Annotated in this window: 33 protein-coding genes, 2 tRNA genes and 1 pseudogene; 12 read left to right on the top strand and 24 right to left on the bottom strand. The window is 70.1% G+C overall.

From position 1 onward, the window contains the following. Positions 1–376: 376 nt before the first annotated feature. The 12 genes from VN520_RS29125 to VN520_RS29070 all read right to left on the bottom strand — a co-directional run bounded on the left by VN520_RS29125 (position 377) and on the right by VN520_RS29070 (position 17,291). Positions 377–1,156 (bottom strand): TIGR03936 family radical SAM-associated protein, encoded by a 780-nt coding sequence (locus VN520_RS29125; RefSeq protein WP_325749939.1) that lies wholly within the window; start codon positions 1,154–1,156, stop codon positions 377–379. 837 nt (positions 1,157–1,993) lie between these two features. Then, positions 1,994–3,919, bottom strand: coding sequence for a TIGR03960 family B12-binding radical SAM protein (locus VN520_RS29120; RefSeq protein ID WP_325749938.1), 1,926 nt, complete (start codon positions 3,917–3,919; stop codon positions 1,994–1,996). A gap of 50 nt (positions 3,920–3,969) precedes the next feature. Beyond that, complete coding sequence (locus VN520_RS29115) at positions 3,970–5,508, bottom strand: CYTH and CHAD domain-containing protein (RefSeq protein ID WP_325749937.1); 1,539 nt, start codon at positions 5,506–5,508, stop codon at positions 3,970–3,972. 51 nt (positions 5,509–5,559) lie between these two features. Next, complete coding sequence (rodA, locus tag VN520_RS29110; protein ID WP_325749936.1) at positions 5,560–6,753, bottom strand: rod shape-determining protein RodA; 1,194 nt, start codon at positions 6,751–6,753, stop codon at positions 5,560–5,562. After that, on the bottom strand, positions 6,753–8,930 hold the full coding sequence (gene mrdA / locus VN520_RS29105) for a penicillin-binding protein 2 (RefSeq protein WP_325749935.1): 2,178 nt from the start codon (positions 8,928–8,930) through the stop codon (positions 6,753–6,755). The genes rodA and mrdA overlap by 1 nt, the downstream gene beginning before the upstream one ends. Positions 8,931–9,009: 79 nt before the next feature. Further along, positions 9,010–9,672: a rod shape-determining protein MreD gene (gene mreD / locus VN520_RS29100; RefSeq protein ID WP_325749934.1), complete on the bottom strand. Its 663-nt coding sequence runs from the start codon at positions 9,670–9,672 to the stop codon at positions 9,010–9,012. 11 nt (positions 9,673–9,683) lie between these two features. Further along, positions 9,684–10,742 (bottom strand): rod shape-determining protein MreC, encoded by a 1,059-nt coding sequence (gene mreC / locus VN520_RS29095; RefSeq protein ID WP_325749933.1) that lies wholly within the window; start codon positions 10,740–10,742, stop codon positions 9,684–9,686. A 97-nt stretch (positions 10,743–10,839) separates the two neighbouring features. Further along, on the bottom strand, positions 10,840–11,859 hold the full coding sequence (locus tag VN520_RS29090; protein WP_325749932.1) for a rod shape-determining protein: 1,020 nt from the start codon (positions 11,857–11,859) through the stop codon (positions 10,840–10,842). A gap of 293 nt (positions 11,860–12,152) precedes the next feature. After that, a complete protein-coding gene (ndk, locus tag VN520_RS29085) occupies positions 12,153–12,566 on the bottom strand; it encodes a nucleoside-diphosphate kinase (RefSeq protein ID WP_014156293.1) in 414 nt (137 codons plus the stop codon). 85 nt (positions 12,567–12,651) lie between these two features. Further along, positions 12,652–13,020 carry a DUF4233 domain-containing protein gene (locus VN520_RS29080; protein ID WP_325749931.1) on the bottom strand — a complete coding sequence of 123 codons (369 nt, stop codon included), beginning with the start codon at positions 13,018–13,020 and terminating at the stop codon, positions 12,652–12,654. 3 nt (positions 13,021–13,023) lie between these two features. Beyond that, a complete protein-coding gene (gene folC / locus VN520_RS29075) occupies positions 13,024–14,547 on the bottom strand; it encodes a bifunctional tetrahydrofolate synthase/dihydrofolate synthase (RefSeq protein ID WP_325749930.1) in 1,524 nt (507 codons plus the stop codon). A 122-nt stretch (positions 14,548–14,669) separates the two neighbouring features. After that, positions 14,670–17,291: a valine--tRNA ligase gene (locus VN520_RS29070; RefSeq protein ID WP_325749929.1), complete on the bottom strand. Its 2,622-nt coding sequence runs from the start codon at positions 17,289–17,291 to the stop codon at positions 14,670–14,672. A 137-nt stretch (positions 17,292–17,428) separates the two neighbouring features. On the opposite strand from VN520_RS29070, the gene VN520_RS29065 reads away from it, so the two are divergent. Next, the gene (locus VN520_RS29065) at positions 17,429–18,445 is read left to right on the top strand and encodes a hypothetical protein (RefSeq protein WP_325749928.1); all 1,017 of its coding nucleotides are present in this window, start codon (positions 17,429–17,431) and stop codon (positions 18,443–18,445) included. Between the two features lie 72 nt (positions 18,446–18,517). On the opposite strand, the gene clpX is transcribed toward VN520_RS29065, so the two are convergent. The 5 genes from clpX to VN520_RS29040 form a co-directional block, all read right to left on the bottom strand. Next, complete coding sequence (gene clpX / locus VN520_RS29060; RefSeq protein WP_325749927.1) at positions 18,518–19,816, bottom strand: ATP-dependent Clp protease ATP-binding subunit ClpX; 1,299 nt, start codon at positions 19,814–19,816, stop codon at positions 18,518–18,520. Between the two features lie 156 nt (positions 19,817–19,972). Then, entirely contained in the window at positions 19,973–20,656 is a 684-nt protein-coding gene (locus tag VN520_RS29055) for an ATP-dependent Clp protease proteolytic subunit (protein ID WP_031091966.1), read from the bottom strand. Between the two features lie 65 nt (positions 20,657–20,721). Beyond that, positions 20,722–21,327 carry an ATP-dependent Clp protease proteolytic subunit gene (locus VN520_RS29050; RefSeq protein WP_198959691.1) on the bottom strand — a complete coding sequence of 202 codons (606 nt, stop codon included), beginning with the start codon at positions 21,325–21,327 and terminating at the stop codon, positions 20,722–20,724. A 287-nt stretch (positions 21,328–21,614) separates the two neighbouring features. After that, positions 21,615–23,012 carry a trigger factor gene (tig, locus tag VN520_RS29045; RefSeq protein WP_325749926.1) on the bottom strand — a complete coding sequence of 466 codons (1,398 nt, stop codon included), beginning with the start codon at positions 23,010–23,012 and terminating at the stop codon, positions 21,615–21,617. A 150-nt stretch (positions 23,013–23,162) separates the two neighbouring features. After that, a tRNA-Pro gene (locus VN520_RS29040) sits at positions 23,163–23,239 on the bottom strand. Between the two features lie 168 nt (positions 23,240–23,407). On the opposite strand from VN520_RS29040, the gene VN520_RS29035 reads away from it, so the two are divergent. Beyond that, positions 23,408–23,481, top strand: a tRNA-Gly gene (locus VN520_RS29035). A gap of 262 nt (positions 23,482–23,743) precedes the next feature. Here the strand turns inward: VN520_RS29035 and VN520_RS29030 are convergent. Then, entirely contained in the window at positions 23,744–23,938 is a 195-nt protein-coding gene (locus VN520_RS29030) for a hypothetical protein (RefSeq protein WP_325749925.1), read from the bottom strand. A 480-nt stretch (positions 23,939–24,418) separates the two neighbouring features. Here VN520_RS29030 and VN520_RS29025 point away from each other — a divergent pair, with 480 nt between their 5' ends. Then, positions 24,419–25,582, top strand: coding sequence for an acyltransferase family protein (locus VN520_RS29025; RefSeq protein WP_325749924.1), 1,164 nt, complete (start codon positions 24,419–24,421; stop codon positions 25,580–25,582). 48 nt (positions 25,583–25,630) lie between these two features. On the opposite strand, the gene VN520_RS29020 is transcribed toward VN520_RS29025, so the two are convergent. Continuing rightward, positions 25,631–26,131 (bottom strand): HD domain-containing protein, encoded by a 501-nt coding sequence (locus VN520_RS29020; RefSeq protein ID WP_325749923.1) that lies wholly within the window; start codon positions 26,129–26,131, stop codon positions 25,631–25,633. A gap of 148 nt (positions 26,132–26,279) precedes the next feature. Here VN520_RS29020 and VN520_RS29015 point away from each other — a divergent pair, with 148 nt between their 5' ends. Beyond that, the gene (locus VN520_RS29015) at positions 26,280–27,446 is read left to right on the top strand and encodes a cation:proton antiporter (RefSeq protein ID WP_325749922.1); all 1,167 of its coding nucleotides are present in this window, start codon (positions 26,280–26,282) and stop codon (positions 27,444–27,446) included. 143 nt (positions 27,447–27,589) lie between these two features. On the opposite strand, the gene VN520_RS29010 is transcribed toward VN520_RS29015, so the two are convergent. From VN520_RS29010 to VN520_RS29000, 3 genes are all read right to left on the bottom strand, one after another. After that, positions 27,590–28,735: a PP2C family protein-serine/threonine phosphatase gene (locus VN520_RS29010; protein ID WP_325749921.1), complete on the bottom strand. Its 1,146-nt coding sequence runs from the start codon at positions 28,733–28,735 to the stop codon at positions 27,590–27,592. Between the two features lie 106 nt (positions 28,736–28,841). Beyond that, positions 28,842–29,663, bottom strand: coding sequence for an Fpg/Nei family DNA glycosylase (locus tag VN520_RS29005; RefSeq protein WP_325749920.1), 822 nt, complete (start codon positions 29,661–29,663; stop codon positions 28,842–28,844). 75 nt (positions 29,664–29,738) lie between these two features. Continuing rightward, entirely contained in the window at positions 29,739–30,227 is a 489-nt protein-coding gene (locus VN520_RS29000) for a ribose-5-phosphate isomerase (protein WP_325749919.1), read from the bottom strand. Between the two features lie 239 nt (positions 30,228–30,466). On the opposite strand from VN520_RS29000, the gene VN520_RS28995 reads away from it, so the two are divergent. Next, on the top strand, positions 30,467–31,912 hold the full coding sequence (locus VN520_RS28995; RefSeq protein WP_325749918.1) for an amino acid permease: 1,446 nt from the start codon (positions 30,467–30,469) through the stop codon (positions 31,910–31,912). A gap of 111 nt (positions 31,913–32,023) precedes the next feature. Here the strand turns inward: VN520_RS28995 and VN520_RS28990 are convergent, their stop codons facing one another. After that, positions 32,024–32,617, bottom strand: coding sequence for a biotin transporter BioY (locus VN520_RS28990; RefSeq protein ID WP_325749917.1), 594 nt, complete (start codon positions 32,615–32,617; stop codon positions 32,024–32,026). 261 nt (positions 32,618–32,878) lie between these two features. On the opposite strand from VN520_RS28990, the gene VN520_RS28985 reads away from it, so the two are divergent. The 5 genes and pseudogenes from VN520_RS28985 to VN520_RS28965 all read left to right on the top strand — a co-directional run bounded on the left by VN520_RS28985 (position 32,879) and on the right by VN520_RS28965 (position 38,536). Next, complete coding sequence (locus tag VN520_RS28985; protein ID WP_325749916.1) at positions 32,879–34,276, top strand: amino acid permease; 1,398 nt, start codon at positions 32,879–32,881, stop codon at positions 34,274–34,276. A 119-nt stretch (positions 34,277–34,395) separates the two neighbouring features. Continuing rightward, on the top strand, positions 34,396–35,808 hold the full coding sequence (locus tag VN520_RS28980) for an amino acid permease (protein WP_325749915.1): 1,413 nt from the start codon (positions 34,396–34,398) through the stop codon (positions 35,806–35,808). Between the two features lie 37 nt (positions 35,809–35,845). Further along, complete coding sequence (locus VN520_RS28975; RefSeq protein WP_325749914.1) at positions 35,846–36,493, top strand: CatB-related O-acetyltransferase; 648 nt, start codon at positions 35,846–35,848, stop codon at positions 36,491–36,493. Between the two features lie 243 nt (positions 36,494–36,736). Then, a pseudogene (locus VN520_RS28970) lies at positions 36,737–37,836 on the top strand (glycerophosphodiester phosphodiesterase family protein). 58 nt (positions 37,837–37,894) lie between these two features. Further along, the gene (locus tag VN520_RS28965) at positions 37,895–38,536 is read left to right on the top strand and encodes a superoxide dismutase (RefSeq protein ID WP_325749913.1); all 642 of its coding nucleotides are present in this window, start codon (positions 37,895–37,897) and stop codon (positions 38,534–38,536) included. A gap of 174 nt (positions 38,537–38,710) precedes the next feature. Here VN520_RS28965 and VN520_RS28960 read toward each other — a convergent pair whose 3' ends face one another. Further along, positions 38,711–39,361, bottom strand: a complete 651-nt coding sequence (locus VN520_RS28960; RefSeq protein ID WP_325749912.1) for a DsbA family protein — start codon at positions 39,359–39,361, stop codon at positions 38,711–38,713. A gap of 133 nt (positions 39,362–39,494) precedes the next feature. On the opposite strand from VN520_RS28960, the gene pepN reads away from it, so the two are divergent. Beyond that, positions 39,495–42,083, top strand: coding sequence for an aminopeptidase N (pepN, locus tag VN520_RS28955; protein ID WP_325749911.1), 2,589 nt, complete (start codon positions 39,495–39,497; stop codon positions 42,081–42,083). A gap of 172 nt (positions 42,084–42,255) precedes the next feature. Continuing rightward, complete coding sequence (locus tag VN520_RS28950) at positions 42,256–43,263, top strand: hypothetical protein (protein WP_325749910.1); 1,008 nt, start codon at positions 42,256–42,258, stop codon at positions 43,261–43,263. Positions 43,264–43,533: the final 270 nt, after the last annotated feature.

Genomic DNA, 43,533 nt, shown 5'->3' with positions numbered 1-43,533 from the left:
GGGGGCGGCAGCCGGTGCGCCGGGCGGTCCCGCGGGACGGGACGCCGCGCGGCGCCTGCGGCGCGGCGGCAGCTTGTCCCCGGGGACGTTGTTGTCTTCCGCGTTTGCGGGGTTTCCGGTGGTACCGGATTCGTTCGGCTCGTGCATGCGGGCGGTTCTCCCGTCGCGCTCCCGGGCGCCACGCCTGATTCCGGTCCGGCGCGATTCGCGTGATGTGCGCGATACCGCCGTCCGGGGCGCGGGCGCCGCACGGGAGCTGATGTCTGGCTCGCCGGTTCCGTACGGGCTGCGCACGGCCTGGCGAAAGTCTTATGGGGCGGTGCGCGGCCCGACCCAGGTGGCTCCCGAGTCCGAGGGCTGCGCTACGACGACCGCCTTACGCGGAACCTGCACCATCCGGCGCCGTCGCGGCGGCGGCCTGATCGGCCGTGGAAACGGCCGGGGCTGCCTCGCGGTCGGGCGCGAGCGGGTCGGTCACCGTGCCGGACTCCTCGTCGAAGAGCCCCTGCGCCAGCCTGGTCACCGCTGCGGGGACCGGCGGCTTCAGGTCGGCCACAGCTTGGAGACCGGACAGGACGTCGTCGGGTCGCACGGCAGGTGTCACGTGCCGCACTACCAGGCGCAGTATCGCACAGGGCCTGTCCCCGGACCTATCAGGCTGTGGATCAAGGGCTTGCAGACCGACGACCGCCGCGCGGGCGTCGAAGGTCCGCATGCCGTTCTTCGCGCGGCGCTGGACCTCGACGGTCTCGGCGCCCATGAAGGCGGTGACGGCCTTCTCGGCGTCCTGGACGGCCACTCCGTCCAGCCGCATCTCCCACACGGAGGCGGTCAGCCGGTCGGCGAGCCCCGAGGTACGGGCCTCCACCGCGTCGATGACATCGAGGCCATCGGGCATCGACGCGTCGAGCAGCTTGCGCAGGGTGTCCGGATCCCGCGCCTCGGTGAGGGCGATCTCCAGGAATTCGGCCTCACTGCCCGTACCCGTGGGGGCGGCGTTGGCGTACGACACCTTCGGGTGCGGGGTGAAGCCCGCCGAGTAGGCCATGGGTACCTCGGAGCGGCGCAAGGCCCGCTCGAAGGCACGCTGGAAGTCTCTGTGACTGGTGAACCGGAGGCGGCCCCGCTTGGTGTAGCGCAGTCTGATGCGCTGCACCGCCGGTGCGGGCGGCGGGCCTTCGGGCTGTCGCTTGCCCAGTGGTTCTTCTCCTCGGTGCGGGGCGGCCGCGGTGGCGTGCCGCCCACGAAGTACGTGGTGCCCCCGGGGTGCCGCTCCGGCTCACCCCCGCTCGACGGTTGTGCCGGCTGACGGGGAGATCTCGGACGCGGGCGCCGCGCTGGGGACAGTCGTTGTCCTACCCAGGGTACGCGCAGCGGACTCTTCGAGTTCCCGCGCGTCCATGACCTGCGGCGCTCCCCCGGCGCGCGTCAGGCGTCCTGGCGCGCGCCGTGAAGGGTCTCCCGGGCCGAGGCCGGGGCGCTGCGGGCCGCGCGTCCGGCTTCCCGGAGCGGCACGCCTGACCGGTGCCCACGCCGGCTCGCGGTGACGAGCCGGGACACCGCCGGGACGAGCAGCCTGCCGTACGCCCCCGGAGCCCGTGTCCGGCCGGGGGCGGACGACCCTGCGGTGCCCGTCCCGGGGGCGCAGCAGCGCCCGTTCCGGAAGGCGGCCTCCCGCGACGAGAGGGGTCCGGAGCATGCGCGCGGGCAGAACCAGGACCAGGGCGAGGAGCAAGGCCAGGACCAGGACCAGAACCAGAACCAGGACCAGGACCAACGCCACGATCCGCACCGGAGGCCTGTCCGAGGACCGCCGGGCGGCCTTCCCTCCCGTCGTACGGCTCGGGCGGGCGGTGCCGCGCGCCGAGGTCCATGTCCGACGTGAAGAGGTCCATGCCCGGCATGAGAGGTCCATGCCGGGCATGACACGAACGCCCGGCCCGGGATTTCCCGGGCCGGGCGTTCGTCACCGGGCTGTCGCCCCGGCGGGGGCCTACTTCACGACCGTCAGCGGCAGGAGCTTCTTGCCGGTGGGGCCGATCTGGATGTCCAGGTCGAGCTGCGGGCACACGCCGCAGTCGAAGCAGGGCGTCCAGCGGCAGTCCTCGACCTCGGTCTCGTCGAGCGAGTCCTGCCAGTCCTCCCAGAGCCAGTCCTTGTCGAGACCGGAGTCGAGGTGGTCCCAGGGCAGGACCTCCTCGTAGGTCCGCTCGCGGGTGGTGTACCAGTCGACGTCGACGCCGAAGCCGGGGAGCGTCTTCTCCGCGCTCCTCATCCACAGGTCGTAGCTGAAGTGCTCGCGCCAGCCGTCGAAGCGGCCGCCGGACTCGTAGACCTCGCGGATGACGGAGCCGACCCGGCGGTCGCCGCGGGAGAGCAGGCCCTCGACGATGCCGGGCTTGCCGTCGTGGTAGCGGAAGCCGATGGAGCGGCCGTACTTCTTGTCGTCGCGGATCTTGTCCCGGAGCTTCTTCAGCCGGGCGTCGGTGTCCTCGGCGCTGAGCTGCGGGGCCCACTGGAACGGGGTGTGCGGCTTGGGCACGAAACCGCCGATGGAGACGGTGCAGCGGATGTCGTTCTGCCCGGAGACCTCGCGGCCCTTGGCGATGACGTTGACCGCCATGTCACCGATCTGGAGGACGTCCTCGTCGGTCTCGGTGGGCAGGCCGCACATGAAGTACAGCTTCACCTGGCGCCAGCCGTTGCCGTACGCGGTGGCGACCGTGCGAATCAGGTCCTCCTCCGAGACCATCTTGTTGATGACCTTGCGCATGCGCTCGGAGCCGCCCTCGGGGGCGAAGGTGAGACCGGACCTGCGGCCGTTGCGGGTGAGCTCGTTGGCCAGGTCCACGTTGAACGCGTCGACCCGGGTGGAAGGCAGCGAGAGGCCGATCTTGTCGTCCGTGTAGCGGTCGGCGAGCCCCTTGGCGATGTCACCGATCTCGCTGTGGTCCGCGGAGGAGAGCGAGAGGAGGCCGACCTCCTCGAAGCCCGTGGCCTTGAGGCCCTTCTCCACCATCTCGCCGATGCCGGTGATGCTTCGCTCCCGCACGGGGCGCGTGATCATGCCGGCCTGGCAGAAACGGCAGCCGCGGGTGCAGCCGCGGAAGATCTCCACGGACATCCGCTCGTGGACGGTCTCGGCGAGGGGGACGAGCGGCTGCTTGGGGTACGGCCATTCGTCGAGGTCCATCACGGTGTGCTTGGACACACGCCACGGCACACCGGACCTGTTGGGCACGACGCGGCCGATGCGGCCGTCGGGGAGGTATTCGACGTCGTAGAAGCCGGGGACGTAGACGCCGCCCGTCCTCGCGAGGCGGAACAGCACCTCCTCACGGCCGCCGGGCCGGCCCTCGGCCTTCCACGCGCGGATGATCTCGGTGATCTCCAGGACGGCCTGCTCACCGTCACCGATGACCGCGCAGTCGATGAAGTCGGCGATCGGCTCGGGGTTGAACGCGGCGTGGCCGCCCGCCAGCACGATCGGATGGTCGACGGTGCGGTCCTTGGACTCCAGCGGGATGCCCGCGAGGTCCAGGGCGGTGAGCATGTTGGTGTAGCCGAGCTCGGTGGAGAAGCTGAGGCCGAACACGTCGAAGGCGCCGACGGGGCGGTGGCTGTCCACGGTGAACTGCGGCACCTTGTGCTCGCGCATCAGCTCCTCGAGGTCCGGCCACACGCTGTACGTGCGCTCGGCGAGGACGCCCTCGCGTTCGTTCAGCACCTCGTAGAGGATCATGACGCCCTGGTTGGGGAGCCCGACCTCGTAGGCGTCCGGGTACATCAGTGCCCAGCGGACGTCGCATTCGTCCCACGGCTTGACGGTGGAGTTCAGCTCACCGCCGACGTACTGGATGGGCTTCTGCACGTGCGGGAGCAGAGCTTCGAGCTGCGGGAAGACCGACTCGGCAGACATCTGTGGACCTTCGTAGCTGGCAGGGGTGACCACCAAGCGTAACCCGGTGCTCAGCCTTTCAGCGCCGCGCGCAGTCCTGGGCGTGATGCCCGGGCCCAGACCTCGGGCAGTTCGCGCTCCCGTGCCCGGGCCTCGGCCTCCTCCCTGCCGTGGAGCAGGCCCCAGGTGAACGCGGACTCCCCCGCGCCGTGGGCCTGGATGCCGAGGGCGCGCAGGGCCTCCTGGGCCACGACGCTGTCCTGGTGGTCGCCGAGGAGCGTCTGCACGTCCTTCATCCGCGCGGCGAACTTCTTGGCCGGCTTCCCCAGGGCGGGCCTGGCGGCCTCCGCGGCGTAGCGGACACGCTTGGCGGCCTTGCGGGCCTCGTGCACGGCCACGTCGCGCTCCGTGCCCGGCGGCTGTGCCAGGGCGTGCCCGACGCGGACCGCGAGGCGCTCGTAGTCCTTGAGCACGGCGCGCGGCAGGGCGTCCTGCGGTGCCCGCGCGGCCGCGGGGCGCAGGGGCGGGGCGGCGAGGAAGGCGTCGAGGGAGTCCAGCAGGGCGAGGTAGCGCTCCGTGTCGAGCACCGCGGCGACCCGTTGCCGCGCATCGGTGTGCCGGGCGACGGAGGTGAGCTGCAGCCGGGCGCTGACGGGGCCCAGGAGCAGGGGTGCGGGCAGTGCGTCGACATGGGCGCGGAGCCGCGCTTCGAGGACTTCCTGGTCCCGTTCGACCCCGAGCTCCGCGGCGAGCCACTTCAGCTCGTCGCGCAGCGGGTCGGTGACGGTCCGGTCGAGGAGCCCGCGGTACGTCCTGAAGGCGCTGCGCAGCCGGCGGGTGGCGACCCGCATGCGGTGCACGCTGTCGGGCAGGTCACGGCGTACGGCGGGGTCGAGCTCGACCAGGGCCGCGACCTGGCGGCGTACGTAGGCGAGCACATGGTCGCCGGCGCTGCGCGGGGAGGACTTCTTCTGCTTCTTCTGCTTCTTCGTCCGCCGCCTGCCCGGGGCGGTGTCGTCCAGTGCCCTGGAGAGCTTCGACGGCGCGGCCGAGGGCTGGACGCCCGCCTTGCGCAGCCGCCGCTCGACGGCGTCGAGGACGGTGGGGTCGACGTCGTCGGCCAGCTCGACCTCCATCTCGGTCCACGCCGAGGTGGTGCCGTGCCCCTCTTCGGTGAGGCGCTCGGCGAGGACCTCGTCGATGCTCACCTCGGCGAGCAGGGCGCCGTCCTTGTCGAGGAGGTGGTGGACGTCCCGGGCGGAGAGGATCCGCACGACGGGGGCCACGGGTGTGTTGCGCACGCGGGAGCGGAGGAGTCCGGCGAGGCCGGACGGCAGGGTGTCGGTGAGCGGGGCGTGGATCTCGTCACGGACGTCCGCGGAGACGGGGATCTTGAGGTGCCACCCCTCGTCGGCACCGCCGGTTCTGCGGCGCAGCGTGAGGGAGTCCGCGGCCAGCCGGAAGTCCTCGGTGTCGTAGTAGACGGCGTCGAGTTCGCTCAGGCCGCGGTGGACGACCGCCGAGACCCCGGCCGCACGGGTCAGGTCGGGCAGCCGGGTCTCGGGAGTCGCTTCGTACTTTCGCTCGACCTCACGCTTGGAGTCCGCCATATGACGAATCTATCCGCGATCGCCGGGGGTATGCAGGGCGGAGGGAAGTGCTCAGGCCGACATCGGCCGTTGCACCTTGATCGACTGGAGCAGCCCGATGGCCACCCAGACCGCGAACATCGACGAGCCCCCGTACGACACGAAGGGCAGCGGAAGTCCGGCCACCGGCATGATCCCGAGCGTCATCCCGATGTTCTCGAAGGACTGGAAGGCGAACCAGGCGATGATGCCGGCGGCCACGACCGTCCCGTACAGCTCGGTCGTGCCGCGGGCGATCCGGCAGGCGCGCCACAGGACGACACCGAGCAGGACGATGATCAGCCCGGCTCCGAGAAAGCCGAGCTCCTCGCCCGCGACGGTGAAGACGAAGTCGGTCTGCTGTTCGGGGACGAACTGGCCCGTCGTCTGGGACCCGTTGAAGAGCCCGGTGCCCGTGAGTCCGCCGGAGCCGATGGCGATGCGGGCCTGGTTGGTGTTGTACCCGACGCCCGCCGGGTCGAGCGCGGGGTTGGCGAAGGCGGCGAACCGGGCGATCTGGTAGTCGTCGAGCAGTCCGAGCTGCCAGACGGCGAGCGCTCCGGCGGCGCCCGCGCCGAGGAGCCCGAAGACCCAGCGGTTGGACGCGCCGGAGGCGAGGAGCACGCCCAGCACGATGACCGCCATGACCATGACGGAGCCGAGGTCGGGCATCAGCATGACGACGGCCATCGGGATGACCGCCAGGCCGAGCGCCTTGGCGACGGTCCGGTGGTCGGGGTGCAGCTGGTCGCCCGCGTCCACCCGGGCGGCGAGCAGCATCGCCATGCCGAGGATGATCGTGATCTTGGTGAACTCGGAGGGCTGGAGGGAGAAGCCCCCGCCGATGATGATCCAGGCGTGCGCGCCGTTGACGGTGGCACCGAGCGGGGTGAGGACCGCGAGGACCAGCAGGACCGACAGCCCGTAGAGGACCGGCACCGCTCCCCGCAGGGTCCGGTGCCCGAGCCAGATGGTCCCGATCATCAGCGCGAGGCCGATGCTGGTGTTGAGCGCGTGCCGCAGCAGGAAGTAGTACGGATCTCCGTGGGTGAGGGACTCACGGCCGCGGGTCGCCGACCAGACCAGCAGCGAGCCGATGAACGACAGCGCGAGGGACGATCCCAGCAGGGGCCAGTCCAGCCGGCGCACGACGGAGTCGCGAGCGGTGAGCCTGGCCCAGACGCCTCGCTCCTCGGGGCCGTAGCGGGAGACGGAGAAACCTGCCATCAGTCACGCCTCCCCAGGGTTCCGGGAAGGGCGCCCGCGAGCGCCTGTGTGCCGTCCTCGGCGGGCGGCTCGGGGACGTAGGGCTTGATCTTGGGCGACTCGATCTGTCCGTCCGGCCTGATCTTGGGCAGGGTCTTCTGGGGCGTGGGCAGCAGTGCCTTCTTGAGGTCCTGCTTGCCGGTCGCGTCGAGGCCGTAGAGCGCGTTGTAGATGTTGCGCACGGCGGGGCCGGAGGCGCCGGAGCCCGTGCCGCCCTGGGAGATCGTCATGACGATCGAGTAGTCCTTGGTGTACGTGGCGAACCAGGAGGTCGTCTGCTTGCCGTAGACCTCGGCCGTGCCCGTCTTGGCGTGCATCGGGATCTTGTCCTGGGGCCATCCGCCGAACCGCCAGGCGGCGCTGCCCCGGGTCGCGACTCCCGCGAGGGCTTCGTCTATCTGGTCGCGCGTGTCTCCCTTGAACGGCAGCTTGCCGTGGGCCTTCGGCTCGATCTCCTGCACGGTCCTGCCGTCGCCGCTGATGATCGCCTTGCCGACCTTCGGGTCGTACAGGGTGCCGCCGTTGGAGATCGCGGCGTAGATGGTGGCCATCTGGATCGGGGTGACGAGCGTGTCGCCCTGCCCGATCGAGTAGTTGACGGAGTCACCGGCGCGCATCTTGTTGCCTTCGAGGCAGCCTTCGTACGCGATCTTCTCGACGTACGTGCCGTCCTTCTTGCCCTGCTTGCACCAGGAGGCCTTGTTGGCGTCGTAGAAGTCCTGCTTCCACTGGCGGTCGGGTACGCGGCCGGGGACCTCGTTGGGGAGGTCGATGCCGGTCTCCTTGCCGAGCCCGAACTCGTGGGCCGTCCTGTAGAACCAGTCCTCCGGGTTCTTCTTCGGCTTGTTGCCGCCGTCCTTCGCCCACTCCTTGTGCGCCAGGCCGTAGTAGACGGTGTCGCAGGAGACCTCCAGGGCGCGCCCGATGTCGATGCTGCCGTATCCCTGGGACTCGAAGTTCTTGAAGACCTGGCCGCCGATGGAGTAGGAGCTCGGGCACGGGTAGCTGCCGTCGAAGTCGTATCCGGCGTTGACCGCGGCGGTCGAGGAGACGACCTTGAAGATCGATCCGGGTGCGGCGGTGCCCTGGATGGCCCGGTTCAGCAGCGGGAAGTTCGACTTCTTCCCGGTGAGCTTCGCGTAGTCCTTGGCGGAGATGCCGCCGATCCAGGCGTTGGGGTCGTACGTCGGCAGGGAGGCCATGGACACGATGCGGCCGGTCCTGGCCTCCATGACGACGACGGCGCCGGAGTCGGCCTTGTACAGCTCGTTGGTGTTGCGGTCCATCTCCTTGCGGGCCGTCTCCATGGCCTTGTTGAGCTCGTACTCGGCGACGGCCTGGACCCGGGCGTCGATGGAGGTGACCACGCTCGCGCCGGGCTCCGCCTCGTCGTTCTGCGCCTGGCCGATGACGCGTCCGAGGTTGTCGACCTCGTACCGGGTGACCCCGGCCTTGCCGCGGAGTTCCTTGTCGTACGTGCGCTCCAGGCCGGAGCGGCCGACCTGGTCGGAGCGGAGGTAGGGCGAGTCGGTGTCCTGGGCCTTGGTGACCTCTTCGTCGGTGACCGGCGAGAGGTAGCCGAGGACCTGGGCGGTGTTGGCCTTGCCCGGTGCGGCGTAACGGCGTACGGCGGTGGGTTCGGCGGTGATGCCGGGGAAGTCCTCGGCCCGCTCACGGATCGTGAGGGCCTGCTGGGTGGTGGCCTCGTCGGTGACGGGGATCGGCTGGTAGGGCGAACCGTTCCAGCAGGGCTGCGGGGTCTTGGAGTCGCAGAGCCGGACCTTGTCCTGGACGTCCTTGGGCTTCATGTCCAAGACGTCGGCCAGACGGGTGAGGACGGCGACACCGTCGTCCTTCATCTTCATCAGCTCGGTGCGGCTCGCCGAGACGACGAGACGTGTCTCGTTGTCGGCGAGGGGGACGCCGCGCGCGTCGAGGATGGAGCCGCGGACGGCGGGCTGCACGACCTGCTGGACGTGGTTGTTCTTGGCCTCGTCGGTGTACTCCTGCCCGTTGCGGATCTGGAGGTACCAGAGCCGGCCGCCGAGCGTCAGCAGCAGGGAGAAGACGAGCACCTGGATGATGATGAGACGGATCTGGACCCTCGGGGTCCGGCCCGTCTCCGGGATGTTGCTCACTGGGCGCCCCCGGTGGTGGTGGGTCGGCGGAGACCACGGGGGCGGCCGCCCCCGCTGCTCGTCCGGTGCCGGTACGGCCTCACAGTCGTTTGACCCCCTTGATCCTTCCTGCGCGTGCGGCACGGCTGCGGGCCGCCCTCAGGCGCATCCCGCTGCGCTGGCCGCCGATCCGCAGCCCGGTGCCCGAGGCCAGCCAGCCCGCGGCCACGTCGGCGCTGCCGGAGTTGTCGGCGACCGGGTCGTTCTCGGTGCGTCTGGCGAGCGCCATGATCAGCGGAACGGTGAACGGCGCGAGGAGCAGGTCGTACACCACCGCGGTGAACAGCAGGCTGCCCAGGCCCACATGACGGGCCGCCGTGTCGCCGACGAGGGCGCCGACGCCTGCGTACAGCAGGGTCGATCCGAGCGCCGCGGCGACGACGAAGGCCATCGGGGTGAACGCCGACTTGAGCTGGCCCTTCTCCGGGCGGGCCATACCGGCGAGGTAGCCGATCACGCACAGGACCAGGGCGTAGCGCCCGGCCGCGTGGTCGGCGGGCGGCGCCAGGTCGGCGAGGAGGCCCGCGCCGAAACCGATGAGGCAACCGCTGACGGGCCCGTACACGAAGGCGAGTCCGAGGACGACGAGGAGCAGCAGGTCGGGCGTGGCGCCGGGCAGCTGGAGGCGGGCGAGTACGGAGACCTGGATGACGAGGGCGACCACGACCAGGGTGACGGAGAGCAGGATCCTGTTGAAGCGCATGGCGGTCAGCTCTATTCCTGCTCGTTCGCCGCGTCACCGGCGGCCGGGTCGGCGTCGCCGGTGGCGTCGGGGGAGGCACCCGGGGAGGCGGACGCGCCGGGCTTCTCGTTGATGTTCCCGACGACCTTCCCGCTGCCGTCGACGAGGTCGCCGTTCGGCTGGACGGTGACGGTGACGGTCGGGGTGGGCTTGGGCTTCTGCGGCTTCTTGGGCTGCGCCGGAAGGACCATGTCCCGGGGGTCCTCGCGGGGCGCCTGTACGACGATGCCCACGATGTCGAGCTTGGTGAAGCCGACGAACGGGCGGACGTAGACGGTCCGGGTCAGGTCGCCGCCGGACGGGTCGACGCGGACGACCTCACCGACCGGCACACCGGGGACGAAGGGCTTGTCCTTGCTGGACCCGAAGGTGACCAGCCGGTCGCCCTTCTTCACGTCGGCCTTGCCGTTGAGGAACTGGACCGACAGCGGCCGGGACCCCTGCCCGGTGGCGAAGCCGAGCTCGTCGGTCTTCTCCAGCCTGGTGCCGACGGTGAAGTCGGGGTCGTTGGCCAGCAGCACGGTCGCTGTGTCCGGGCCGACGGTGGTGACCCGGCCGACCAGCCCCTCGCCGTTCAGTACGGTCATGTCGCGCTGGAGGCCGTCCTTGGCCCCCGCGTCGATGGTGATGGTCCAGGAGAAGCCCTGGGCCGCTCCTATGGCGATGACTTCGGCGGCCTTGATGCCGTACTGGCCGGCTCCCGCGCTCTTCAGCATCGCGTCGAGCTGGCGGACCTTGCTGGTGTTGCGGTCGTCGCTGCCCAGCTTGGTCTTCAGCGCGGTGTTCTCGTGCTCCAGTGCCGCGATCCGGTCGTGCCGTTCACCGGAGTCCCGTACGGCGCCGATGGCGTTGCCCACCGGGTCCACCGCCGCCGCGACGCCGTTCTCGACCGGTCCGAAGACCGTGGCTGCGGCCTGCCGGGCTCCGTCCACCGGTGACTCCTCGCCACCGCGGATATCCACCGTGATCAGGGCGAATGCGATGGCGATCAGCAGCACCAGGAGCAGCCGGCTCTCTCGTGTGTCCCTCACGTGCGGCGGCCGTGCCTTCCTCGTCGGAATGTTCGTGCCTGTATACCGGCGTTCCGCCGTACGGGACGGCAGTGCCCGTACGGCGGAACGCCGTGTTCTACCGTCGGGGCTGGGCGTCCAGCACCTGCTGGAGTGCCTCGAACTCCTCGACGCACTTACCGGAGCCGAGCGCCACCGAGTCCAGCGGGTCCTCGGCGATGTGGATCGGCATGCCCGTCTCGTGGCGGAGCCGTTCGTCGAGCCCGCGCAGGAGCGCGCCGCCGCCCGTGAGGACGATGCCGCGGTCCATGACGTCGCCCGAGAGCTCCGGCGGGCACTTGTCGAGCGTCGTCTTCACGGCGTCGACGATCGCGTTGACCGGCTCCTCGATGGCCTTGCGGACCTCGGTCGCGGAGATGACCACGGTCTTGGGCAGGCCCGAGACCAGGTCGCGTCCGCGGATCTCGGTGTGCTCGTCCTTCTCCATCTCGTAGGCCGAGCCGATCGTGATCTTGATCTGTTCGGCGGTGCGCTCACCGAGGAGGAGGGAGTACTCCTTCTTGACGTGCTGGATGATCGCGTTGTCCAGCTCGTCACCGGCGACCCGGATCGACTGGGCGGTGACGATTCCGCCGAGCGAGATCACGGCGACCTCGGTGGTGCCGCCACCGATGTCGACGACCATGTTGCCCGTGGCCTCGTGGACCGGCAGGCCGGAGCCGATGGCCGCGGCCATGGGCTCCTCGATGATGTGCACCTGGCGCGCGCCCGCCTGCGTCGACGCCTCGATGACGGCGCGTCGCTCGACCCCTGTGATGCCGGAGGGCACGCAGACGACGACCCGCGGGCGGGCCAGGTAGCGGCGCTTGTGGATCTTGAGGATGAAGTAACGGAGCATGCGCTCCGTGATCTCGAAGTCGGCGATGACGCCGTCCTTCAGGGGCCGCACGGCAACGATGTTGCCCGGTGTGCGGCCGATCATCTTCTTTGCCTCGGCGCCGACCGCCAGGATTCCGCCGGTGTTGGTGTTGATGGCCACGACGGACGGCTCGTTCAGGACGATGCCGCGCCCCCTGACGTACACCAGCGTGTTGGCAGTCCCGAGGTCGATAGCCATGTCACGGCCGATGAACGACATTGAGTTCCCCTTGTTCCCCATGAGGATGCGTCGGGCCTTCCCAAGAAGCGAAGAATGGCTTGTTCCAGGTAGGCGAGGGTGGGCGCTGCGGGCGTGGAAGCTTCCATCGTAGTGCCGTATGCACGGACACAGCGCGAGGGTCCTTCGCCGTGGCGGGTGGAACGGCTGCCCGTCCCACCCATGGTGACGTTACGTCGGGGGGATGCGTTCCCGCGATACGTGTCCATATGCCGAAGGGCGGCCGAATTACTTCGGTCGCCCCAGGTCATGAGCGCTGATTGGCGGAGCCGAAGTCAGGAGAGGCCGGGGAAGAAGAGCTTGAGTTCCCGCTCCGCGGACTCCTCCGAGTCCGAGGCGTGGATGAGGTTCTCCCGGGTGATCGTGCCGAAGTCACCGCGGATCGAGCCGGGCGCGGCGGCGATCGGGTCGGTGGGGCCGGCCAGGGCGCGGACGCCCTCGATGACCCGCTCGCCTTCGGCCACCAGGGCGACGACGGGGCCGGAGGCCATGAACTCGACGAGCGGCTCGTAGAACGGGCGGCCCTTGTGCTCGCCGTAGTGCTGCTCCAGGGTCTCCTGGTCGAGCGTGCGCAGCTCCAGCGCGGTGATCGTCCAGCCGGCCTTGCGTTCGATGCGGCCGACGATCTCGCCGATCAGCCCACGCCGTACGGCATCGGGCTTGAGAAGGACGAGGGTGCGCTGAGTCATGTGCGGCTCCTTGCGGGCTTTCGGTGCGGGTGAGGGCGAGATTACAGGTGTACGTGAGCGGCCCTACGGCCGGGTTTACACTGCGTCATCCTTGGGCCGGAGCCTGCGTGCCCTCCTGCGCCTCGGCCTGGGCCGCCCACCTCGCCTTGGCCTCGTCGATCCTGCGGCCGTAGTGCACCGAGGCCCACCACAGCGCACCGAAGATCAGGCCGAGGACGAACATCATCGGGACGAAGAAGCCGCTCAGCACCAGCAGGACCTGGAGCGCCCAGCCGAGCTGTATGCCACCCGGCCGGGTGATCACACCGCAGAGCAGGACGGACAGCAGCATGCCGATGCCGCAGACCGTCCAGACCACGGCCATGGACAGGCTGTCGGACTTCATCGCCACGAGTCCGGCGAAGCCGATGACGAAGAATTCACCGATCAGCGTCGATGCGCAGAGCGTACGCACAGGTCAGCGCCTTCCCAGGAGCAGCCGGGCCTCGCCGACCGTGATCACGGATCCGGTCACCAGGACTCCGGCGCCCGCGTATTCGGCCTCTTCCTCGGCGAGGGTGATCGCCGCCTCCAGCGCGTCGTCCAGGCGTGGCTCGACCTGGACGCGGTCGTGGCCGAAGACCTCCACGGCGACCGCGGCCAGAGCGTCCGCGTCCATGGCGCGCGGGCTGGAGTTCTGGGTGACGACGACTTCGGCGAAGATCGGCTCGAAGGCCTCCAGGAGCCCCCGGACGTCCTTGCCGTCGCTGGCGCCGACGACCCCGATCAGCCGGGAGAAACTGAACGCCTCGGAGATCCCCTCGGCGGCGGCGAGACCGCCGGCCGGGTTGTGCGCCGCGTCCAGGACGACGGTCGGGCTGGACCGCACGACCTCCAGGCGGCCCGGCGAGAGCACCGTGAGGAATGCCTTGCGGACCACTTCGGCGTCGAGGCTGCGGGCCTGCTCCGCGCCGATGCCGAAGAACGCCTCGACGGCGGCCAGCGCCACCGCCGCGTTGTGCGCCTGGTGCGCCCCGTAGAGCGGCAGGAAGATGTTGTCGTACTCGCCGCCCAGGCCCCGCAGGGTCAGCAGCTGGCCGCCGACCGCGATCTCCCGGGAGATGACACCGAACTCCATGCCCTCACGGGCGACCGTGGCGTCGACCTCGACCGCCTTCTTCAGCATGACCTGCGCGGCGTCGACCGGCTGCTGGGCCAGGATCACCGTCGCGCCCTGCTTGACGATGCCGGACTTCTCGCCGGCGATCTCGGCGGCGGTGGAACCGAGGCGGTCGGTGTGGTCGAGCGAGATGGGGGTGACGACGGCGACCGAGGCGTCGATGACGTTCGTCGCGTCCCAGGTGCCGCCCATGCCGACCTCGACGACCGCGACGTCGACCGGCGCGTCGGCGAAGGCCGCGTACGCCATGCCCGTCAGCACCTCGAAGAACGAGAGGCGGTAGGGCTGCTGGGCGTCGACCATCTCGACGTACGGCTTGATGTCGCCGTACGTCTCGACGAAGCGCTCGGCGTCGATCGGGGCGCCGTCCAGACTGATCCGCTCGGTGATCGACTGGACGTGCGGGGAGGTGTAGCGGCCGGTGCGGAGCTCGAAGGCGTTCAGCAGGGCCTCGATCATGCGGGCCGTGCTGGTCTTGCCGTTCGTCCCCGTGATGTGGATCGAGGGGTAGGCGCGCTGGGGCTCGCCCAGCACGTCCATCAGGGCCGCGATGCGGGTCACCGAGGGCTCGAGCTTGGTCTCCCCCCAGCGTCCGGCGAGCTCCTGCTCCACCTCGCGCAGCGCCCGGTCGGTCTCGGGGTCGGCGGGGCGGTCGGGGACGGCCTCGCCCTGGGGCGGACCCGACTGGGCGCGCAGCGTCCGGCTCCCGGCCTCGATCACCGCCAGGTCGGGGTCGCGCTGGGTCTCTTCGTCGACGATCTCCGCGAAGGTGCCGTCGGGATCTGACGCGTCGTGCCGGTCTGAAGGGCGGGGCTCACTCACAGGGCCAGTCTACGGATGGCCACGGACATCGCGCGCAGCGCCCGGGGCCGCGCTCCCCCGGGTGCGGCGGAGCCCCCGCGCTCCCGGCCGGCCGGGGGTGCGGGGGCTCCGTGTTCAGCTCATCAGCCCTGCGGGAGGCTCGCCAGCTGGGCGGTGATCCGCTCGATGTCGGCCTCGGCCTTGGAGAGCCGGCCGCGGATCTTGTCGACCACGTCGTCCGGGGCCTTGGCCAGGAACGCCTCGTTGCCGAGCTTGCCGGTGGCCTGGGCCTTCTCCTTCTCGGCGGCGCCCAGATCCTTCGTGAGGCGCTTGCGCTCGGCCTCGACATCGATCGTGCCGGACAGGTCGAGGGCCACCGTGGCTCCGGCGACCGGCAGCGTGGCCGTGGCGTGGAAGCCGTCGCCGGCGGGCTGGAGGCGCAGGAGCTGGCGGATCGCCGCCTCGTGCGGGGCGAGCACCGTGCCGGTGACCGTCAGTTCGGCCGGGACCTTCTGGCCGGGCTGCAGGCCCTGGTCGGAGCGGAAGCGGCGGACCTCCGTGACGACCTGCTGGACGAGCTCGATCTCCTTCTCGGCCGCCTCGTCGCGGAAGCCGCTGTCCTTCGGCCAGTCGGCGACGACGACCGACTCCTGCCCGGTGAGCGTGGTCCAGAGCGCCTCGGTGACGAACGGGACGATCGGGTGCAGCAGGCGGAGCGTGACGTCCAGGACCTCGCCGAGGACCCGGGCCGAGACCTTCGCCTGCTCGCCGCCCGCGAAGAACGTGGTCTTCGACAGTTCGACGTACCAGTCGAAGACCTCGTCCCACGCGAAGTGGTAGAGCGCGTCGCTGAGCTTGGCGAACTGGAAGTCCTCGTAGAACGCGTCGGCGTCGGCGACGGTCTTGTTCAGCCGGGACAGGATCCAGCGGTCGGTGGCCGAGAGCTGCTCGACGGGCGGGAGGTCACCCTCCACCGTCGCGCCGTTCATCATCGCGAAGCGGGTGGCGTTCCAGATCTTGTTGGCGAAGTTGCGGGAGGCCTGGACCCAGTCCTCGCCGATCGGGACGTCGGTACCGGGGTTGGCGCCCCTGGCGAGGGTGAAGCGGACGGCGTCGGAGCCGTAGGTGTCCATCCAGTCCAGCGGGTCGACGACGTTGCCGAAGGACTTCGACATCTTCTTGCCGCGCTCGTCCCGGACCAGGCCGGTGAGCGCGATCGTCCTGAACGGGACCTCGCCGTCCATGACGTACAGCCCGAACATCATCATCCGGGCGACCCAGAAGAAGATGATGTCGTGGCCGGTGACGAGGACGTCGGTCGGATAGAACTTCTTGAGGTCCGGGGTCTCCTCGGGCCAGCCGAGCGTGGAGAACGGCCACAGGCCGGAGGAGAACCAGGTGTCCAGGACATCGGTGTCCTGGGTCCAGCCCTCACCGGCCGGCGGCTGCTCGTCGGGGCCGACGCAGACGACCTGGCCCTCGGGGCCGTACCAGACGGGGATGCGGTGGCCCCACCAGAGCTGGCGCGAGATGCACCAGTCACGGAGGTTGTCGACCCAGTCGAAGTACCGCTGCTCCATCTCCTTGGGGTGGATCGCGACCCGGCCGTCGCGGACCGCGTCACCGGCGGCCTTGGCGAGCGTCTCGACCTTGACCCACCACTGGAGGGAGAGCCGCGGCTCGACCGTCGTACGGCAGCGGGAGCAGTGGCCGACCGAGTGGACGTACGGGCGCTTCTCGGCGACGATCCGGCCCTGCTCGCGCAGCGCGCCGACGATGGTCGCACGGGCCTCGAAGCGGTCGAGCCCCTCGAACGGGCCGGCCACGGTGATGACACCGCGCTCGTCCATGACCGTCATCGACTCCAGGCCGTGGCGCTGGCCGATCGCGAAGTCGTTCGGGTCGTGCGCGGGGGTCACCTTGACGGCGCCGGTGCCGAACTCCGGGTCGACGTGGTGGTCGGCGACGACCGGGATCGTCCGGTCGGTGAGCGGCAGCTTGATCCGCTTGCCGATGAGGTGCGTGTACCGCGCGTCGTCCGGATGGACGGCGACCGCGGTGTCACCGAGCATCGTCTCGGCGCGGGTGGTGGCGACGACCAGCGTCTCCTCGCCCTCGCCGTACGTGATGGAGACGAGTTCGCCGTCGTCGTCCTGGTAGTCGACCTCGATGTCGGAGATGGCCGTCAGGCAGCGCGGGCACCAGTTGATGATGCGCTCGGCGCGGTAGATCAGCCCGTCGTCGTACATCTTCTTGAAGACGGTCTGGACGGCGGCGGAGAGGCCCTCGTCCATGGTGAAGCGCTCACGGGACCAGTCGACGCCGTCACCGAGGCGGCGCATCTGGCCGAGGATCTTGCCGCCGTACTCCTCCTTCCACTGCCAGACGCGCTCGACGAACTCCTCGCGCCCCAGGTCGTGGCGGGACTTGCCCTCCTCGCCGAGCTGCTGCTCGACCTTGTTCTGGGTGGCGATGCCGGCGTGGTCCATGCCGGGCAGCCACAGCGCCTCGTAGCCCTGCATCCGCTTGCGGCGGGTGAGGGCGTCCATGAGCGTGTGCTGGAAGGCGTGGCCCAGGTGCAGGGAACCGGTGACGTTGGGCGGCGGGATGACGATCGTGTACGGAGGCTTCTCGCTCTGCGGGTCGGCCGTGAAGTAACCGCGCTCCACCCAGCGCTCGTACAGCTTCCCCTCTACCTCGGCCGGCGCGTACTGGGTCGGCAGTTCGGGGGTGCTGGCTGGCTGCTGCGCTGCGTTCTCGGTCACGGCACACAGTTTAGGGGCGTCACAGTCGTGCACCGAAACCGGTTTGCCGGGTAACGGTGTACGGCCGGATGCACTGAGTGGGCGCCGCTTCCGCCAGGATGTTCGCAACGCATAAGCATTCTGGAGGGGACAGCGCCATGAGCTACAACCAGCCGGGTCCGTACGGCGGGCAGCCGCCGCAGGGCCAGCCCGGACCGTACGGCCAGCAGCCGGGTCCGTACGGGCAGCAGCCGGGCCCCTACGGCGGCCCGCCCCCGCAGAGCCCTCCGCAGGGGCAGCCCGGCTACGGCTACCCGCAGCAGGCCCCTCCGGGCGTTCCGCCGCAGCAGCCTCCGCAGGGCTACGGCTACCCGCAGGGCCAGCAGCCGGGCCCGTACGGCCAGCAGCCGCCCGCTCCCCCGTACGGCGGCCAGCAGGCCTACCCCGGCATGCCCCCGCAGCCGGGTGCCCCGAAGAAGAAGACCGGGCTGATCGTCGGCGCGGCCGTGGTGGCGCTGGCGGTCGTGGCGGGCGGGGTGTACTTCCTGACCTCGGGCAGCTCCGGCAACAGCGACGTGGCGGACTCCACCAAGGGGTACAAGCTCACGCCTGCCGCAGCGGTGGGCGATTACAAGCAGAGCCCTTCCGAGAAGACGCCCTCAGGCTCGCTGACGAGCAAGGAGAAGGCAGAGGCCGAGGCCCTGGGCATCAAGGACGCCCACAAGGCCGAGGCCCAGTACGCGAGCGGCGAGTTCGAGAAGAACCCCCTCACGGCCAAGATGCTCATCCTGCACGGCAACTGGGGCGACATCGCCGACCCGGCGAAGGCCCTCGACGGCATGTTCGCGCAGGCGAAGACGGGGCTGGCCCAGAGTGACGACGAGGACGCCGAGACCTCCCTGGTCGGCAGCCCGAAGAGCGTCACGCCCGAAGGCTTCGAGGGCGCGCTCATGAAGTGCCAGGACATGAAGGTGGTCAACAGCAAAGCCGACGGCACCGTCGCGGGTGGCCCCGAGGAAATGGTCATGCCCGTCTGCATCTGGGCCGACTACAGCACCGTCGCTGCGGTCATCGGCGTCGACATCGGCGCCGCCATGACCAACAAGTCCATGTCGCAGGACGAGGTGGCGGCCCTCACCGCCAAGCTCTACAAGACGTCCCGCACCAAGGTCTGACCCCGCACCGCGCGAAGGGGCGCCCGGCCGGTGGCCGGGCGCCCCTTCGCCTGCGGGTCGCTGTCGCTGCCGCTACGCGGACTTCTCGTGGCGGCCGCCGTCGTTCGTGCCGATCGTGCGCGGCTCGCGCGGGACCAGCGTCGGGTTGACGTTGTTGCGGACGACGTCCGGGGTGATGACGACGCGGGCCACGTCCTTGCGGGACGGCACCTCGTACATCACGGACTGCAGGACCTCTTCCATGATGGCGCGCAGACCGCGTGCGCCCGTCTGGCGGAGGATGGCCTGGTCGGCGATGGCTTCCAGCGCCTCGCGCTCGAAGTCCAGCTCCACACCGTCGAGTTCGAACAGGCGCTGGTACTGCTTCACCAGCGCGTTGCGCGGCTCGATCAGGATCTGGAGCAGCGCCTCGCGGTCCAGGTTGTGGACCGAGGTCAGCACGGGCAGACGGCCGATGAACTCGGGGATCATCCCGAACTTCACCAGGTCCTCCGGCATGACCTCCTGGAACTGGTCGCTCGCCTGGATCTCCAGCTTGGAGCGGATCGTCGCGCCGAAGCCGATGCCCTTGGCTCCGGCCCGCGACTCGATGATCTTCTCCAGGCCCGAGAAGGCACCGCCCACGATGAACACTACGTTCGTCGTGTCGATCTGGATGAACTCCTGGTGCGGGTGCTTGCGTCCGCCCTGCGGCGGCACGGAGGCGGTGGTGCCCTCCAGGATCTTCAGCAGGGCCTGCTGGACGCCTTCGCCGGACACGTCACGCGTGATCGAGGGGTTCTCGCTCTTGCGGGCGACCTTGTCGATCTCGTCGATGTAGATGATCCCGGTCTCGGCCTTCTTGACGTCGTAGTCCGCGGCCTGGATCAGCTTCAGCAGGATGTTCTCGACGTCCTCACCGACGTAGCCGGCCTCCGTCAGCGCCGTCGCGTCCGCGATGGCGAACGGGACGTTGAGCATGCGGGCCAGCGTCTGCGCGAGGAGTGTCTTGCCGGAGCCCGTGGGGCCCAGCAGCAGGATGTTGGACTTGGCGAGCTCGATCGCGTCGTCGCGATTCGCGCCGCCGCCGTTCTCCCCGGCCTGGACCCGCTTGTAGTGGTTGTACACAGCGACCGAGAGGGCCTTCTTCGCGGGCTCCTGCCCGACGACGTACCCCTCGAGGAACTCGTAGATCTCGCGCGGCTTGGGGAGCTCCTCCCACCGCACCTCGGAGGTCTCGGCGAGCTCCTCCTCGATGATCTCGTTGCAGAGATCGATGCACTCGTCGCAGATGTACACACCGGGTCCCGCGATGAGCTTCTTCACCTGCTTCTGGCTCTTTCCGCAGAACGAGCACTTGAGCAGGTCGCCGCCATCACCGATGCGTGCCACGAGGTGCTTCCCCTTCGCCTGGGAGCAGCCTGGTTCAGCGGCTCCTGGTGCCTCTATCCGACGGTACCTTGCCTGGCCCCCCGTTCGGGCCCCCCTTGGCACGGTTCACACGGCCGGGGCCGTGGAGACGGACTGTGCCAAGGGGAAAGACCGACGTCAGACGGACGCGCCTGCGGTTGTCTTACGGGTGGAGACGATCTGGTCCACCAGACCGTACGCCAGTGCGTCGTCAGCGGTAAGGATCTTGTCGCGCTCGATGTCCTCGCTGATCTTCTCCAGCGGGGTGGTCGAGTGCTTGGCCAGCATCTCCTCGAGCTGGGTGCGCATCCGCAGGATCTCGTTGGCCGCGATCTCCAGGTCGGAGAGCTGCTCGCGGCCGGTCTGCGAGGACGGCTGGTGGATCAGCACGCGGGCGTGCGGGAGCGCCATGCGCTTGCCCGGGGTGCCCGCGGCCAGCAGGACGGCGGCGGCGGAGGCCGCCTGGCCCATGCAGACCGTCTGGATGTCCGGCTTCACGAACTGCATCGTGTCGTAGATCGCGGTGAGTGCGGTGAACGAGCCGCCGGGGCTGTTGATGTAGATCGAGATGTCACGGTCCGGGTCCATCGACTCCAGGCACAGCAGCTGCGCCATGACGTCGTTGGCCGAGGCGTCGTCGATCTGGACGCCGAGGAAGATCACGCGCTCCTCGAAGAGCTTCGCGTACGGGTCGTACTCACGCACGCCCTGCGAGGTGCGCTCCACGAAGCGCGGGACGACGTAGCGGTTGTCCACCTGCGGGCCGGTGTAGAGGCCGCTCGCGGAGGCGCCGGAGAAGTTGTTCATGTGGGTGTTCACCATCCTGGTGGCGTATCTGTGGGCTGGGGGTCTCGGCGTACGAGAGGGTGCGGGGTGGTACGCCTGGATCAGGCGCCGGTGCCGCCGCCGCCCGGGATGCCCGACGCGACCGAGATGATCTCGTCGATGAGGCCGTACTCCTTGGCCTCCTCGGCGGTGTACCAGCGGTCGCGGTCGCCGTCGCGGATGATCGTCTCCACGGTCTGGCCGGAGTGGTGGGCGGTGATCTCGGCCATCCGCGTCTTCGTACGGAGCAGGTACTGCGCCTGGATCTTGATGTCCGAGGCGGTACCGCCGATGCCGGCCGAGCCCTGGTGCATGAGGATGTCGGTGTTCGGGAGCGCGAAGCGCTTGCCCGCCGTGCCGCCGGTGAGCAGGAACTGGCCCATCGAGGCCGCCATGCCCATACCGATGGTGACCACGTCGTTCGGGATGTACTGCATGGTGTCGTAGACCGCCATGCCGGCCGTCACCGAACCGCCGGGGCTGTTGATGTAGAGGTAGATGTCCTTGTCGGGTTCCGCGGCAAGGAGCAGGAGCTGTGCGGTGATCTTGTTGGCGATGTCATCGTCGACCTGCTGACCGAGGAAGATGATGCGCTCGCCGAGCAGTCGGCTGTAGACCTGGTCACCGAGGCCTCCACCGAGGGACGGCTCTCCGGCGGCGTAGGGCATCAGATTCGTCACGTATCCACCTGCTCGTCTCTGACGGCTCCGGCCGTCTCAGCGTCTTCGTACCGGATAGGCCGGGACTACCCGACCCTTCCTCTTCATGGACCCTAACGCGCAGGTGGGACAACGCCATCCCGCTTCCCCAACTGTTCGCTGGGAGCGCAAGGTGAGCAGTCCGCACAAGGGTCCCCGGGGTGCGCCACCGGGGCGCGGGCCGACACGGCGGCGGGCCCCGGACGCGGTACGTCCGGGGCCCGCCGTGCGGATCAGCTCAACGGTCGGAGCGAGGCTCAGGCCTCGTTCTTCTCGTCCTTCTTCTCGTCGGCCGCCTCTGTGGTGTCCTCGGCGGCCTCGGCCGTCTCGGTGACCTCTTCCTCGTCGTCCTCGAGGTCGACGACCTCACCGTTGGTGTCGACGACCTTGGCGGCCTCGACGACGACGGCGAGCGCCTTGCCGCGGGCGACCTCGCCGACGAGCATCGGCACCTGGCCGCCTTCGACGACGGCCTGGGCGAACTGGTCGGGGCTCATGCCGGAGGAAGCCGCGCGCCGCATGAGGTGCTCGGTGAGCTCCTCCTGGTTGACGTTCAGCTTCTCCTTGTTGACGAGCTCGTCAAGGATGAACTGGGTCTTGATGCCCTTGACGGCCTGCTCGGAGGTCTCGTTCTCGAACTCCTCCAGGGTCTTGCCCTGGATCTCGAGGTACTTCTCCAGGTCGAGACCCATCTGGCCGAGCTGGTGGTGCTCCAGGTTGTGCTTGCGGGTCTGGACCTCGTCCGCGAGGAGCTTCTCGGGGATCGGGACCTCGGCCAGCTTCAGCAGCTCCTCCAGGACGCGCTCCTGGGCCTGGGTGGCCTGGTCGTACTGCTTGGTGTTCTCCAGGCGCTTGCGGCTGTCCTCGCGGAGCTCGGCGAGCGTGTCGAACTCGCTCGCCATCTGCGCGAAGTCGTCGTCCAGCTCGGGCAGTTCGCGGGAGGCGACGGCGGTGACCCTGACGGTGACCTCCGCCTCCTTGCCCTCGGCGGAGCCACCCTTCAGCTCGGAGGTGAAGGTGGCCTCGCCACCGGCCTCCAGACCGGTCACGGCCTCGTCGATGCCTTCGAGGAGCTCACCGGAACCGATGGTGTACGAGACACCCGCGGCCACGCCGTCCTCGAGGACCTCTCCGTCGACCTTGGCCTCCAGGTCGATCGTCACGACGTCGCCCTCGGCGGCGGCACGCTCGACCGGGTTGGTCGAGGCGAAGCGCTCGCGGAGCTGCTCCACGGCCTTCTCGACCTCTTCGTCGGTCACTTCGAGTGCGTCCACGGTGACCTCGATGCCGGAGTAGTCCGGGATCTCGATCTCGGGACGGACATCCACCTCGGCGGTGAAGGCCAGCAGTTCGCCGTCCTTGAGCTCGGTGATGTCAACCTCGGGCTGGCCCAGAACGTTGAGCTCACCCTCGTTGACAGCCTCGGTGTAGAACTTCGGGAGGGCGTCGTTGACGGCCTCCTCCAGCACAGCACCACGGCCGAACCGCTGGTCGATGACGCGGTTGGGGATCTTGCCCTTACGGAAGCCCTTCACCGTGACCTGCTGGTTGATCTTCTTGTACGCCGCGTCGAGGCTGTCCTTGAGCTCCTCGAAGGGCACCTCGATGCTGAGCCGAACCCGAGTCGGGTTCAGGGTCTCCACGGCGCTCTTCACGGTTCGGTCTCCTTGGTGGCTGACTTCTTGGGGTTCTGCTGGGCCGCCGAGAGGCGGCTTCGCGGATCGAGCCCGGTACATCAGACACACGGGCACGCAATTTGCATAGTAACGGCAAGGGGGAGGACTCCCACAATGCGATCTTGCTGGTGGTCGGGGTGGCCGGATTCGAACCGACGACCTTCCGCTCCCAAAGCGGACGCGCTACCAAGCTGCGCCACACCCCGTCGGTGCGACACGTAGGGTACATGCAGACGGGCGCCGAGTCGGCCGCTTTGCGCGGGCCGCCACCCGGGCCGTCACGAAGGCGCACCGATGCGGGTGTGCGCGCACCTTCCCCGACCCGCTACGATGCTTCCCGTACCGCGGTCCACCGGGCCTGCGGTGCGGTGCTTGCGGGCGTAGCTCAATGGTAGAGCCCTAGTCTTCCAAACTAGCTACGCGGGTTCGATTCCCGTCGCCCGCTCCAACGGCTCAGGGCCGGGCAGAGGATTTCTCCTCCGCCCGGCCCTGAGTGCGTGCGGGCCTCGTCCGGCGCGTCGCCCGTCGCCGGCAGGAGGACAGCGCGCCCCGCATCGCCTCGGCGATGCCCTGGTGCGGGGAACCTCTTACGGGCGGGCCATGGCGCAGGCGGGCGTGGCGCCCTTCCGGCCGGCCTCGCTCCCCCTGGCCGGCCCATGCCTGCGCCCCGGCCGGCGGACGTGCGCCGGGCCGGGACCTGTCGCGCCGCCTCAGAAGCTGATCTGGTTGATCGTCTCGGCTATCGAGTTCATGAATCTGTTGATCGAGGGCGCCATGCCCGTCGATGCCAGGAAGAAGCCGAAGAGCACGGCGACGACCGCCGGTCCGCCCTTGAGGGAACCGCCGCGGATGAACACCACCAGGACGATCCCCAGCAGAAGCACCACAGACAGTGAAATGGCCACGACTGATCACACCCTTGGTCGGTCCGCCTTGCCGGCCCGGTGGCGTGCGGCCCAGCACGCCTCCGTCGCGCCCATCGTGCCACCAACTCCCCCGTGGTCGCTGCCGGGTGAGGGAGAGAAATGGCCGGATCGCGCCATCCTCATGCCCGCTCGCACCCGGGTGCGATCCGGTACGCACGGGGCCCGGCGGGGGGCGGTACCGGCCGGGCGGCAAAACTGTGCGCCCGCTGTGCACAAGGGAGCTCGAATATCGATCGATGTGATCCTTTCCATATCCCCACACTTCATTCACAGCGATTTGCCAGGGATCTGTGCGATGAAATTCACCTTTCTCAACCGGTCGTCGATATGCCCCATTTAAACGGGATGAATCACCACGTAACACCCGGTTGGCGGTGGTTTCACTTTTGAATGACAGGGAACGCGCGATATCTCTTGAGAGTTTTACGCATGCCGACGGGCGGGTCTAAGGTGCATCAGATGTCCCCAGCTCCGAGCGAAATTCAGCGGGCCCCGATCACCCCGGAGAGCCGGGAGTCGGAGCCGAGACGTGAGCAGACCCCGGCCGCCCGGGGAGCCCTCTCCCCCGCCCCCCAGGAGGCTCCGGCCCGTGCTGCGGGGCCCTCCTCGGCCAAGCGCCGTGACGCGTACTTCGACAACGTGAAGTACCTCGCGATCGTGCTCGTCGCCGTGGCCCACGCATGGGAGCCGGTGATGGACGGCAGCCGCACGACACGAGCGCTGTACATGGTCGTGTACACGTTCCACATGCCGGCGTTCATCCTCGTCTCCGGCTACTTCTCGCGCTCGTTCGACATGAGCTCGGCCAAGGTCAAGCGCCTCGTCACCGGGGTCGTGGTGCCCTATGTGCTCTTCGAGACCGCGTATTCGCTCTTCAAGCGGTACGCGGGCGGCGCGGAGGACACCTCCGTCACCCTGCTGGACCCCCTGTTCCTCACCTGGTTCCTGATCGCCCTGTTCATCTGGCGGGTCACCACACCGCTGTGGCAGTCGCTGCGCCACCCGCTGCCGGTCGCCCTCGCCATCGCCGCGCTCGCCTCGGTGACCCCGGGCATCGGTGACGACCTGGATCTGCAGCGCGTCTGCCAGCTCCTGCCGTTCTTCGTGCTCGGCCTGCTGATGAAGCCGGAGCACTTCCAGCTGGTCCGGCGGCGCGAGGTGCGGCTCCTGGCCCTTCCGGTGTTCGCCGGGGCCCTGGCGTTCGCCTACTGGGCCGCGCCGCGCATGCGGCTCGGCTGGTTCTACCGCAGCAACAGCGCCCAGGAGATGGACTTCCAGTGGTGGACGGGGCCCGTGATGACCCTGGCGATGTTCGGCTGCGCGCTGCTGCTCACGGTCGCGTTCCTCGCCTGGGTTCCGCGCCGTCACATGTGGTTCACCGTGCTGGGCGCCGGGACGATCTGCGGCTACCTGCTGCACGGCTTCCTGGTGAAGGGGGCCGGCTACTACGGCCTGTTCGACCGTTACGAGTGGCTCACGGGGCCCGTGGGACTCGTTGCCGTCTCCCTCGTCGCTGCCGCCGCCGTGACCCTGCTCTGCACCCCGCCGGTCCGGCGTGTGCTGCGTTTCGCGACCGAGCCCGACATGAAGTGGGCCTTCCGCCGGAGCGCGGTCACGCGCTGAGCCTGTCCGGATCGGCCCCCTCCGGCGGGGACCGGTCCTGTCGGCGCGTCAGCCTGTGGCGGGGTTGGCTTGATCCCGCCGTTCGGGCGGCCCGACAGCATCATCGAGCCCCAACAGGGCGCGTACCTGCGCATACTTCTCGGTCAGCCGGGTACGGACCGCCGGCTCCAGGACCGCGAGCCGGTCCGGGTCCGCGTTGTGCGCCAGGTCCGACTCCTTGATCAGCAGCGCGCCGGGCGTGGCGAGAATCCGCCCGGTGTACCCGAAGAGGTCCTCGCCGTCCCGCTTGGTGACGGCGAGGACCATTTCTTTCACCCAGGGGGACAGGGGCGCCTCGTCCAGCCACTGCCGGGACAGGACACCGTCCTCGACCGCGTCGTGCAGCCAGGCGGCGGCCACCTGCTCCTCGCTGCCGCCCCGGATCCGTACGCCCTCGGCAACCGCGGCCAGGTGCTCGGCGTACGGGCGCCCCGCCTTGTCGGTCTGTCCGCAGTGGGCCCGGCGGGCGATCGCCTCCACCTGGGACAGGGTCAGATCCGGGTTCGGCATGGGCCGACTGTACGCCCGGCGCAGCGTTCTCCGACGGGTCGGGGGCCGTCCCGAATCGTTCGGTAAACTAATTACTGACGATTCCTTGACCCACTCTTGACCTACTGAAGGAGACAGGCTCATCGGACACGCAGACACGCTCATCGCCATGGGGGGCGCGTTCCTCGCGGCCGCCGTCCTCGCCCGGGTCGGCGGCCGCATCGGACTGCCGACCATCCCCTTGTTCATCCTCGCCGGGATCCTGCTCGGCCCGCACACCCCCGGAGTCGTCCTCCTCGACGATCCGCACGACCTGGAGATGCTCTCCGCGCTCGGTCTGGTGCTGCTGCTCTTCTACCTCGGTCTCGAATTCCATCTCGACGACCTGCGGACGGGCGGGCGCAGGATGGCGCTCGCCGGCGGTACCTATCTCGCCCTGAACGTCGGCGCGGGCCTCGGCTTCGGCTTCGCGCTGGGCTGGGGCACCTCGGAAGCTCTGGTGCTCGCGGGTGTGCTCGGCATCTCGTCGTCCGCGATCGTCACGAAGGTCCTGGTCGACCTCGGCCGGATCGGCAATCCGGAGACGCGGCCGATCCTCGGCATCATCGTCGTCGAGGACGTCTTCCTCGCCCTCTATCTGGCCGCTCTGCAGCCGATCCTGTCCGGTGCGGACAACCTCGGGGCGGCGGTGCTCGACGGCGGCAAGGCCTTCGGCTTCCTGCTGCTGCTCGCCGTGGTGGCCCGGTTCGGCACGAAGGTCGTCGGCAAGCTGTTCGACACCAAGGACGACGAGCTACTCGTCATCTCCTTCCTCGGCGCCGCCGTCTTCGTGGCCGGGATATCCGAGTGGTTCGGGGTCGCCGACGCGATCGGCGCGTTCATGGTCGGCCTGATGCTGGGCAGCACCGCTTCCGGCGCACGCATCATGAAGCTGGTGCATCCGCTGCGGGACGCGTTCGGCGCGATCTTCTTCTTCGCCTTCGGGCTGTCCATCGACCCCGGTGACCTGCCGGGCGTGGTGTGGCCGGTCCTGGCGGCCGTCGCGGTGACCGTGGCGATGAACGTCCTCGCCGGGATGGCCACGGCCAGGATCTACGCCTTCGGCCCGAAGGCCACGGCGAACATCTCCACCACCCTGCTGGCGCGCGGTGAGTTCGCGCTGATCCTCGCCACGATGGCTGCGGGTGCGGGCCTGGACGAACGGCTCCCCCCGTTCATCGCCGGATATGTGCTCCTGCTCGCGGTCCTGTCCCCCCTGGCGGCCGGCCGCTCCCACTGGCTCGCCCGGATCCTGCCCGGAGGGCGCACGCGGGACCAGGAGGCCGTACCGGTCTGAGGTGCGGACGACCCGGGTGCGGGGCCGCGGCCGCGTACCCGGGACGACGCATCCGGGAGGGCGCATCCGTCACGCCTTCACGTCCGGGTGACGATCGGGGCCCCGGCTTGACGGCCGTACCGTTTCCACCACTTCCGCACGGTTCAGCTCCGGCGGGACAGCAGCAGGAGCGCGCGGTCGTCGTTGACGTCCTTCGCGCAGGCTTCGATCAGATGCCAGGCTGCGCCCTCGAAGCCCGTGGCGACGTAACGGTCGGCCTCCCCGGTCAGCCGGTCGATGCCCTCGGCGATGTCCCGGTCGGACGCCTCCACCAGACCGTCCGTGAAGAGCATCAGTACGTCCCCGGGCGCCAGCGAGCCCTTCACCGCGTCGAACTGCGCTCCGTCGTACACCCCGAGCAGGGGGCCCTCGGCGGCCTTCTCCTCCCACCGTCCGCTGCCGGCGTGCAGCTGCAGTGCGGGGGGATGGCCCGCCGAGAGGAGTTCGTAGTCGCCGGAGTCCAGGTCCAGGACGAGGTGGATGGAGGTGGCGAAGCCCTCGTCCCAGTCCTGGCGCAGCAAGTAGCCGTTGGCCGCGGGCAGGAAGCCGTGCGGCGGCAGGGAGCCCAGGAGGCCCCCGAAGGCTCCGGACAGCAGCAGGGCGCGGGATCCCGCGTCCATGCCCTTGCCGGAGACATCGGTGAGCACGACTTCCAGGGTGCGTCCGCCGTTGGTGCGGGCGGCGACGACGAAGTCGCCGGAGAAGGACTGGCCGCCCGCCGGGCGGAGAGCCATCTCGCGGTGCCAGCCCTCGGGGAGCCGTGGCAGGGCGCTCTGGACCCGGATCCGCTCACGCAGGTCGAAGAGCATCGTGCCGCCGCGTCGCCACGGCACCCCGACCCGGGCCCGGAACTGGGCGAGCACCAGTCCGAGGAAACCGCAGGCCGCAACGGTCAGGACGGTGCCCGGTGTGACCCGGGCGGGCCCCTCCGCGTAGGGGCCGAGGGCGAGGGACTCCACGATCAGGGCGGCGGCCGCGGTCGCGTAGAGACCGAGCAGGCTGGCCGGCCGCAGCAGCAGGCCGCCCGCGACGATCGGAAGGGTCAGGGCGGCCGGTGAGCACCACACCGGGTTGAGCAGCGTGGCGCCGGTGATCACCGGGATGACGGCCAGCAGACCGGCCAGGGCTATCCAGTCGGAACCGTCACCGCGGAAATAGTCGACGCCGGACCTGCGCAGCGCGACGCGCGCCCGGTGCGCTGATCTTCGCCACCGGGCGGGGTAGGTGTCTGCTCCTCTGCGACGGGCCATTGCCGGGACTTTATCCACCCGACGGCCTCCGGTGCAGGGGTACCCGGTGACCAGGTGTTCGAAGCGGGGTCGCCCGGGTGCCTGGCGGCCCGGTACGCCCGGGTGCCTAGCGGCCGGGCACGGGCGGTTGGCAGGCCGGGCACCAGAAGAGGTTGCGGGCCGCCAGGCCGGCCTTGCGGACCTCGGTGCCGCAGAGGTGGCACGGCTGCCCGGCCCGCCGGTAGACGTAGACCTCGCCGCCGTGGTCGTCGACCCGCGGGGGCCTGCCCATGGCCTCCGGCAGGTGTTCGGGGCGGACGGTGTCGATGCGGTTGTTCCGCACGCCCTCACGCATCAGGGCGCCGAGGTCAACCCAGAGCGCGTCCCACTCGCCCCTCGTGAGGTCCTTGCCCGGGCGGTACGGGTCGATGCCGTGCCGGAAGAGGACCTCGGCGCGGTAGACGTTGCCGACGCCCGCGACGATCTTCTGGTCCATCAGCAGGGCGGCGACCGTGACGCGGCTGCGGGAGATCCGCTGCCAGGCCCGCTCGCCGTCCTCGTCGGCGCGCAGCGGGTCCGGGCCGAGCCGGTCGTGTACGGCGCGCTTCTCGGGGCCCGTGATCAGGGCGCAGGTGGTGGGGCCGCGCAGATCGGCGTGGTGGGTGTCGTTGAGCAGGCGCAGCCGGACCGTGCCGGTGGGCGGCGGCGCCGGAGCCGTGCCGAAGCCGAGCTTGCCGAAGAGGCCGAGGTGGATGTGGACCCAGGCCGAGCCCTCGAAGCCGAGGAAGAGGTGCTTGCCGTGGGCGTCGGCGCCGGTGAAGGTCCGCCCGTCCAGCAGTGCCGCGCTGTCGGCGAACTTCCCCTGGGGGCTGCTCACCCGCGCCGGGCGTCCCGCGAACCGCTCCTGGTGGTCGGCGGCGAGGCGGTGGATCGTATGCCCTTCGGGCACGGCGGGTCTCCTGGTGACGCGCTCGTGCCGCCGGGTACGGACCCGGCGGCACGAGGGGAAGCGGGTGCGGGGCCTTCAGTCCTGCTGCGGGTGGTGGGCCGGGACCGGGGGGAGGTCGCCGGTCTCCTCGTACGCCGAGAGCATCTCGATGCGGCGGGTGTGGCGCTCCTCGCCCGAGTACGGGGTGGCGAGGAAGATCTCGACGAACTTGGTGGACTCCTCCACCGTGTGCATCCGTCCGCCGATGGCCACCACGTTGGCGTCGTTGTGCTCACGGCCGAGCGCTGCGGTCTGCTCGCTCCAGGCGAGTGCGGCGCGGACGCCCTTGACCTTGTTCGCGGCGATCTGCTCGCCGTTCCCGGAGCCGCCGATGACGATCCCGAGGCTGCCCTTGTCCGCGGCCGTCCGTTCGGCGGCGCGGAGGCAGAACGGCGGGTAGTCGTCCTGGGCGTCGTAGATGTGGGGACCACAGTCGACGGCCTCGTGGCCGTGGGCCGTGAGCCACTCGACGAGGTGGTTCTTCAGTTCGAAACCGGCATGGTCGGAGCCGAGGTACACGCGCATGGTGTGAAGTGTGGCACGGGCCGCGCGGGGTAGCCGTCAGCGGGGTCGGGACCCACCGGGCCGGGTCCGGTCCGGTTCCTGTGTGCCATGCCACTCGGACAACGATCGGGTCAAGGAACTGGATGAGGGACTTCCGTTTCTGGCGCAGATCGGGCTTGAATGCGTGGCCTTGTCTTTCGCACCACCCCTCGCGAAGGCAACACCGACACACGTGATCAGAAAACTTAAGGATTCGATCCATGACGTCGCACACGACTCTGGCTGGACCGGGCCAACAGCCCGGTGAGCCGGGAAAGCCGGACTCCCCGGACGGGCTCCAGGCCGGTCTCAAGAACCGCCACCTCTCGATGATCGCCATCGGTGGCGTGATCGGAGCGGGCCTCTTCGTCGGCTCCGGTGCCGGTATCGCCGCCGCGGGACCGGCCATTCTCCTGTCGTACGCGCTGGTCGGCCTGATGGTCGTCTTCGTCATGCGGATGCTCGGCGAGATGGCCGTCGCCCGGCCGAGCTCCGGCTCCTTCTCCGCGTATGCCGACCGGGCCCTGGGCCGCTGGGCCGGCTTCTCCATCGGCTGGCTGTACTGGTTCTTCTGGGTCGTGGTGCTCGCCGTCGAGGCCACGGCGGGTGCCAAGATCCTGGAGAGCTGGGTCCCCGGCGTACCGCAGTGGGCGTGGGCCCTGATCGTCATGGTGGTGCTCACGGCGACCAACCTGGTCTCCGTCGGCTCCTACGGTGAGTTCGAGTTCTGGTTCGCCGGGATCAAGGTCGTGGCCATCGGCGCGTTCGTCGTCGTCGGCCTGCTCGCCGTCTTCGGCATCCTGCCGGGTGCGGACAACGCGGGGTCGGGTCTCGCCCACCTCACGGACACCGGCGGGTTCTTCCCCGAAGGACCGGGGGCCATCCTCACGGGTGTGCTGATGGTCGTCTTCTCCTTCATGGGCAGCGAGATCGTGACGCTGGCGGCCGGTGAGTCCGAGGACCCGCGGCGCGCCGTCTCCAAGGCCACCAACAGTGTGATCTGGCGTATCGCCATCTTCTACCTGGGCTCGATCTTCGTCGTCCTCACCCTCCTGCCGTGGAACGACCCCTCGATCGTCGAGGACGGCTCCTACGTCGCCGCCCTGAACGCCATCGGCATCCCGCACGCCGGCCAGGTCATGGACGTCATCGTGCTGACCGCCGTGCTGTCCTGCCTCAACTCCGGTCTCTACACGGCCTCGCGCATGGCCTTCTCGCTGGGGCAGCGCGGGGACGCGCCCAGGGCGTTCGCCCGGGTGAACAAGCGGGGCGTGCCGCAGGCGGCGATCCTGTCGTCCGTCGTGTTCGGCTTCGTCGCCGTGTTCTTCAACTACCAGTGGCCCGACACGGTGTTCGCGTTCCTGCTGAACTCCTCCGGCGCGGTCGCCCTCTTCGTGTGGCTGGTGATCTGCTTCACCCAGCTGCGGATGCGCGGCATCATCCTGCGCGAGTCGCCCGAGAAGCTCGTCGTACGGATGTGGCTCTTCCCGTATCTGACCTGGGCGACGATCGCGATGATCTCCTTCGTCCTCGTCTACATGCTGACCGACGACGCCGGACGTGAGCAGGTGCTGCTCTCGCTGCTGGTCGCGGCCCTGGTCGTGGGGATCTCGCTGGTGCGCGAAGCCCGCAGCCGGAAGGCGGAGGCGGCGGCGCCGGCCGAGTGACCGGCGCGCCCGCCTGACGGCGGGTGCCAGGTGTGCCCGGAAGAGCGAGAGGCTCGCCGGTCCGTGTCGTGAACACGGACCGGCGAGCCTCTTCCGGTGGCGCCTGCGGCGTCAGCCGCGACGCCCGACGAGCTTCCAGGAGGCGGGCAGCGCGCCCATGGCCAGCGCGGCCTTGAGGGCGTCGCCCACCAGGAACGGCACCAGGCCGGCCGCGACGGCGGCGCTCATCGACATGCCGGTGGAGAGCGCCAGGTACGGCACGCCGACCGCGTAGATGATCAGGGAACCGACCGCCATGGTGCCCGCGGTGCGCAGGACGGACCGGTCGCCGCCGCGGCGGGCGAGACCGCCGACGACGGTGGCGGCGAGCAGCATGCCGAGGACGTAACCGAAGGACGCGCCGCCGGGGCCGGAGGTGCCCTCGGAGAACCACGGCACGCCGGCCATGCCGACGAGCGCGTACAGAGCGAGGGAGAGGAAGCCGCGGCGGGCACCGAGCGCGGTGCCGATGAGCAGCGCGGCGAAGGTCTGGCCGGTGACGGGGACCGGGGAGCCGGGGACGGGCACGGCGATCTGGGCCGCTATGCCGGTGAGGACGGCACCGCCGGCGACCAGCGCCGTGTCCACGGCGTAACGGTGCCGGGCTGCGGGCAGCAGGTCGGCGAGGACCGCTCCGGAACGGGCGGGGGCGGCAGCAGTGCTCATCGGGACTCCGCGGGTGAGGTCGGCAGGCAGGGACGGACTGAGGGTGACGTTAGCCGACGGAACATTGCCCGAACACCATCAGCCGCCCACAAAGCGGCGGTTGAGGGCTTAGTCGGGTTCGTACAAACAGCGTTGTGTACGCACTCATCGGCGTGATGCTGGTCACGAAGGTGGAGGTCTGCCCGGCCCTCCGTCCGGGGAGGGACATCACCCCGTGAGACTGTAGGTTCCCCATAAATGATCCGAGAGTGACCCCAGCTCATGCACGACGTGCCCCCCACGCACTCCCCCGGACCGCCCGAGCCCCTGGCCCCCGGTCTGAAACAGCGCCATCTCACGATGCTCGGCCTGGGCGGGGTGATCGGTGCCGGGCTCTTCGTCGGGTCGGGCGCCGGGATCGCGGTCGCCGGGCCGGCCGTCGTCGTCTCGTACCTGATCGCGGGCGCGCTCGTGATGCTGGTGATGCGGATGCTCGGCGAGATGTCGGCGGCGATGCCCGCCTCCGGCTCCTTCTCCGTCCACGCGGAGCGCGCGCTGGGCCGCTGGGCCGGTTTCGGCGTGGGCTGGCTCTACTGGTTCATGCTGGTGGTGGTGCTCGCCGTGGAGGCGACGGCGGCCGCGCAGATCGCACACGGCTGGGTGCCCGCGGTGGGTCAGTGGCTGTGGGTGCTGCTGTTCATGGTGGTGTTCACCGTGGCCAATCTGACGGCCGTGAAGAACTTCGGCGAGTTCGAGTTCTGGTTCGCCGCGCTCAAGGTGGCCGCGATCGTGGCCTTCCTCGTGCTCGGCCTGCTGGCCCTCCTCGGCGTGCTCCCGGACACCGGACCGGTGGGACAGGCGAACCTCACCGGCCAGGGCGGTTTCCTGCCGAACGGCTGGGACGGCGTGGTCTCCGGGGTGCTCACGGTCGTGTTCGCCTTCGGCGGGCTGGAGGTCGTGACGATCGCGGCCGCGGAGACCGACGATCCGGCACGCGCCGTGGGGCGTGCGGTGCGCAGCGCGGTGGTACGCATCCTCTTCTTCTACGTCGGTTCGATGCTGGTGATCGTGACCGTGCTCCCGTGGACGGCGCAGCAGGCCGGGCTGAGCCCGTACGTGAAGGTCCTGGACTCGATCGGGGTGCCGTCGGCCGGGCAGATCATGAACATCGTGGTGTTCGTGGCGCTGCTCTCGGCACTCAACGCCAATCTGTACGGCTCGTCCCGGATGATCTTCTCGCTGGCCGAGCGCGGCGAGGCGCCGCGCGGGCTGCTGAAGGTGTCCGGCGGCCGGGGCGGCGGGGGCGGGGTGCCCCGGCGGGCGGTGCTGGCGTCGGTGGCGTTCGGCTTCGTCTCCGTACTGCTCAATCTCAAGTGGCCCGACACCGTCTTCCTGTACATGCTCAACTCGGTCGGGGCGGTCCTGCTGTTCGTCTGGGGACTGATCGCCGCCTCGCAGCTCCGGCTGCGGCGCCGGCTGGAGCGGGAGGCACCGGGCGCCCTGGCCCTGCGGATGTGGTGCTTCCCCTATCTGACCTGGGTGACCCTGGCCGGCCTGCTGGCCGTCCTGGTGCTGATGCTCACCGATGACGCGGCCAGGCCGCAGGTGCTGTGGTCGGCGGGGGCCACCGGCCTCGTGCTGCTCGTCGCGGGGGTACGGGAGCTTACGGCGAAGCGGTAGGCAGGTGAGCACCTTGTGTGAGCCCGGTGACCGTATAGCGGACAACTGTTCCTCATGGGCGGGGCGCGTGGCCAGACTGTGGGCCGATCCCTGTCCCGACCAGTGAACAGAGTCTGTCCATGTCCCGGACCTCCGCACCGCCCCCACCGGGCGCCGCCCCCACCACCGACTCCGCGCTCACCCACGGCCTCAAGCAGCGCCATCTGTCGATGATCGCCCTGGGTGGTGTGATCGGGGCCGGGCTGTTCGTCGGCTCGGGCGCGGGCATCGCCGCGGCCGGCCCCTCGATCGTCATCGCGTACGGCATCTCCGGGCTGCTCGTCATGTTCGTGATGCGGATGCTCGGCGAGATGTCCGCGGCCAATCCCGCCTCCGGCTCCTTCTCCGTCCACGCGGAGCGGGCGATCGGGCCGTGGGCGGGCTTCACCGCCGGCTGGTCGTTCTGGGTGCTGCTCTGTGTCGCGGTCGGCCTGGAGGGCATCGGCGCCGCGCAGATCGTCACGGGCTGGCTGCCCGGTACACCGGAGTGGGCCTGGGTCGCCCTGTTCATGGTGATCTTCCTCGGCACGAATCTTGCCGCGGTCAAGAACTTCGGCGAGTTCGAGTTCTGGTTCGCCGCGCTCAAGGTCATCGCGATCACGCTCTTCCTGGTGCTGGGCCTCCTCGCGATCCTGGGCGTGCTGCCCGGCACGGACTCCCCCGGCACCGCGAACCTCACCGGCGACGGCGGCTTCATGCCGCACGGGTCCGAGGGCCTCATCATCGGCCTGCTCGCCTCCGTCTTCGCCTACGGCGGTCTGGAGACCGTCACCATCGCGGCGGCCGAGTCCGAGAACCCGGTGCAGGGCGTCGCCAAGGCGGTGCGTACGGCGATGTGGCGCATCGCGGTCTTCTACATCGGATCGATGGCGGTCATCGTGACCCTCGTGCCGTGGGACGACCCCAAGGTCGTCGAGGTCGGCCCCTTCTACGCGATGCTCGACCACCTCGGCATCGGCGGCGCCGCGGAGATCATGAACGTGGTCATCCTGGTCGCCCTGCTCTCCGCGATGAACGCCAACATCTACGGCTCCTCCCGCATGGCCTGCTCCCTCGTCGCACGCGGCCAGGGCCCGAAACTGCTCGGCAAGGTCTCCTCCGGCGTCCCGCGCAACGCCGTGTTCGCCTCCTCGGTCTTCGGCTTCCTGTGCGTGCTGCTCAGCTACTGGCGCCCCGAGGACGTCTTCCCGTGGCTCCTCAACATGATCGGCGCGGTGATCCTGGTCGTCTGGATCTTCATCGCCGTCTCCCAGCTGATCCTGCGCAGGCGGACGGAGCGCGAGGCCCCGGAGCGGCTCGTCGTCCGGATGTGGCTCTTCCCCGGCCTGACGATCGTGGCGCTGGCGGCCATGGCCGGCATCTTCGTCCTGATGCTGCGGCAGCCCGACACACGTGACCAGCTGCTGGCGACCGGGGCACTGACCGCGGTGCTGATCGTGATCGGCCTGGTGCGGCAGAAGCGGGCGGACCGCGCCGCGCCCGCCCAAAACTGAGTGCATGAGGCACGGTCCTTCTGCCAGGGTGCTCCCCATGAGTCCCCTCCCCGCAGATCCGGCCGTGCTGCACCCGGTGCCCGGGCAGCCGCGTGTGGTGCAGCTCCAGCCGCTGGTCACGTCCCCGCTCATCGAGGTCGGCGCGTACTCGTACTACGACGACCCCGATGACGCGACCGCGTTCGAGACCCGCAACGTGCTGTACCACTACGGTCCCGAGAAGCTCGTCATCGGCCGCTTCTGCGCGCTGGGCACCGGGGTGCGGTTCATCATGAACGGCGCCAACCACCGCATGGACGGCCCCTCCACGTTTCCGTTCCCCACCATGGGCGGCTCCTGGGCCGACCACTTCGACCTGCTGACCGGGCTCCCCGGCCGGGGCGACACCGTCGTCGGTCACGACGTGTGGTTCGGCCACCGGGTGACGGTGATGCCGGGCGTGCGGATCGGGAACGGCGCGATCGTCGCGGCCGGCTCCGTCGTCACGTCCGACGTGCCGGACTACGGCATCGTCGGCGGCAACCCGGCGAAGCTGTTGCGCACCCGCTACGACGACGCGGACATCGCCCGGCTCCTGGCCGTGGCGTGGTGGGACTGGCCGGCCGAGCACATCACGGCGCACATCCGCACCCTCATGTCCGGCAGCATCGACGACCTGGAGGCAGCCGCGCCTCAGCCGGGCTGAGCCCTCAGGAGCACCTCGCCCGCCCCCGTACGGACTCCGGCGGGCCGTGGAACACCGGGCGGGCCCGGGCAGCGAAGCACGGCGGCTCTCCCCGGGCCGCCCCGGCCGCGGCTGTACGCCTTCCTCCTCCGGTGCCTGCCGGGTGCCGTGCGCGTGGCCGTACACGAGGCGGCAAGGTTCCGTCCGCCCCGGCGTAATCCCGGGTGGCTTCGCTGGTGGCTCCGCGCCTACCGAGGAGCCCGCATGTCGTTCCAGCATCCGCGACGCCGCTCGATCCTTCTGGCCACGGCGGCCGTGTCCGCCGCCGCGGCGGCCCCCGCCGCCGCCTCCGAACCGCACGGGGGCCGAAGAGGCCCGCTCGTCATCGGCCACCGGGGCGCCGCCGGGTGGCGGCCCGAACACACCGCGTCCGCCTACACCTTCGCGGTGCGGGCCGGGGCCGACTGGATCGAGCCCGACCTCGTCCCCACCAAGGACCACGTCCTGGTGGTGCGGCACGAGAACGAGATCTCCGGCACCACGGACGTCGCCCGCCACCCGGAGTTCGCCGGCCGCCGCACCACGAAGACGGTCGACGGCCGTGCCGTCACCGGATGGTTCACCGAGGACTTCACCCTCGCCGAGCTGAAGACGCTGCGGGCGGTCGAGCGGCTCCCGCTGGTCCGCAACCGCAACACGGTCTTCGACGGCCGCGAGCAGATCATGACCTTCCAGGAGGTCGTCGACCTGGCCCGCGCCCTGTCCAGGGAGCACGGCCGCCGGATCACGGTCTTCCCGGAGACGAAGCACCCGGCGTACTTCCGCTCGGTCGGCCTGCCGCTGGAGCCGGAGCTCATCAGGCTCGTCCGCCGCAACCGGCTGACCGCCCGCGACTGCGTCGTCCAGTCCTTCGACCCGGCCGGCCTCCGCGAGGTGGCCGAGGCGCGCCTGGGCCTCCCGCTGTGGCAGGCGCTGGGGACGAGTGGCGGACCGTACGGCCATCCGGTCACGTACAAGGAGATGATGACGCCGGCGGGGCTGCGCGAGATCGCCTCGTACGCCCGGTGGATCGGCCCGGACAAGTCCTCGCTCGTCCCCCGCTCACCCTGCTGGAGGACGCCCACGCGGCCGGGCTGAAGGTCGGGGCGTACACCTTCCGCGCCGAGAACCAGTACCTGCCGGCCGCGTACCGCAAGGGCACCGCGCCGGACGACTTCGGCGACGCGTTCGCCGAGTACGCCTTCCACTTCGGCCGGGGTGTGGACGCCGTGGTGACGGACTTCCCCGACCTGGCGGCGCTCGCACGCGACGGTCTGCGGTCCTGGGACGAACGGCTGATCACTTCCGGGCCCTCCCCCTGCTAGCCTGCAATTGCCAATGAGTTGCAACAACCACCAGGTAGCAGTTGGAGGGTCCGACCCCATGGCCACGTACACGCTTCCGGAACTCCCCTACGACTACGCGGCGCTCGAACCGGTCATCAACCCGCAGATCATCGAGCTCCATCACGACAAGCACCACGCCGCGTACGTCAAGGGTGCGAACGACACCCTGGAGCAGCTGGAAGAGGCCCGCGACAAGGAGGCCTGGAGTTCGGTCAACGGCCTCCAGAAGAACCTCGCGTTCCATCTCTCCGGCCACATCCTGCACTCGATCTACTGGCACAACATGTCCGGCGACGGCGGCGGCGAGCCCCTCGCGGCGGACGGCGTGGGTGAGCTGGCGGACGCGATCACGGAGTCCTTCGGTTCGTACGCCGGCTTCAAGTCGCAGCTGACGAAGGCCGCGGCGACCACGCAGGGCTCCGGCTGGGGCGTCCTCGCCTACGAGCCGGTCAGCGGCCGACTGATCGTCGAGCAGGTCTACGACCACCAGGGCAACGTCGGACAGGGCTCGGTCCCGATCCTGGTGTTCGACGCCTGGGAGCACGCCTTCTACCTGCAGTACAAGAACCAGAAGGTGGACTTCATCGAGGCCATGTGGCGCGTCGTCAACTGGCAGGACGTGGCGAAGCGCTACGCCGCCGCCAAGGAGCGCGCGGACGTCCTGCTGCTCGCTCCCTGACGGGGCCGGGACCCGAGCGTCCTGCCTCGTGATCGTCTTCTCAGCCTTCACCGGGCAGGCGGATGAACGGAGAACCCCCGCGAGGACGTGACTCGCGGGGGTTCTCCCATGGTGCGGGGCGCGGTCCGTACGGCCGGGGGGCCGGTGCGGGCCGCGGCCGCCGGGGCGGCCGGATCAGTCGAAGACGGGCCCCTGCGTGCGGGTCCGCTTGATCTCGTAGAAGCCGGGGACCGACGCCACCAGCAGCGTGCCGTCCCAGAGCTTCGCCGCCTCCTCGCCCTTCGGGGCGGGGGTCACGACCGGGCCGAAGAAGGCGATCTGCTCGCCGTCGGCGCCGGGCACGGCGATGACCGGGGTGCCGACGTCCTGGCCGACCTTGTCGATGCCCTCCTGGTGGGAGGCGCGCAGCTCCTTGTCGTACGCGTCGGAATCCGCGTACTCCAGGAGTTCGGCCGGCAGGCCGACATCGGCCAGCGCGCCCGCGATCGCCTCGCGGGTGGGGCCCTCGCCGTTGTTGTGGAAGCGGGTGCCGAGGGCCGTGTACAGCGGGCCGACGATCTCGTCGCCGTGTTTCTGCTGGGCGGCGACGACGACACGGACCGGAGCCCACGCCTTGGTGCGCATCATGTCCTGGTACTCCTCGGGCAGCTCGTCGAGCCTGGGCTCGTTGAGCACGGCGAGGCTCATCACGTGCCAGCGCACCTCGACGTCGCGGACCTTCTCCACCTCCAGCATCCAGCGGGAGGTCATCCAGGCCCAGGGGCAGAGCGGGTCGAACCAGAAGTCGGCCGGAACCTTGCCGCCGGGCGTGCTGTTCTCGGGCATGTCTCTCCTCATGAGGTCGGTCTGCACCTGAGTGCCGGAACGCCACAGGGCACTCCCGCCATTCCCGCGCGCGGGCGCCGATCGTCGCATGGGAGGATCGAAGGTCTTCGAACGTGACACAAAGGAGTGCTCCGTGCCCGGTGAGAACCTGTCCCGCGACGAGGCCCGAGAGAGGGCCGAGCTGCTGACCGTCGACGGTTACGAGGTCGCCCTCGACCTCCGCTCCGCCGTCGGTGAGCCCGACGGGGGCGACGAGGCCGGTCCGCGCACCTTCCGCTCGCAGACCACGATCCGCTTCCGCGCCGCCCGTGCCGGCGCCTCCTCCTTCGCCGATCTGGTGGCCCCGTCCGTGAACGCGGTGACGCTGAACGGCAAGGACCTGGACCCCGCGGCCGTCTTCGACGGCACGAGGATCGCGCTGGAGGAGCTCGCCGACGGCGAGAACGTCCTGGTGGTCGACGCGCAGTGCGCGTACAGCCGGACCGGTGAGGGCATGCACCGCTTCGTCGACCCGGAGGACGGTGAGGTCTACCTCTACACGCAGTACGAGCCGGCCGACGCACGGCGGGTCTTCGCCAACTTCGAACAGCCCGACCTCAAGGCGCCCTACCGCTTCGAGGTGACCGCGCCCGAGGGCTGGCAGGTCTGGAGCAACGGCGCACAGGAGTCGCAGGAGGGCGAGGTCCACCGGTTCGCGCGGACCCTGCCGATCTCCACGTACATCACGGCGGTCGTCGCGGGCCCCTACCACTACGTGAGCGACCACTACACCCGTACGTTCGACGACGGCTCGAAGCTGGAGGTCCCGCTCGGCGCGATGTGCCGCAAGGGGCTCGCGCCCCACTTCGACGCGGATGACGTCTTCCGGATCACCAGGCAGGGCCTGGACTTCTTCCACGACCACTTCGACTACCCGTACCCCTTCGGGAAGTACGACCAGGCGTTCGTGCCGGAGTACAACCTCGGCGCCATGGAGAACCCCGGTCTCGTCACCTTCCGCGAGGAGTACATCTACCGCGGCAAGGTCACCTCGGCCTCCTACGAGCGGCGCGCCAACGTCATCCTGCACGAGATGGCGCACATGTGGTTCGGCGACCTGGTCACCATGCAGTGGTGGGACGACCTGTGGCTGAAGGAGTCCTTCGCCGACTTCATGGGGACGTTCTCGATGGTGGAGGCGACCCGCTTCACCGACGGCTGGATCACCTTCGCCAACAACCGCAAGGCGTGGGCCTACCGCGCCGACCAGCTTCCGTCCACGCACCCGGTCACGGCCGACATCCGTGACCTGGAGGACGCCAAGCTGAACTTCGACGGCATCACGTACGCCAAGGGCGCCTCGGTGCTCAAGCAGCTCGTGGCGTACGTGGGACGGGAGGCGTTCCTGGAGGGCGCGCGCCGCTACTTCGAGCGGCACGCCTACGGCAACACGCGGCTGGGCGATCTGCTGGCGGTGCTGGCCGAGACGTCCGGGCGCGACATGACGGCCTGGTCGCGCGCGTGGCTGCAGACGGCGGGGGTCAACGTCCTCACGCCGGTCGTGACGTACGACGACGAGGGCCGGGTCGCGGAGCTCTCCGTGGTCCAGGAGGCCGCGGCCTCCCACCCCGAGCTCAGGCCGCACCGGGTGGCGGTGGGCCTGTACCGGCTCTCGCCCGAGGGGGAGCTGGTGCGGTACGCCCGTGCCGGGACCGATGTCGCCGGGGAGCGCACCGTGGTCGCGGAGCTGGCCGGGTCCGAGAGGCCCGACCTGGTCCTGGTCAACGACGACGACCTGACGTACTGCAAGGTCCGCTTCGACGAGGTGTCCCTGGCCACCCTGCGCGAGCACCTCGGTGACATCACCGACCCCCTCGCCCGGGCACTGTGCTGGTCCGCGCTGTGGAACCTGACGCGGGACGCGGTCCTGCCGGCCCGGGAGTTCGTGTCGCTGGTGCTGACGCACGCCGGCCGGGAGAGCGACATCGGTGTGCTCCAGATGCTGCACGCCTGGGCGCGGTCCGCGCTGGTGCACTACGCCGCGCCGGCCTGGCGCGAGGAGGGCGGCCGGGCGCTGGCCGGGGGCGCGCTGGCGGAGCTGCGGCGCGCGGAGCCGGGCAGCGAGCACCAGCTGACGTGGGCCCGGTTCTTCGCCGCCGCCGCGGCGTCGGACGCGGACTTCCGGCTGCTGGGCGAGCTGCTCGACGGCTCGGCCGTGATCGACGGCCTGGACGTCGACCAGGAGCTGCGGTGGGCGTTCCTGTTCCCCCTGGTGTCGCACGGCAGGGCCGGAGAGGCGGCGGTGGACGCCGAACTCGGCCGGGACGACACGGCGTCCGGCAAACGCCACCACGTGCGGTGCCTGGCCTCACGCCCCTCGGCGGCGGTCAAGGCGCAGGCGTGGGCGGCGGTCGTGGAGTCGGACAAACTGTCCAACGCCCTCGTCGGTGCGACGATCGCCGGCTTCGGGCAGCCCTCCCAGCGGGAGCTGCTGGCGCCGTACACGGCCTCGTACTTCGAGGCGATCGAACGGGTGTGGGACGAGCGGTCCATCCAGATCGGCATGGACGTGGTCAAGGGGCTGTTCCCCGGACTGCAGGACGACCCCGCGACCCTCACCGCGACCGACGCGTGGCTGACCTCGCACCCGGACGCGGCACCGGCGCTCCGGCGGCTGGTCCTGGAGGCGCGGGACGATCTGGCGCGGGCGCTGCGGGGGCAGGAGCGTGACGCGGCGGCCTGAGATTCCGGCGCGCGCTCCGCACATGTGTGCGGGGCGCGCGCCGTGCGATTTCCGCCGCTACCCCCCTTTTTCGACAGTCGAACTTCCGTGCTTTCGTACGACGTTGTCCTGGAATGTCGACGGACGTGTAACAGGGGTTACCGCGCCACGGGCCTGCGGGAACCTCCCCGGCATGACCCAGAACACCCCCGTGTCCCCGCGCCCCGTCCACGAAGTGAGCCACCGCGTGCAGTCCGCCGCGCAGCTGCGCGCCCACGGCGTGACCGCCGCGCAGACCGCCGCGCAGTGCCTGCCCGGCGGCCCGTGGCAGCAGCTGCTCCCCGGCGTGTACCTCCTGCACCCGGGGCCGCCCTCGGACGAGGACCGGGTGCGCGGCGCCCTGCTGTACGCCGGAAGGCCTCCGGCGGGCGGCCGCCGGGCCGTGCCCGTCCAGCCGGGGCCCGGCTACGGCGAGGCCATGGTCACGGGCCTGGCGGCCCTGGCGCTGTACGGTTTCGCGTCCGTGCCCCCGGCGGTCGCGCTCCACCGGATCGACGTCCTCGTGCCGCGCACCAGGCGGCTGCGCTCCACCCGGTTCGTCCAGGTGACCCGGGCCACCGTCCTGCCCCGGCCGCAGCGCAGGCTCGGGGTGCCGCTGGCTCCGGTGGAGCGGGCCCTGGCCGACGCGGTGGCCTGCCTCGCCGACGCCTCGGCGGTGGGCCGGATCCTGGTGGAGTCGGTGCGCGGCGGGCACTGCGAACCCTCGTCCGTCGTACGGGAGCTGAACGCCGCCGGGCTGCTGGGCCGCCCCCCTGTGGTGGACGCGGTCGAGGCGTTGCTCGCCGAGGGCCGGGCCGTGTCGGAGGGGAAGCTGTACGAGATGGTGCGCGCCCACGGCCTGCCCCAGCCGCTGTGGAACGTGGAGCTGTCGCTGCCGGGCGGCGGCTTCCTGGGGGGCGTGGACGCGTACTGGCCGGAGCAGGCGCTCGCGCTCGAACTGGGCACCCGCTCGCCCCGGGAGGAACACGTCACCTTCGCCGCCGAGCGGGAGCACCTGGAACGGCTCGGGATCACGGTGGTGCGGGTGGCGCCGAAGCAGCTGCGCGAGTCGGCGGCGCAGCTGTCGGTGGTGCTGCGTACGGCGATGATGGCGGCCGAGGACCGCGGCCCGGCCGCGTACGTGGTGGTCCTGCCCCGGTAAATGGCGCAATGGCAGCGTTGGCGGATCTACGCCATGTCCCTTTCTCGTCCCCGTCAGCCCTCCACAAACCCCTGTCTTTTACGAAAGGCTGAGCGGTCATCGGGTACCGAATTCCGGACTCTCTCCTTCTTTCACCACACAGGGATGCTGATGACCAAGGAATCCCCCAGCTCCATACCCGGGGCGAGACGCGCGGCGCGCATCGCGGCCGCCGCCGGTCTGGCGGCCGCGCTGGCCGCCTCCGGCGCCGTCCCGGCCTTCGCCGCCGAC

This window comes from Streptomyces sp., from assembly GCF_035563135.1.
Taxonomy (GTDB): domain Bacteria; phylum Actinomycetota; class Actinomycetes; order Streptomycetales; family Streptomycetaceae; genus Streptomyces.
This window is presented reverse-complemented; position numbering and strand designations above follow the sequence as displayed.

What these genes read in the sequence shown, in the direction of transcription:
- VN520_RS28965 (WP_325749913.1), top strand. Translation starts at nt 37,895, where the DNA reads ATGGCCACGTACACGCTTCCGGAACTCCCCTACGACTACGCGGCGCTC.
- VN520_RS29065 (WP_325749928.1), top strand. Translation starts at nt 17,429, where the DNA reads ATGAGCTACAACCAGCCGGGTCCGTACGGCGGGCAGCCGCCGCAGGGC.
- VN520_RS29010 (WP_325749921.1), bottom strand. Translation starts at nt 28,735, where the DNA reads ATGGCCCGTCGCAGAGGAGCAGACACCTACCCCGCCCGGTGGCGAAGA.
- VN520_RS29015 (WP_325749922.1), top strand. Translation starts at nt 26,280, where the DNA reads ATGGGGGGCGCGTTCCTCGCGGCCGCCGTCCTCGCCCGGGTCGGCGGC.
- VN520_RS29055 (WP_031091966.1), bottom strand. Translation starts at nt 20,656, where the DNA reads ATGGTGAACACCCACATGAACAACTTCTCCGGCGCCTCCGCGAGCGGC.
- VN520_RS29025 (WP_325749924.1), top strand. Translation starts at nt 24,419, where the DNA reads ATGTCCCCAGCTCCGAGCGAAATTCAGCGGGCCCCGATCACCCCGGAG.
- ndk (WP_014156293.1), bottom strand. Translation starts at nt 12,566, where the DNA reads ATGACTCAGCGCACCCTCGTCCTTCTCAAGCCCGATGCCGTACGGCGT.
- VN520_RS28950 (WP_325749910.1), top strand. Translation starts at nt 42,256, where the DNA reads ATGACCCAGAACACCCCCGTGTCCCCGCGCCCCGTCCACGAAGTGAGC.
- VN520_RS28960 (WP_325749912.1), bottom strand. Translation starts at nt 39,361, where the DNA reads ATGCCCGAGAACAGCACGCCCGGCGGCAAGGTTCCGGCCGACTTCTGG.
- VN520_RS29120 (WP_325749938.1), bottom strand. Translation starts at nt 3,919, where the DNA reads ATGTCTGCCGAGTCGGTCTTCCCGCAGCTCGAAGCTCTGCTCCCGCAC.
- VN520_RS29000 (WP_325749919.1), bottom strand. Translation starts at nt 30,227, where the DNA reads ATGCGCGTGTACCTCGGCTCCGACCATGCCGGTTTCGAACTGAAGAAC.
- rodA (WP_325749936.1), bottom strand. Translation starts at nt 6,753, where the DNA reads ATGGCAGGTTTCTCCGTCTCCCGCTACGGCCCCGAGGAGCGAGGCGTC.
- VN520_RS28980 (WP_325749915.1), top strand. Translation starts at nt 34,396, where the DNA reads ATGTCCCGGACCTCCGCACCGCCCCCACCGGGCGCCGCCCCCACCACC.
- mreD (WP_325749934.1), bottom strand. Translation starts at nt 9,672, where the DNA reads ATGCGCTTCAACAGGATCCTGCTCTCCGTCACCCTGGTCGTGGTCGCC.
- VN520_RS29020 (WP_325749923.1), bottom strand. Translation starts at nt 26,131, where the DNA reads ATGCCGAACCCGGATCTGACCCTGTCCCAGGTGGAGGCGATCGCCCGC.
- VN520_RS29115 (WP_325749937.1), bottom strand. Translation starts at nt 5,508, where the DNA reads ATGGCGGACTCCAAGCGTGAGGTCGAGCGAAAGTACGAAGCGACTCCC.
- VN520_RS28975 (WP_325749914.1), top strand. Translation starts at nt 35,846, where the DNA reads ATGAGTCCCCTCCCCGCAGATCCGGCCGTGCTGCACCCGGTGCCCGGG.
- VN520_RS29090 (WP_325749932.1), bottom strand. Translation starts at nt 11,859, where the DNA reads ATGTCGTTCATCGGCCGTGACATGGCTATCGACCTCGGGACTGCCAAC.
- VN520_RS28990 (WP_325749917.1), bottom strand. Translation starts at nt 32,617, where the DNA reads ATGAGCACTGCTGCCGCCCCCGCCCGTTCCGGAGCGGTCCTCGCCGAC.
- VN520_RS28985 (WP_325749916.1), top strand. Translation starts at nt 32,879, where the DNA reads ATGCACGACGTGCCCCCCACGCACTCCCCCGGACCGCCCGAGCCCCTG.
- VN520_RS29050 (WP_198959691.1), bottom strand. Translation starts at nt 21,327, where the DNA reads ATGCCCTACGCCGCCGGAGAGCCGTCCCTCGGTGGAGGCCTCGGTGAC.
- VN520_RS28995 (WP_325749918.1), top strand. Translation starts at nt 30,467, where the DNA reads ATGACGTCGCACACGACTCTGGCTGGACCGGGCCAACAGCCCGGTGAG.